Source organism: Streptomyces sp. NPDC090077 (assembly GCF_044747545.1).
Taxonomy (GTDB): domain Bacteria; phylum Actinomycetota; class Actinomycetes; order Streptomycetales; family Streptomycetaceae; genus Streptomyces.
The window spans coordinates 233226-290896 of sequence record NZ_JBIVEG010000007.1; the positions used below are offsets into that span (position 1 = coordinate 233226).

The window sequence follows — 57671 nt, forward strand, 5'->3', positions numbered from 1 at the left end:
ACCCCCCATTCCCCGGTCCCCGGGGGCTCGGCCCCGTACCCCCTTGGGCGCTCCCGCGCCCGCGCCTCACCGGCGGGCGTGGCTGATTTCCGCCTCGCGGGCGTTTGAGGCGCGGGGGTCTGGGGGCGGAGCCCCCAGGGCCCACCCACCCACCCAGGCGGCGGGACCTGCGGAGCTAGATGGCTTCCTTGCGGGTCAGGAAGTTGAACGACACCCACCCCGGCAGCACCGGCAGCCAGAAGGTCATCAGCCGGAACAGCAGCACCGCCGAGATCGCGACCTCCTTCTCCAGTCCCGCCGCGATCAGACCCAGCGTCAGGGTGGTCTCCACCGCGCCCATGCCGCCCGGCGTCGGCGCCGCCGAGCCCAGGGCGTTGCCGGCGAGGAACACCACCGCGATGCTCGCGTAGCTGATGGCCTCGCCGCCCCCGAAGGCACGGATCGAGGCGTCCAGGCACATCACGAAGCAGCCGGTCAGCAGCAGCATCCCGCCGATGCCCGTCACCAGCTTCTGCGGCCGCTGGAGCACGTCCAGCATGCGCGGCACCACGCCCGCGAACAGCGCCCGCACCCGCGTCACCACGAACTTCCGCAGGAACGGCACCGCCGTGACGACCAGCACCAGCACCGCCACCGTCAGCAGACCCGCGATCACCGTCCTCGACGGCGCCATCTCCGGGGTCTTCTCGGTCCCCGTCAGGTAGCCGAAGGCCAGCAGCAGCAGGATGTGGCTGGCCAGCCCGAACAGCTGCGACGCGCCCACGCTCGCCACGGCCAGACCGGGCCGGACCCCCGCCCGCTGGAGGAACCGGGTGTTCAGGGCGACACCGCCCACGGCCGCCGGGGCGACCAGCTTCACGAAGGAGCCCGCGACCTGCGCGACCACCGTCCGCAGGAAGGGCACCCGTTCCGGGACGAAGCCCAGCAGGCTCATCGCCGCCGCGAAGTACGTCAGCACCGAGAAGGCCAGCGCCGCCCCGACCCAGCCCCACTGCGCCTGGCCGATGATCGTCGCGAAGTCCACGTGGGCCAGCTGCGTGAGCAGGAAGTACGCACCGAAGGCACCCGCGATGAAGGACACCAGCGTGCGCGGCCGGATCCGTTCCAGCCGGGCCGGCTCCACCGGGGCCTGCGGGCGGATCAGCAGCACCTGCTGGCGGATCTGGCTCAGCAGGTCCTCCTCCCGCGCCCCCTCCAGGGCGTCGTCCAGCGCCCGCTTCTCGGCCTTGCGGTCGGCCGCCGCGGTGGCCGCCGGGTCCTCGGAGCCCGCCTCGCGCGCCGCCTTCGCCGCCCGCGAGGACTCCAGTACGGCCTCCCGCTGCCGGTCGGCCCGCTCCCGCGCCAGCTTGCGCAGGGTCGCCCGGGTGGAGCGGCTCAGCGCGATCGGCTGGAGCAGCGGCAGGCAGTCCGCGACCGTGTCGGGGCCGAGCACCGACACCGCCGAGGCCACCGACCGCTCCGCGCCGACCCGCAGGCCGAGCGTGGTCAGCAGCTGTGCGACGTCCATCCGCAGCACCAGGTCGCCGGCCGCGATCTCGCCGCCCCGCAGGTCCGTGAGGATCACCTTGCCGGAACGATCCACCACCAGTGCGTCCCCCGTGAGCCGGCGGTGCGCGATCCGGCGCGACTGGAGGGCCCGTACCTGCTCCCACGCGTTGTGGGCCAGCTCGTCGGTGATCTCCTCGTCGGCGAGGGCGTCCAGGTTGCGTCCGCCCAGGTGCTCGTAGACGAGCATCACGGCGTCCGGACCCAGCTCGGAGGTGGCGATCAGCTTCGGCGCGTTCGCCCCGGCCGCGATCGCGGCGTAGGCGAGCAGGGCCTCCTGTTCGAGGGCCTGGCGCAGGGACTGGATGCTGCGCCGGGTGGTGATCCCGCGCAGGGTCATCCGCCGCCAGACCCGGTAGAAGAAGCCCTGGGCCTGCTGTTCGCGGTCCACGACGGTGACGTCCAGCGGCGGGCCGTCCTCCAGGGTGACGTGGTAGCGCCGCCCCCGGTCGCCGGTGTCCGTGCTGTCCCCGTCGGCGGCCTCGGCGCGCATCGCGCTGACCGGCTGGAAGCCGACGCGGCGCAGTCCGGCGAGGAGGTTCTGCCCGGTGGGCCGCACGTTCGGCGAGCCGACCGCGTACAGGGTCCCGTAGGCCACGCTCCAGCCGATCAGCACCGTCAGGATGATCGAGAACGGGGTGGTGTACCCGCTGACCAGCATGGCGAAGGCGTCCAACAGCAGCACCACCCACAGCGCGACCCGCCAGCGGGGCCGCCGGGTCATCCCGACGGCGGTCATGTACGCGATGACGGGCGCGAGGTACCCGTGCACCGGGTCCGTGGAGCCGGCCGTGGCCGTCGCACGGGTCAGGGCGTCCTGGATGGTCTCGGGGGCGGCCTCGGACACCCACAGGTCGGTGGCCAGGGTCACCCCGTGCGCGAGGACGGCCGCGAGGACGCCGTCGGCGATCCGCAGTCCGTCCCGCTTGATCAGCCGTTCGATGGCGAAGGCCACCGGCACGAGGAGCACGGCGATGCTGGACACCAGCCCCGCGACCTTGATCAGCAGGGCCGGCGCCTGGCCGGTGCCCTGCGTGATGTCCTGCTCCAGGCCCGCGGTGGTGCCGTGGGCGAACGCGGCGATGGCGAGCACGACGGCGATGCCGAGGACCCCGGAGAGCAGGCGGACCAGGTCGGAGGGCCGGTGCACGCGGGCGGCGAGCAGCGGCTCGTCCACCTCGACGCGGTCGGCCGCCGTCGGCGTGTGGCCGGGCGGGTCGTCGGGGTGCGCCTCGTCCGGGCGCGCGTCATCGCCCCTCGCCGCGCCGTCCGGAGGGCTCACAACCCGCTCCTTCGCCGTCACATCCGTCTCTTCTTGATCACGTATCACCAGTCACCGCCCGGAAGATGGTGGCACGGACGGGCGGCCGTGCGGGGCAGCAGGGTGCGCGCCGGTACGGAAGGAAAGCTTCCACCGGGTCGGCCGGAGCATCCGGCACCATGTGCCGAATGAGCGAAGAGCTGCCCGCCTACGCGGAGCGGGTACTGGAGGTGGCCGAGCGGATTCCGCCCGGCCGGGTGATGACCTACGGGGACGTCGCCGAGTGGCTCGGCGAGGGCGGCCCGCGCCAAGTCGGGCGTGTCATGGCCCTGTACGGAGGAGCCGTGCCCTGGTGGCGGGTGGTGCGGGCGGACGGCGTACCCCTGCCCGGCAGCGAGCGGCGCGCCCTGGAGCACTACCGGACGGAGGGCACCCCGCTGCGCGAGACCCCCTCCGGAGAACCCCGGCTGGCCATGCGCAGGGCACGCTGGGACGGGCGGGAGGAAGGGGCCGGGGGCGACGAGGCTCACACCTGACAGCTTCCGGCATACGAGACCCGGACGGAGACCCGCAGGCCCGTACGGAGGACGGCGCCGACGCCCTCCGGGGCGACTCCGGCACCCCGCGGGACGGACTGCGGCCGCCGCCGCGGTTGGCGTAGCGTTGCCTCTTCGGCGTCCGCGCCGGCGGTCCCCCCGACCGCCGCGACCGCCGGCCAGACCGCAGCAACCGCAGACCCACCAGGACCGGCACCCCACGTGATCACCTCTCCTCCCGGCCGCTCGGAGCGGCGTACGCGCACGCCCGAGGCGTACCGGCTGGTGCGCACCGGGCCGGTCCAGGTGGCTCCCCCTGTTCTGGACGCAGCCCAGCGGGCGGTGGTTGATCACACCCGGGGACCCCTGCTGGTCCTGGCCGGCCCCGGCACCGGAAAGACCACCACCCTCGTCGAGGCCGCCGCCGCCCGGGTGGAGGAGGGCACCGACCCCGCCCGGATCCTGATCCTCACCTTCAGCCGGAAGGCGGCCGTCGAGCTGCGCGACCGCGCCGCCCTGCGGCTCGGCGGCGCCCGCGCCCCGCAGGCCACCACCTTCCACTCCTTCTGCTACGGCCTGGTCCGCGCCCACCAGGACCACGAGCTCTTCGCCGACCCGCTGCGGCTGCTGTCCGGCCCGGAGCAGGACGTGATGGTCCGCACCCTGCTGGAGGGCCAGCGGCGGCTGCGGTCCATCCGCTGGCCGGACGACCTGCGGGCCGCGCTGACCACACGCGGGTTCGCCGACGAGGTCCGCGCCGTGCTGGCCCGCGCCCGCGAACTGGGCCTGGGCCCCGGGTCCCTCGCCACCTTCGCCGACCGGATCGGCCGCCCCGACTGGAAGGCGGCCGCCGCCTTCCTCTCCGAGTACCTCGACGTCCTCGACCTCCAGGGCTCCCTGGACTACTCCGAGCTCCTGCACCGCGCCGTCCTGCTGGCGGAGGAGACCCCGTCCCTGGCCTCCTCCTACGACGTGATCCTCGTGGACGAGTACCAGGACACCGACGCCTCCCAGCTGCGGCTGCTGCGCGCGCTGAACGGCCCGGCCGGGACGCTGGTGGCCTTCGGCGACCCCGACCAGTCGATCTACGCCTTCCGGGGCGCCGACATCAACAACGTCCTCGACTTCGAGTCGGCCTTCCCCGGCGCGGCGGTCCGCGCCCTCACCACGGGCCGCCGCTCGGGCGCGAACCTGCTGGCCGCCACCCGGCTGCTCACCACCCGCATGCCGGTCCCGCGGCTGCCCGCGGCCGCCGTCCGGGCGCACCGGGACCTCGCGCCGGTCCGGGAGGGCGGCAGCGTGGAGGTGTACACGTACCCGACGGCCGGCGCCGAGCTGGACAACATCGCCGACGTCCTGCGCCGCGCCCACCTGGAGGACGGCGTCCCCTGGCGGGACATGGCCGTCCTGGTCCGCGCGGGCGGCCGCACCCTGCCGGCGATGCGGCGCGCCCTGATCGCGGCGGGAGTCCCGGCGGAAACGGACGCCGCCTCCACCCCCCTCCGCCACGAACCCGCCGTCTCCCCCCTCCTGACGGCCCTCCGCCTCACCGCCTCCGCCGCGGCCCTGCCGGGCGGGGACGCGGACGGGGCTGTCCCGTCGGACGCGGTTGCCCTGCCGGGCGGGGACGTGGACGGGCCTGTCCCGTCGGACGCGGGTGCCCTGCCGGGCGAGGGCCGGGACGGGTCTGTCCTGCTGGACACCGCCGCCCTGCCGGGCGCGCTGCCGGGCGCGCTGCCGGGCACTGCTGCTCTGCCGGACGCGCCCGCCCTGCCGGGCACTGCTGCTCTGCCGGGCGAGGGCCGGGACGGGTCTGTCCTGCTGGACACCGCCGCCCTGCCGGGCGCGCTGCCGGGCGCTGCTGCTCTGCCGGGCGAGGGCCGGGACGGGTCTGTCCTGCCGGACGCCGCTGCCCTGCCGGGCGGGGACGGCAGGTCTGCCCTGCCGGGCGCGCCCGCCCTGCCGGGCACTGCTGCTCTGCCGGGCGAGGGCCGGGACGGGTCTGTCCTGCCGGACGCCGCTGCCCTGCTGGGCGGGGTGCCGGACGCCGCGGCCCTGCCGGGCGGGGACGTGGACGGGGTTGTCCCGTCGGACGCCGCTGCCCTGTCGGAGCCGGGTGCGGGCGCCGCCGCGGTGTCGGCCCTCCTGCCGGAGGCTGCCGGGGGTTCCGGTCCGGCCGCGTCGCATGCCGAAGGAGTCGTGGCGGACCGCGCCGGGGTGCACGAGCCCGCTCGTGATCTCGGGGTGGGTGGGCGGGACCTTCCCACCGGCCCGGCCGGGGACGCACGGGGCACCGCCGGGTCCGGGGGAACCCCCGAGGACCCCGCCACCGCCGGAGGCGAAGGGTGGGTCGGGGTCGAGGAGGCCGTCGTGCTGCTCACCTCGCCGCTCGGCGGGATGGACGCCGCCGACCTGCGCCGGCTCGGGCGGGCGCTGCGGGACGAGGAGCGGGCCGCCGGGGCCGCCGTGCCCGCGCCCTCCGACGTGCTGCTCGCCCGCGCCCTCGCCGAGCCCGAGCGGCTCACCGCCCACGACCCCGCCTACGCCCGCGGCGCGCAGCGCCTCGGCCTGCTGCTGCGCAAGACCCGCGAGCTGCTCCAGGGCGGCGGCACCGCCGAAGAGGCCCTCTGGACCCTCTGGGACGGCACCCCCTGGCCGCAGCGCCTCGAACGCCAGGCCCGCCGCGGCGGCGCCGCCGGCCGCAACGCCGACCGGGACCTCGACGCCGTCTGCGCCCTCTTCGAGACCGCCGCCCGCGCCGAGGAACGCACCGGCGGCCGGGGCGCGCTCAACTTCCTCGAACAGCTGGAGGCGGAGGACATCGCCGCCGACACCCTCGCCGGCAAGGCGCACCGCACCGACGCCGTGCGCCTCATGACCGCCCACCGCTCCAAGGGCCTGGAGTGGGGCCTCGTCGTCGTCGCCGGGGTCCAGGAAGGACTCTGGCCCGACCTGCGCCGCCGCGGCTCCCTCCTCGAAGCCGACCGGATCGGCCGCGACGGCCTCGCCGAACCCCTGACCCCCGGCGCCCTCCTCGCCGAGGAGCGGCGGCTCTTCTACGTCGCCGCCACCCGCGCCCGCCACCGCCTCGTCGTCACCGCCGTCAAGGCCCCCGCCGAGGACGGCGACCAGCCCTCCCGCTTCCTCACCGAACTCGGCGTCACCCCCAAGGACGTCACCGGCCGCCCCCGCCGCCCCCTGGCCGTCCCCGCGCTCGTCGCCGAGCTCCGCGCCACCACCGTCGACCCCGACGCGTCCCCCGCCCTGCGCGACGCCGCCGCCCGCCGCCTGGCCCGCCTCGCCGCGCTCACCGACGACGACGACCGCCCCCTCGTCCCCGCCGCGCACCCGCAGCGCTGGTGGGGCCTGTACGAGCCCACCGCCTCCGCCGTCCCGCTGCGCGACCGCGACCGGCCCGTCACCCTCTCCGGCAGCGCCCTGGACCAGCTCGCCAACACCTGCTCCCTCCAGTGGTTCCTGGGCCGCGAGGTCAAGGCCGACGCCCCCTCCACCGCCGCCCAGGGCTTCGGCAACGTCGTCCACGTCCTCGCCGACGAGGTCGCCTCCGGCCGCACCCCCGCCGACCTGGCCGTCCTCATGGAACGCCTCGACTCCGTCTGGGACGCCCTCGCCTTCGACGCACCCTGGAAGTCCCGCCAGGAGAAGGACAACGCCCGCGCCGCCCTGGAACGCTTCCTGCGCTGGCACACCACCGACCGCGGCGGCCGGGCCGCCGTCGCCACCGAGCACGACTTCGACGTCACCCTCGACGCCGGCGAGTACGCCGTACGGATCCGCGGCTCCATGGACCGCGTCGAGGCCGACCCGCAGGGCCGCGCGTACGTCGTCGACTTCAAGACCGGCAAGGGCGCCCCGACCAGGGACCAGGTCGCCCGGCACCCGCAGCTCGCCGTCTACCAGCTCGCGGTCCGCGAGGGCGCCGTCGACGAGGTCTTCGACGGCCGCCGCCCCGAACCCGGCGGCGCCGAACTCGTCCAGCTGCGCCAGGGCGCCGCCAAGCGCGACGGCGGCGACGAGGTCCCGAAGATCCAGGCGCAGGAACCGCTGTCCGGCGGCGGCTCCGGCGAATGGGTCGGCGACCTGCTGGCCACCGCCGCCGGCCGGGTCCTCGACGAACGCTTCGCCCCCGCCACCGGCGAACACTGCGCCCGCTGCACCTTCCGCAGCGCGTGCAGCGCCCTGCCCGAGGGCCGCCAGACCGTCGAATGAGACGCGGGCCGGGAGTGTCGGCGGCTCCGGCTAGCCTTTTGAGGTGACCGCGTACGTGTCCGGGCGGGCCCCCGCCCTCGACGACCCCGAGCAGCTCAAGGAGCTCCTCGGGATCCCGTTCACGCCCGAACAGCTGGCCTGCGTCACCGCCCCCGCCGCCCCCCAGGTCATCGTCGCGGGCGCCGGCTCCGGCAAGACCACCGTCATGGCCGCCCGCGTGGTCTGGCTGGTCGGCACCGGCACGGTCGCCCCGGAACAGGTCCTCGGCCTGACCTTCACCAACAAGGCCGCCGGCGAGCTGGCCGAGCGCGTCCGCACCGCCCTCGCCCGGGCCGGCGTCACCGACCCCGACCCCTCCCCGGCCGACGTCGAGGCCGGGACGGCCGGCGGCGAGCCCCGCATCTCCACGTACCACGCCTTCGCCGGGCAGCTCCTCAAGGACCACGGGCTGCGCATCGGCCTGGAGCCCAGCGCCCGCCTCCTCGCCGACGCCACCCGCTTCCAGCTCGCCGCGAAGGTGCTCCGCGAGGCCCCCGGCCCCTACCCCTCCCTCACCAAGTCCGTCCCCGACCTGGTCAGCGACCTCCTCGCGCTCGACGGGGAGCTCTCCGAGCACCTCGTCGAACCGGACGCCCTGCGCGCGTACGACACCGCCCTGCTCGACGGGCTGGCGGACGCCCGGCTCACCAACGACGACCTGCGCAAGGTCCCCGAGGCGGTACGCGGCCGCCTGGAGCTGCTGGAACTGGTCACCCGCTACCGCGCCGCCAAGCGCTCCCGCGACCTCTTCGACTTCGGCGACCAGATCGCCCTGTCGGCGCGGCTCGCCACCACCCGCCCGGAGGTCGGCGCCCTGCTGCGCGAGGAGTTCCGGGTGGTCCTCCTCGACGAGTACCAGGACACCTCCGTCGCCCAGCGGCTGCTGCTGTCCGGGCTCTTCGGCGGCGGCACCGGGCACGCCGTGACCGCCGTCGGCGACCCCTGCCAGGCCATCTACGGCTGGCGCGGGGCCTCCGTCGCCAACCTCGACGACTTCCCCGAGCACTTCCCGCACGCCGACGGCCGCCCCGCGACCCGCCTCTCCCTCAGCGAGAACCGGCGCAGCGGCGGCCGCCTCCTCGACCTGGCCAACGGCCTCGCCGCCCCGCTGCGCGCCATGCACGAGGGCGTCGAGGCCCTGCGCCCCGCCCCGGGCGCCGAACACGAAGGCACGGTCCGCTGCGCCCTGCTGGAGACCCACGCCGAGGAGCTGGAGTGGCTCGGTGACTCCGTCGCCCACCTGGTCCGTACGGGCCGGGAGCCCGGCGACATCGCGGTCCTGTGCCGTTCGGCCGCCGACTTCGCGCAGATCCAGGCGGTCCTGGTGGCCCGGGACGTCCCGGTCGAGGTCGTCGGCCTCTCCGGCCTGCTCCACCTCCCGGAGGTGGCCGACCTGGTCTCCGTCTGCGAGGTGCTCCAGGACCCGGGGGCCAACGCCGCCCTGGTCCGTCTCCTGATCGGCCCCCGCTGGCGGATCGGCGCCCGCGACCTGGCCCTGCTCGGCCGCCTGGCCCGGCAGCTGGTGGCCCGCCCCGGCGCCTCCGAGGGGCCCGACGGCCGGCTCGCGGCGGCGGTCGAGGGCGTCGACCCGGCCGAGGTGGTCTCCCTGGCCGACGCGCTGGAAACCTTCCTGGACGGCTCGGCGCCCGAGGAGCTGCCCTTCTCGGCCGCCGCCCGGGTCCGCTTCGCGCACCTCGCCCAGGAGCTCCGCGACCTGCGCCGCTCGCTCTCCGACCCCCTGATGGACGTCCTGCACCGGGTCCTGGCCACGACGGGCCTGGACGTGGAGCTGTCGGCCTCCCCCCACGCGCTGGCGGCCCGCCGCCGCGAGACCCTGTCCGGCTTCCTGGACGTCGCGGCCGGCTTCGCCGCCCTGGACGGGGAGGCGACCCTGCTCGCCTTCCTCGGCTTCCTGCGCACGGCCGCCCAGTACGAGAAGGGCCTCGACCACGCCCTGCCCGGCGGCGAGAACACGGTGAAGGTCCTCACGGCCCACAAGTCCAAGGGGCTGGAGTGGGACGTGGTGGTCGTCCCCGACCTGTGCGCGGGCTCCTTCCCGAAGGAGAAGGCCCCCGAGGCCTGGACCTCGTACCCAAAGGTCCTCCCGTACGCCCTGCGCGGCGACGCCGACACCCTCCCGGCCGACCCGGCCTGGACCTCGGCGGGCCTGAAGTCCTTCAAGGCGGCCCTCAAGTCCCACAAGGAGACCGAGGAGCTCCGCCTGGGCTACGTGACCTTCACCCGCCCCCGCTCCCTCCTCCTCGCCTCGGGCCACTGGTGGGGCCCCACCCAGAAGCGCCGCCGGGGCCCCTCGGCCTTCCTGACCGCCCTCCACGACCACTGCGCGGCCGGCTTCGGCGAGATCGAGGACTGGGCGGACGAACCGGCCCCCGACGCCGAGAACCCGGCCCTGGCCGCCGACGCCGCCCCGGACCACTCCTGGCCCCTGCCCCTGGACCCGGCCTCCCTGACCCTCCGCCGCCACGCGGCCGCCCTGGTCGAAGCCCACCTCACCACCTCCCGCCCCCCGGCCGACGACCCCTACCTCTGGCCCCCGCACTGCGAGGACCCGTCCTACGCCGACGAACCCCCGCCCCCGACGGACGACCTGTGGGCGCCCGAAGCGGCGCCCGCGGCCCCGTGGGGCGAGGCCCCGACGGAGCTCCCCGGCGGAGCCGTGGGTGGTTCCCGCCCGGCGGGTGCGGACGACCTGTGGGCGGGCGAGGCAGTGGCCGGGGTGTCCCCCGGGGAGGACGACCGCTGGGCGGGCGAAGCCGCAGCCGTGCGCCCCGGCGCAGCGGGCGCCGTGCCGGCGGCAGCCGCCGACGGGGACGACCTGTGGGCGGGCGAAGCCGTGCCCTTCGACCCGTGGGGCGATGTCCCGGCGGGGTCCTCCGGCACGGCCGGACGCGGCCCGGCGTACCCGGTGTCCCCCGAGGACGCTCCCTGGGCCGGCGTGCCGGGATCGCCCGTGCGGACCGGCGCAGCCGGGGACGGGCCCCGCGGGGTCCGGGGCGGAGCCCCGGTTCCGGGAAGGGGCGGGGCGGGGGAAGAGAACCTCCGGCCCGACCCCGCGGCCGAGGACCCGGACGACCTCTGGGCCGGCGAAGCCGTACCGGCGGGGTCCCGTCCGGGCGCGCCCGGCAGCGGCGGCCCCGTCGACGACCTGTGGGCCGGCGAAGCCGTGGCCGCGGGCCCCGGGGGCCCTGACGGTTCCGGGCCCGAGCGCGCGGAGCCGCGGCCGCGGCCGTACCCCGACGGCATCCCCCCGGAGGCCCCGCTGACCCCCGAGGAGGCGCGGGCCGTCGCCTCGTGGGACCGGGACCTCGACGCCCTGGAGGGCGAGCTCCGCCGCGCCCGCGCAGCCGTGCGGGACGTCGAGCTGCCCTCCGCCCTGTCCGCGAGCCAGCTCCTGCGCCTCGCCGCCGACGAGCAGGGCTTCGTACGCGATCTCGCCCGCCCCATGCCCAAGCCCCCGCAGCCCGCGGCCCGCCAGGGCACCCGCTTCCACGCCTGGGTCGAGTCCCGCTTCGACGAGCTGCCCCTGCCGCTCCTCGACGACCTCCTCGACCCCGCCGCCGACCTCCCCGGCTCCGACCAGGAGATCGCCGACGAGGCCGACCTCGCCGCCCTCAAGGCCGCCTTCGAGCGCAGCGAGTACGCCGAGCGCACCCCGTACCGGATGGAGGCCCCCGTCCAGCTGACCCTCGCCGGCCGGGTGATCCGCGGCCGGATCGACGCCGTGTACCGCAACCCCGACGGCTCGTACGAGGTGGTCGACTGGAAGACCGGCCGCACCACCCAGGCCGACCCGCTCCAGCTCGCCGTGTACCGCCTCGCCTGGGCGGAGGCCACCGGCACCCCCCTCGACCGGGTCTCCGCCGCCTTCCTGCACGTCCGCAGCGGCCGCGTCATCCGCCCCCGTGACCTGCCCGGACGGGACCGTCTTGAGCGGATCCTCCAAGGCAAATCGGGCACGGACGGCGCCCCCCGGGCGGACGGCTAGGCTCGTGGCCATGAGCGAAACCCCGGACAGCGTCGTCCGCACGTACATCGACACCCACCGCGCCGCCTTCCTCGACGACCTCGCCGAGTGGCTGCGCATCCCCTCCGTCTCGGCCCAGCCCGAGCACGCGGACGACGTACGCCGCAGCGCCGACTGGCTCGCTGCGAAGCTCAAGGAGACCGGCTTCCCGGTCACCGAGGTGTGGGACACCCCCGGCGCCCCCGCGGTGTTCGCGCACTGGCCGGCCGCCGACCCGGCAGCCCCCACCGTCCTCGTCTACGGGCACCACGACGTCCAGCCCGCCGCCCTCGCCGACGGCTGGCACACCGAGCCCTTCGAGCCCGTCGTCAAGGACGGCCGGATGTACGGGCGCGGCGCCGCCGACGACAAGGGCCAGGTGTTCTTCCACACCCTCGGCCTGCGCGCGCACCTCGCCGCGACCGGCGCCGAGGCCCCCGCCGTGCACCTCAAGCTGCTCGTCGAGGGCGAGGAGGAGTCCGGCTCCCCGCACTTCCGCGACCTCGTCGAGGCCCGCGCCGCCGAACTCGCCGCCGACGTCGTGATCGTCTCCGACACCGGCATGTGGTCCGAGACCACCCCCACCGTCTGCACCGGCATGCGCGGCGTCGCCGACTGCGAGATCGACTTCCACGGCCCCGACCAGGACATCCACTCGGGCGCCTTCGGCGGTGCCGTGCCCAACCCGGCCACCGTCGCCGCCCGCGTCGTCGCGGCGCTGCACGACGAGGACGGGCGGGTCACCCTGCCCGGCTTCTACGACGGCATCGCCGAGCTGACCGAGGCCGAGCGCCGGCTGATCTCCGAGCTGCCCTTCGACGAGGCCGAGTGGCTGCGCACGGCCAAGTCGTACGCGGCCGCCGGCGAGGCCGGCTACTCCACCCTGGAGCGCGTCTGGGCCCGCCCCACCGCCGAGGTCAACGGCATCGGCGGTGGCTACCAGGGCCCCGGCGGCAAGACCATCGTGCCCGCCTCCGCCCACCTGAAGCTCTCGTTCCGGCTGGTTTCGGGGCAGGACCCGTACGAGGTCGAGGCGGTCTTCCGGGACTGGCTCGCGGCCCGCGTCCCCGCCGGGATCCGGCACACCGTCACCTTCGGCGCGCCCACCCGGCCCTGCCTGACCCCGCTGGACCACCCGGCCCTGCAGTCCGTGGTCCGCGCCATGGGCCGCGCCTTCGGGCAGCAGGTCCGCTTCACCCGCGAGGGCGGCTCGGGCCCGGCGGCCGACCTCCAGGACGTGCTGGCCGCGCCGGTCCTGTTCCTGGGGATCTCCGTACCCTCCGACGGCTGGCACTCCCCGAACGAGAAGGTCGAGCTGGACCTGCTCCTCAAGGGCGTGGAGACCACCGCCTACCTGTGGGGCGACCTCGCCGCGCACTGGTCGCCGGCGACCGACGCCCCCGCCACCACCGCCTGACACACGTTCCGTACGCCTGCCTTGTCCCACCACCGGGGGAGTTGGAAGTACCAGTGAGCACCCATACCGAGCGTCCTCTGTCGCTCACCGCGCCCAGCGGCATCGACCGCGCCGCGCACCACCGCCTCGACGAGGCGTGGCTCGCCGCGGCGTGGAGCCATCCGACGACCCGCGTCTTCGTCGTCTCCGGCGGCCAGGTGCTGATCGACGACACCCCCGACGGCGGCACGGGCATCGTGATGACCCCCGCCTTCGAGGCCCCCGTCACCGAGACGCACCGGTACTTCCTGGGCACGGACGAGGACGGCGTCCGGTACTTCGCGCTGCAGAAGGACTCCCTGCCGGGCCGCATGGACCAGTCGGCCCGTCCGGCCGGGCTGCGCGAGGCCGGACTGCTGCTGAACCCGCGCGACGCCGGGCTGATGGTGCACGCGGTGGCGCTGGAGAACTGGCAGCGCATGCACCGGTTCTGCTCCCGCTGCGGCGAGCGCACCGTCGTCGCGGCGGCCGGCCACATCCGCCGCTGCCCGGGCTGCGGCGCCGAGCACTACCCGCGCACCGACCCGGCCGTGATCATGCTGGTCACCGACGAGCAGGACCGGGCGCTGCTGGGCCGCCAGGTGCACTGGCCGGAGGGCCGCTTCTCGACGCTGGCGGGCTTCGTGGAGCCGGGCGAGTCGATAGAGCAGTCCGTGGTCCGCGAGGTGTGGGAGGAGGCGGGGGTGCGGATCGGCGAGGTCGAGTACGTCGCCAGCCAGCCCTGGCCGTTCCCGTCCAGCCTGATGCTGGGCTTCAACGCCCGCGCGGTCAGCTCGGAGATCACGGTCGACGGCGAGGAGATCCAGGAGGCCCGCTGGTTCTCCCGCGAGGACTACCGCGCCGCGATCGAGGCCGGCGAGGTCCTGCCCCCGTCGGGCATCTCCATCGCCGCCCGCCTGGTCGAGCTCTGGTACGGGCAGCCGCTGCCCAAGGGGCCGGCGGCCCTCTGATCCCGTCCGCGGACGCGGAACGGCCCCCGCCGCGGCGGGGGCCGTTCCGGGACGTGCGGGTCAGACGGCGAGGGCCTGCTTGACCTGGGCCAGGCTCGGGTTCGTCATGACGGACTCGCTGCCGGCGGCGGACTTCACGAGCACGGTCGGAACCGTCTGGTTGCCGCCGTTGGCCTTCTCCACGAACGCCGCGGACTCCGGGTCGAGCTCGATGTTGATCTCGTTGTACGCGATGCCTTCCCGGTCCAGCTGGGTCTTCAGCCGACGGCAGTAGCCGCACCAGGTGGTGCTGTACATCGTGACGGTGCCCGTGTCCTGCATGCTCGCTCCTCTGTGAGGTCTCGGTGGATCGCGGCGGATCGCGGTGCCGACGGGGACCGCGGTGCCGGTCGGTGATCCGAGGAGTCGAACGTCCCGCCCGGCCCCTCCATTCCCGCGGGGCCGCCCGGTGTGACCGATCCGACTGCCGCCCGGTCCGCCCCCCGCCGGACCTGCCGGTACGCCGTTCCACCCGGTATGACGGATCCCGCGGGGCTGTGGACGGGTTTCCCGTCCGACCCACCGGACCTGGCAGCATGGCGGGGTGACAGCAGCAACGCACTCCTCATCCGTACCGGCCGGCGGCGGCGCGCCCGACGTCGACGCCGACGCCGTGCTCCAGGGCCTGGACCCTGAGCAGCGCGAGGTCGCGACGACCCTGCGCGGTCCGGTGTGCGTGCTGGCGGGTGCCGGGACCGGCAAGACCCGTGCGATCACCCACCGCATCGCCTACGGGGTCCGCTCGGGCCAGCTCATGCCGGCCAGCGTGCTCGCCGTCACCTTCACCAACCGCGCCGCCGGCGAGATGCGCGGCCGGCTCCGCACCCTGGGCGCGGGCGGGGTCCAGGCCCGCACCTTCCACTCCGCCGCCCTGCGCCAGCTCCAGTACTTCTGGCCCCGGGCGATCGGCGGGGAGGTGCCCCGGCTCCTGGAGCGCAAGATCCAGTTCGTGGCCGAGGCAGGTGCGCGCTGCCGCGTCCGCCTCGACCGCAACGAGCTGCGGGACGTCACCGGGGAGATCGAGTGGGCCAAGGTCACCCAGACCGTCCCCTCCGACTACCCGGCCGCCGCCCTCAAGGCGGGCCGCGAGGCCCCCCGCGACATGGCGGAGATCGCCCAGATCTACGGCACGTACGAGCAGCTCAAGCGCGACCGCGGCATGATCGACTTCGAGGACGTGCTGCTCCTCACCGTCGGCATCCTCCAGGACCGCCACGACATCGCCGAGCAGATCCGCGCCCAGTACCAGCACTTCGTGGTGGACGAGTACCAGGACGTCAGCCCGCTCCAGCAGCGACTGCTGGAGCTGTGGCTCGGCGACCGCGACAGCCTCTGCGTGGTCGGCGACGCCAGCCAGACGATCTACTCCTTCACCGGCGCCACCCCCGACCACCTGCTGAACTTCCGCACCCGCTACCCGCAGGCCACCGTGGTCAAGCTGGTCCGCGACTACCGCTCCACCCCCCAGGTGGTGCACCTCGCCAACGGCCTGCTGAACCAGGCCCGCGGCCGGGCCGCCGAGCACCGGCTGGAGCTGGTCTCCCAGCGCGAGCCCGGCCCCGACCCGGTCTACGCCGAGTACCCCGACGAGCCCGCCGAGGCCGAGGGCGTGGCCCGCCGGGTCCGCGACCTGATCGCCGCCGGGGTCCCGGCCGGCGAGATCGCCGTCCTCTACCGCATCAACGCCCAGTCCGAGGTCTACGAGCAGGCCCTCGCCGACGCCGGCGTCCCGTACCAGCTGCGCGGCGCGGAGCGCTTCTTCGAGCGCGCCGAGGTGCAGAAGGCGGTCCTCGCACTGCGCGGAGCCGCCCGTTCCGCGGGCAACGACCCGCTGCTCGACGACCTCGTCGAGCTCGGAGCCCAGGTCCGGGCCGTGCTGAGCTCCACCGGCTGGACCGCCGAGCCGCCGGCCGGCTCCGGCGCCGTGCGCGACCAGTGGGAGTCGCTGGCCGCGCTGGTCCGCCTCGCCGAGGACTTCGCCCGCTCCCGCCCCGGCGCGGGGCTGGCCGAGCTCACCGTCGAACTGGACGAGCGGCGGGCCGCGCAGCACGCGCCGACCGTCCAGGGCGTCACCCTCGCCTCGCTGCACGCCGCGAAGGGCCTGGAGTGGGACGCGGTGTTCCTGGTCGGCCTCACCGACGGCATGATGCCGATCACCTACGCCAAGACCGACGAGCAGGTCGAGGAGGAACGCCGGCTGCTGTACGTCGGCGTCACCCGCGCACGGCTGCACCTGACCCTCTCCTGGGCCCTCTCCCGGGCTCCGGGCGGCCGGGCCTCCCGTCGCCCCAGCCGCTTCCTGAACGGGCTGCGGCCGGGCTCCGCGGCCCCCGCCGCCCGGCCGGGCGTCCCGGCCGAGGGCGCGCCGCGCAAGCGGGGCCGCCGCGGGCCGGTGCTGTGCCGGGTCTGCGGCCGGACCCTGACCGAGGCCGGGGACATCAAGCTGATGCGCTGCGGGGACTGCCCGTCGGACATGGACGAGGGCCTCTACGAGCGGCTGCGCGACTGGCGCGCCGGGCAGGCGAAACTCCAGGGAATGCCCGCATACTGCGTCTTCACCGACAAAACGCTCATGGCGATCGCCGAGGCGGCGCCCTCCGAGCCGGGAGAGCTCTCGATGATCTCCGGCGTGGGCGGCCGCAAGCTCGACCGGTACGGGGCCGACGTGCTGGCCATCTGTACTGGTCAGGAGACTGACGGTGAGGATCCTGACGACGCGTAGAAACTCGTCGGAAAAATAGTTTGCACATGCCCGGCGAAGCCCCATAGGTTCTTAGCAACGGAAACGGTGGCTTCTCCGAAGCTCCGGATCCGTGCTGTACTTATCCGAATACATGGGACGGGCCTCACAGCCCAGTCCCCGAGACGCCGAGAGGAGGCGAGACCAGTGACCAGCTTCATGACCTTCACCAAAATGACCGATCGCTCGGTCGACGCTTCCTGCCTGCTCGGTTCCGTCTCCCTCCTGGGCACCGGTCTGTCCGCGATTACCGCTGACGGCCCCGCCCTGCTGGCGACCCTTCCGGTCAGCGAGCGCAATGAGCGACCGACCAAGGCACTGGTGGCAGTAGCGGAAGCCCGGAAGGCGCACGGCGCCTATGGCTTCGCGGCCGCGGCCGGTGCCGGAGTCAAGACGCAGACGCAGCAGCAGCACCACCTGATGTGGGCCTTCCGCGGGCTCGAACCCTGGAGTGATCCAGCCTGATCGCACGATCAGGCCGGCGCCTTCAGGGCCGCGGAACCCCACCCGGGATCCGCGGCCCTTCTGTTTGCCCCGAACGGGGAGGACGGAGCGAAGGGGCCTCGGGACTGGCAAGACCAGGTACCACAGCCGCCACCCGGCCGACCGGCCGGAACGACTAGCCGAACAAGACGAGGAAGAAAACACCGTGCAACTCGAAGCGCACGCCCCGTCCGTACCGCAGACCCAAACGATCTCCCCGCCCGCAGTCCCGGAGGACCCCGCCTTGACCCCCCTCACCGCGCTCACCGCGCTCGACGACGCCATCGAGAACCTCGGCGTACCCGTTCCCTGCCGCACCTTCGACCCCGAGGTCTTCTTCGCCGAGTCCCCGGCGGACGTCGAGTACGCCAAGTCCCTCTGCGGCACCTGCCCGCTGGTCGAGGCCTGCCTCGCCGGCGCCAAGGAGCGCCGCGAGCCCTGGGGCGTCTGGGGCGGAGAGCTCTTCGTTCAGGGCGTGGTCGTGGCCCGCAAGCGGCCCCGCGGCCGTCCGCGCAAGAACCCGGTTGCAGCGGCATGACCGCCACCGGAACCATCGACCGCCCCCTGACGCACGACCCCTTGAAGCAGGCCCCCATGTCCCCCCACGCCACCACGAGCGAGCAGCCGCACGGCTCCGCCACCGCAGACTTCATCACCGCAGGCGCGATCACCTCGCGTCAGAACAGGACCCGCGAAATGCAACTCATCCCAGAAGCCCTGGCCCGTGCCCATATGGACGACCGCATGCGCGAGGTGGACGCCGAGCGTCACGCCCTGCGCCTGGTCGCCGCGCGGCGCATGCAGCGCAAGGCCGAGCGCGTCTCCATGCGCGCCCGGCGCGCGCTGGCCATGGCCGTCATGCACTGAGCACGCGAAGAGCCCCGACCGGGCTCGGAAGCGGCTCGAAGGCCTCTTGAAAACGAAGTGAACACCGCCGGAGCCGGCTGACCACAGCCGGCGACGACGGCACCGGGGGGACCGGTCCGAACGGACCGGTCCCCCCGGTGCGTTGCGGGGCCCCGCACGGGCCGGCGGGGATATCGTCTGGTGGTGGACCAGTCGACCCCCCCACCCACCCCGCCGGGGCCCGAGGCCCAGCCGGTCGTCTGCGCGCGCTGCGGTGCCCGCTCCCCGGAAGGCGCCCCGCCGCCGCCCACCTGGACGTGTTCGGTGGAGAACGGGGCCAGACAGTACTTCTGCGTCGACTGCGCGCGCGCCAACCTCCGGGCGATCGAGGGCAGGCTCGACTCCTCCTGGTGGTGAGGCCCGCCCGGTCCGCCCGGATCAGTCCTCGGGCAGGAACCCCGGCAGCCAGGAGTCCAGTTCGTCGCGCAGCCGCACCGTCGCGCCCAGCTGGCACAGCACGCCGATGGTGCTCAGCGTCACCCGGTGGATCAGCAGGTACGACGGCGGCAGGTTGATCTGCCGGCCCAACTGGTGGGCGGGGGAGCGGGGATCGGCGATCCGCGCCGCCTGGCCGCGCAGCCACGGCCGGGTGAAGGTGAACTCGTCGGCCTCGGCGGGCTCGATGATGGGCTTGAGGTAGTCCAGCACCGCGTCCGGGTCGAGTTCGATGCTCTCCTTGACGAACCCTTCGGCGCACAGGTGGCCGTAGACCCCCTCGGCGTCCCCGTCCAGGGTCATCCGCAGCGAGCGTCCGATGGGCTTGGGCCAGCCGCCCGGCAGCCGGTCCACCGTGCCGAAGTCCAGTACGCCCAGACGCATCCGGCCGTCGGCGCCCGACACGAGCCGGAAGTTGCCCGGGTGCGGATCGGCGTGCAGCAGACCGGTGCGCGCGGGCCCGGAGAACAGGAACCGGGCCAGCAGCTGTCCGGCGCGGTTGCGCTCCTCCCGCGTCCCGTCGGCGATCACCTCGGAGAGCGGCGTGCCCTCCAGCCACTCCGTCACCAGCACCTGGTCACCCTGGTGCACGACGTCCGGGACGACCACGTCCTCGTCGCCGTCGAAGGCATCGGCGTGGGTGCGCTGGGCCTCGGCCTCCAGCTCGTAGTCCAGCTCCTCCGCGACCCGGTCCCGCAGCTCGGTGATCAGCGGCTTGAGGTCCATGCCCGGAACCAGCGGCCCCAGCAGCCCCGCGAACCGGCTCAGCTGCTTGAGGTCCGACAGCAGCGCCTCCCCGGCCCCCGGGTACTGGACCTTGACCGCCACCTGCCGGCCGTCGTGCCACACCGCCCGGTGCACCTGCCCGATCGAGGCGGCCGCGGCCGGCTTGTCCTCGAACTCCTCGAACAGGTCCCGCCAGTCCTCGCCGAGCCGCTCCGCCAGCACCTCGTGCACCCGCGAGGCCGGCAGCGGCGGGGCCGCCTCCTGGAGCTTGGTCAGCGCCGCCCGGTAGGGACCGGCGACCTCCTCGGGGAGCGCCGACTCGAACACCGACAGGGCCTGCCCGAACTTCATCGCGCCGCCCTTCAGCTCCCCGAGCGTGCGGAACAGCTGCTCGGCGGTGCGCTGCTGGAGCTCGCGGGCCACGATCTCGGCCGACTTGCCGCCGATCCGCTTGCCCAGCCCCCAGGTGGCCCGGCCCGCGATCCCGAGTGGGAGCGCGGCCAGCTTGACGGTGCGCGTGACCGCCTTCCGGGGAAGATCAGACATGAGCCCCTCCAGTTTCCGGACTGCTGTGCCGCGAGCGGCGGTTCGGGACGCGGCTCGGCCCCCATCGCATCCTGCCATGACCCCCCGGGCCCCCGGACCGGGGCACCCGCCCCGGCTCCGGCGGGAGTCAGGCGGCTCACGACCGCACCGCCCCGGAGCCCGCCGCCCGGTCGGCCACCGGGTTCGCCGCAGGTTCCGCGGGCGGCTCCGAGGCCGGCTCGGGGGCGGCGGCCGCGCAGGGGCAGTCCGGATGCGGGCGCAGCGCGGTCCGCTCCCAGTGCAGCCCGGGCAGGGCGGCCTCCCACCGCGCCGCCGCCGAAGCGGGCAGCTGCCCGTCGAGGAAGGCCAGGGCGTGCGCCGCCGCGAGGCCGGCCACCGCCGTGGACAGCCCCAGGTCACAGGCCCCCGCCCCGCGCCGACGGTGCGCCGAGCGCCACTGGACCAGCATCCGGGGCCAGGCCGGGTCCCGGTCGACGCGGTCGCGCTCCATGCACCCCGCGCAGGCCGTGGAGCCCGGCAGCACCAGGGGCCCCACCAGCCCCGTCCCCTCCAGCACCCCCGCGTACAGGTGCGGTGTGCCGCTCGCCACCCAGTCGGCGGCCGTCGCCGGATCGGGGGCCCATGCCTGGAGGCCGTCCCGGGGCGCGAGCACCACCAGGGCCGGTTCGGGCCCCGGTCCGCCGGGATCGCCCGGCCCCGGAGCCCGCCCCGGTGCCGCCTCCCGCACCCGAGCCCCCGCCGCCTCCGCCCGGGGCCGGCCCACGCTCCCCGGATCCAGCCCGCCCGGAGCCACGTCGGCCGCCTCCACCCGGCCCCCGTCGAGCACGTCGACCCGGCCCACCCCGGCCCCCGCCAGCACGGCGGCGATCACCGCCCCCACCCGGCCGCTCCCGCGCACCTGGACCCGCAACGCCCTGCGCGCCGCGACCCCCCGCAGGTCGCCGCCGGGCTCCCGGTGCACCAGCGAGAGCGAGCCCAGGTCGGGCCCGAGCCGCTCCAGCACTTCCGGCCGGCGGCGCACGGCCTGCGCCCGGGGCCCTCCGGCCGTGAGGTCGTCGAGCAGACCGGCCCCGGCGAGGTGCCGGACCAGGCCGTCCACCTGTCCCTCGGGCAGTCCCATCCCGGCACCCTCGGCCCGCAGCAGCTCCATGCCCCGCGTCCCGTCGATCCGGTCGATGAGCGACCCCGTCGCCGTGTCCAGCGGCCCGAGCACCACCGCGTGGGCGGGCGTCACCCCGAACTGGACCGTCTGCAGGTCCCGCCATGCCCGCGCCAGCGCCGGCTTCACCTTCGGATACATCGCTGCCTCCCCGTCCCGTCGCATTCCCGATCCCGTGTCACCGCCACCATGCCCGGCCGCCGGACCGCGTGCGGGAGTTCGTCCACAGGCAGGGGGTATTGGTCATATGGGATGAGGAATGGTGGTGTTTGCGGCCCCCCGGCGAACCGATCATGCTCGAACCTCGGACGCGCGGGACTTCCGCCGCGGCGACCGGGTACCGTCGTGGCGTGCCAGCCGACCCGCCACAGCGCGCCGTCGAAGTACGCCGGAGCGCGCGCCGCCGCAGGACCGTGTCCGCCTACCGCGAGGGCGAGCGGACGGTGATCCTGATCCCCGCCCGGATGTCCGAGGCGGAGGAGCGGCGCTGGGTGGGCGTCATGCTCGACAAGCTCGCCGCCCAGGAGAGCAAGCGGACCCTCGGCGACGCGGAACTGATCGCGCGCGCCGAGCGTCTGTCCGAGCAGTACTTCAGCGGCCGGGCACGCCCGCTCTCCGTCCGCTGGGTCACCAACCAGAACACCCGCTGGGGCTCCTGCACCCCCGCGGAGGGCAGCATCCGGCTGTCCCACCGCATCCAGGGAATGCCGGAGTACGTCGTCGACTACGTGCTGCTGCACGAGCTGGCGCACCTCCTGGTGCCCGGCCACGGCCCCCGCTTCTGGGAGCTGCTGGAGGCGTACCCGAAGACCGAGCGGGCCCGCGGGTTCCTCGAAGGGGTGGCCGCGGCGGAGCGCATGCCCCGGGTCCCGGCGGCCCGCGAGGAGTGACCTCCCGTCACGGGAGCCGGACGCCGAGGCGTGCCGGAACCGGGTCGGTACCGGGCCGGTACCGGGTTGGAACCGGTCCGATCCCGGCTTGGCCGGATGTCGCCGGGAGCCGTTAGCCTGAGCGGCACACATCGAGCAGACGAAGTCGGGATGGGGGACGGTCGGACACATGGCCAGGGAATTCCAACGCGGCCACAAGGCCAAGATCAGTGATCTGACGGCGGGCACCGATCTGTACGTGGGCGTCCAGATCGGCGGGCCCGGGCTCAGCTTCGACATCAGCTGCTTCGGCCTCGACGCCGACGAGCGGCTGTCGGACGACCGCTACTTCGTCTTCTACAACCAGCCGAAGTCGCCCGAGGAGTCGATCCAGCAGCTCGGCCCGCAGGCCGGGGACACCGAGTCCTTCCGCGTGACCCTCGACCACGTGCCCGCCTCCATCCACAAGCTGTCCTTCAGCGCCACCCTCGACGGCGCCGGCCAGATGTCGCAGATCGGCCCCGGCTACATCCGGATCGTGGCCGGCGGCGAGGAAGTCGTCCGCTACTCCTTCACCGGCGCCGAGTTCAGCACCGAACGCGCCCTGATGATCGGCGACTTCTACCGCAAGGACGTGTGGCGCTTCGCCGCCGTCGGCCAGGGCTTCGACGGCGGTCTCGCCGCACTGCTGGAGCACTTCGGCGGCGAGGTCGCCGAGGAAGATCCGCAGCCCGAGCCGCAGGCCCCGGCGCAGCCGCAGGGCGCCGCCCCCGGGTTCGCCCCGCCCGCACAGGCCGCCGCCCCGGCCCCGTCCTTCGGCGCCCCGGTCCAGCAGCAGCCGGCCGCCCCGGCGCCCGCACCGTACGCCCCGCCGCAGCAGCAGCCCCCTGCCCCGCAGCCCCCGGCGCCCGCCCCCGTGCACTCGGCGCCGACCATGGTCGCCCCGCTCGGCGCGCCCACGGCCCCCTACGGCCAGCCGCCCCACCCGCCGCAGCAGCCCGGCCCGCCCTCGTACGGCCGGCAGCCGCAGCAGTCCTACGGCGCCCAGGTCCCGCCGCCCGCCCCGGCCCCCGCGCCCTACGGCCAGCCGCCGCAGGCCCCGTACGGCCAGGTCCCCGGCCAGCAGCCGCCCGCCCCGCAGGCCCCGTACGGGCAGCAGCCGGGCTACGGCCAGCAGCCCCCGGCCCCCTACGGCCAGGCCCCGCAGGCCGCCGGGCCCGGAGCCGGCCTCGCCGCCGCCCTCCAGCCGTACAAGGAGGCCCCCACCGGCGCCCGCTGGACCCCGCAGAACCAGCAGCTCATGCGGGTCGACCTCGCCATGGGCGGCCAGGCCGTCCTCGCCCGTCAGGGCAGCATGGTCCTGTACCAGGGCAAGGTGGACTTCAGCTACAAGGGCGCCGGCTTCGCCGGCCGCATCGTCGGCAACGCCACCGGCCAGGAGATGCAGCTGATGCGCTGCACCGGCCGCGGCCAGGTCTTCCTCGCCGAGAACGGCGCCCACCTGCACGCCATCGAGCTCCAGGGCGACGGCATCTGCGTCTCCGCCGAGAACGTCCTCGCCTTCGACGAGTCCCTCCAGCACGAGGTCCGCCGCATCGAGGGCCACGGCATCCCCGGCGGCGCCCTGTTCACCATGCTGTTCCAGGGCTCCGGAACGGTCATCGTCAAGACGCACGGCGTGCCCGTCGTCCTGCCGGTCACCCCGACCACCTTCGCCGACAGCAACGCCATCGTCGCCTGGTCGGCCGCCTCACAGGTGATCATTTCCAGCCAGGTCCGGCTGCGCCGCAACGCCTACCCGGGCCACAGCGGGGAGACCGTGAACCTCCAGTTCCGCGGCGCCCCCGGCAACTTCATCGTCGTCCAGCCGTACGAGGTCTGAGGGAGCCCCACATGAACGCCATGAACGCCATGAACCAGCAGCTCGCGGGCTATGCCCCGACCCCCGTCACGGCCCGTATGGAGAACCACGGCCGCGCCATGCTCAAGGTCGCCATGCAGAGCGGCCAGGACCTCTTCGCGCGCACCGGCTCGATGGTCGCCTACGAGGGCTTCGTCCAGTACGAGCCCAACCCGCCCGCCGTCCGCCAGATGGCCTCCCAGTGGCTGACCGGCGAGGGCGCACCCCTGATGAAGTGCACCGGCGACGGCCTCCTCTACCTCGCCGACTACGGCGCGGACGTCGTCTGCATCAACCTCGACAACGACGCCCTCTCCGTCAACGGCACCAACCTCCTCGCCTTCGACGCCCACCTCCAGTGGGGCGTGGAGCGGGTCAAGGGCATGGCGAAGTTCGCCGGCCAGGGCCTGTTCAACGTGCAGGTCGCCGGCACCGGCTGGGTCGCCATCACCTCCCGCGGCACCCCGATCGTGGTCGACTGCGGCCGCGGCGAGGACGAGACGTACGTCGACCCGGACGCGCTCGTCGCCTGGTCCCCGAACCTCAAGGTCAAGGGGAAGCGCAGCTTCAAGGCCTCGTCGATGATCGGCCGGGGCAGCGGGGAGGCCTACCAGATGGCCTTCTCCGGCCAGGGCATCGTCGTCGTACAGCCCAGCGAGGACAGCACCGACCGGCTCCGGACCCGGGGCTGAGGGGGAGCGGACACATCATGCAGAGCTCACTTTTCGGCCACGCCGAGCAGCAGTCCCAGGACCGCTACACCGTCCAGAACCCCCAGCTCCTGAGGGTCTCCCTGACCGGCTCCGACGACGTCCTCGCCCGCAAGGGCTCGATGGTCGCCTACCAGGGCATCGTCGACTTCGACGGCGAGTACCAGAGCGCCAACCAGCGGGGCGCCCGCCGCCGCACCGGCGAGGGCCTGGACCTGATGCGCTGCTCCGGCCAGGGCACCGTCTACTTCGCCAACCTCGCCCAGCACGTCCACGTCCTCGACGTGGACCACGACGGCCTCACCGTCGACAGCAGCTACGTCCTCGCCATGGACTCGACCCTGCACTCCGAGGTCATCGCCGTCGACAGCCAGTACGGGATCTCCGGCTCCGGCAAGTACCAGCTCAACATCTCCGGCCGCGGCAAGGTCGCCCTCATGACCTCCGGCCAGCCGCTGATGATGCAGGTCACCCCCGACAAGTACGTCAACGCCGACGCCGACGCCATCGTCGCCTGGTCCACCTCGCTGCGCGTCCAGATGCAGGCCCAGACGCACTCCACCGGCGTGTGGCGGCGCCGCGGCAACACCGGCGAGGGCTGGGAGCTCAGCTTCCTCGGCACCGGCTTCGCCCTGGTGCAGCCCAGCGAGGTGCTGCCCCCGCAGAACGCCCAGCTCGGCCAGGGCGTCGCCGCCCAGTACGGCATGGGCCAGCACGGCGCGCACGCCCAGAACCAGAACAACGCCTGGAACTGACCGGACCGCCGCAAGGTAAAGCGGCGCACCGGAAACCGGCGTACGGGAGAGGGGGCGGACCCGCACGGGTCCGCCCCCTCTCCCGTCGCGTCACGCGCCGAGCCGCGCCCGGGTGGCCTCCAGCAGCCGCACCACCGAGGTGTCGGCGACCGCCGCCACCTCCGCGTACGGGAACCAGCGCAGGTCCAGCGACTCGTCGCTGATCTCCGCCTCCGCGCCGGCCGGGGCCAGCACCGCGTACTGCACGTCCAGGTGCCAGTTGCACGGCGCCGGGATCGGGTGCCGGTCCAGGCGCACCGGCCCGCCCTCCACCAGGGTCAGCCCCGCGGCGATGCCCGACTCCTCGACGGCCTCGCGCATCGCGGCCCCGGCCAGGGTGGTGTCACCGGGCTCGCAGTGCCCGCCCATCTGGAGCCAGATGCCGAGCTTCTTGTGCAGGGTCAGCAGCACCCGGCCGCCGACCGGGTCGACCACCAGGGCGCTGCCCGTGACGTGCCCCGCCCCGCAGGGCTTGTACATCCCGTCCGGGTGGGCGGCCAGGTGCTCCAGGTACACCCCGCGCAGCTCGTCCTGCTGGGCGTCCGGGCCCTCGTACTCCTTCAGGACCCGGACCGCGTCGTCGTACAGGCTCACTTCTTGTCGTCGCCCTCTTCGTCACGCTGCTGGGCGGCCTCGCCCAGCATCTTGTCGATCTCGGAGAAGTCCAGCTGCTCGCGGTGCACGAACCCGTCCGGGTCGTCCAGGTCGGAGGCCGTCGGCAGCATGTCCGGGTGCTCCCACAGCCCGTCGCGGCCGTCCACGCCCCGCGCGTCGGTGAGCGAGGCCCACAGCCGCGAGGCGTCCCGCAGCCGCCGCGGACGCAGCTCCAGGCCGATCAGCGTCGCGAAGGTCTGCTCCGCCGGACCGCCCGAGGCGCGCCGCCGGCGCATGGTCTCGCGCATGGCGTCCGCCGAGGTCAGACGGGGCTTCGCCGCCTCGTGCACGACCGCGTCGACCCAGCCCTCGACCAGCGCGAGCGCCGTCTCCAGACGGGCCAGGGCGGCCTTCTGCTCCGGGGTGTCCTGCGGCTGGAACATGCCGCCCTGGAGTGCCTCCTGGAGCTGCTCCGGGTTCGACGGGTCGAGCTGGCCGACCACGTCCTCCAGCTTCGAGGTGTCCACCTTGATGCCCCGCGCGTAGCCCTCGACCGCACCGAACAGGTGCGAGCGCAGCCACGGCACGTGCGCGAACAGGCGGGCGTGCGCCGCCTCGCGCAGCGCCAGGTACAGCCGCACCTCGTCCGAGGGGACGCTCAGGTCCTTGCCGAAGGCCTCGATGTTCAGCGGCAGCAGCGCCGCCCGCCCGGCCGGGCCCAGCGGCAGGCCGATGTCCGTCGAGCCGACGACCTCGCCCGCCAGCGTGCCCACGGCCTGGCCGATCTGCTGCCCGAACATGGCGCCGCCCATCGAGCGCATCATCCCGAGCAGCGGGCCCGCCATGGCCTGCATCTCCTCGGGCAGCACGCTGCCCATGGCCGCGCCGACGCGCTCGGCGACCGGGTCCACCAGTTCCTTCCACACCGGGAGGGTCGCCTCGACCCACTCGGCACGGCTCCACGCCACGGCCGCGTTGGCGCCCGAGGGCAGGGAGGTCACGCCGTCGAGCCACAGGTCGGCCAGGCGCACGGCCTCCTCCACCGCCGACTTCTCGGCGATGCCGACGCTCGCGTCCTTCACGCCGTCCGCGGTGCCCTGCGCGACGGTCTGGCGGGCGATGTCCTTGGCCATGTCCCAGTTCACGGGACCGCCCTCGTAGCTCAGCATCTGGCCGAGCTGCTGGAAGGCGGCGCCGAGGTCGTTCGGGTTCATCGAGCCGAACATCGCGGCGAACGGATTCTCCGCACCGCCCGGGAAGCCACCGGGAAGGCCGCCCGGGCCGAACCCGAACGGATTGCCCGGACCTCCCTGGCCGCCCTTCTTGCCTTTGTCGCCGTCCTCCGGCTCCTCCGGCGGAAGGCCGAATCCGAATGGGGTGTCGCTCACGGGTTTCCTCGGCTCGTAGGGCCGCCGGCGGGAGCCGGCGGGCGATGGTCCGACAACACCACCCAGCCTAGACACCACTCCCGCTTCCGGGCTCGGTGCTCCGCCGGGTCCTGGGCTGCGGCAGGATGGACATCACCTGGTGGGTACGCGTCACAGCGCGTCCTCACTGAAGACAACCGCTGGAGACGCCCGGTGAGTTCCCCAGATCCGCAGGCTCGCGCGCCGCACGACGCCGAAAACCGCCCTGAGCACGACGACAGCGCGCCCGGCGTTCGCCAGCCGCGAAACCAGGCCGGCCCGCGCCGGCCCGGCCCCGTGATCGCGGTGACCGGCGCCGCGTCGGGGGTCGGCGCCGCCCTGGTGAACCGCCTCGTGGAATCCGACGAGGTCAAGCAGGTCGTGGCCATCGACGAGCGGCGCGGGGACTGCGCCGCCGCCCAGTGGCACGTCCTGGATGTGCGGGACCCCGCGATCGCCGAGAAGCTGCGCGGCGCGGACGTCGTCGTCCACCTCGCACTGGACCTCGACCTGGAGACGGACCCGGCGGCCCGTACCGCGTACAACGTACGCGGCACCCAGACCGTGCTCACCGCCGCCGCGGCGGCCGGCGTGCACCGGGTCGTCCTGTGCACCTCGGCGATGGTCTACGGGGCCCTGCCGGACAACGACATCCCGCTCTCGGAGGACTCCGAGCTGCGCGCCACCGCCGAGGCCACCGGCGTCGGGGACCTGCTGGAGATCGAGCGCCTGGGCCGCCGGGCCCCCCGTGCCCACCCCGGCCTGAACGTGACCGTCGTCCGCCCCGCGGTCCTGGTCGGCGGTACGGACACCGCCCTGACCCGGTACTTCGAGTCCCCGCGCCTGCTCGTCGTCGCCGGATCCCGGCCCACCTGGCAGTTCTGCCACGTCGAGGACCTGGTCAGCGCCCTGGAGTACGCCGCCCTGGAGAAGGCCGAGGGGGAGCTCGCCGTCGGCTGCGAGGGCTGGCTGGAACAGGAGGAGGTCGAGGAGCTCAGCGGCATCCGCCGCATGGAGCTGCCCTCCGCCGTCGCCCTCGGCGCCGCCGCCCGGCTCCACCGGATCGGACTGACCCCGTCCCCGGCCGGGGACCTCGCGTACACCATGCACCCGTGGGTGGTCAGCGTCAGCGGGCTGCACGCGGCGGGCTGGCGGCCCCGCTGGACCAACGAGGAGGTGCTGGCCGAGCTGCTCCAGGAGGTCGCGGGCCGGCACACCGTCGCGGGCCGGCGCCTCGGCCGCAAGGACGCCGCCACGGCCGCCGGCGCCGCCGGTGCCACGGTCGCCCTGCTCGGCGCCGCCGCCGCCGTACGCCGAGCCCGCCGCCGCCGCGGGCTCTGACCTGCGGGACACGGCCCCGGACCGGCCCGGTCCGGGGCGGGGCCCGGCTCCTGTAGGAGGCTCCCAACCGGGGCGCCGCGCCCCGGGCGAAACGGCTATTCCACCGGGTCGGCGGCTAGGGCACGATGGGGAACATGGCACCGCACTTCGACCACCCCGGCGAGCAGGCCGCGCAGGACCCCATCAGGCTGCTCGAAATCCGTGAGACCCCGCTCTCCCTCGACGAGGTCTTCAAGGCCGTCGGCGACGACGCCACCGGAGGCACCACCCTCTTCGTCGGGACGGTGCGCAACCACGACGGCGGAGCCGACGTCGACTCCCTCGGCTACTCCTGCCACCCGACGGCGGAGGCCGAGATGCGCCGCGTCGCGGACCGCGTCGTGGCGAAGTACCCGGTCCGCGCCCTGGCCGCCGTCCACCGGATCGGCGACCTCGCCGTGGGCGACCTGGCCGTGATCGTGGCCGTCTCCTGCCCGCACCGCGGCGAGGCCTTCGAGGCCTGCCGCATGCTCATCGACGACCTCAAGCACGAGGTCCCGATCTGGAAGCACCAGACCTTCTCGGACGGCACCGAGGAGTGGGTCGGCGCCTGCTGATACCGGGGCCGGGCGCGGGGTCCGTACGGGCGGGGGGTAGCGTCACCCCCGTTCGGCCGCGCAACACGCCCTCGATTTGCGTAACCCCCCTCCGGGCACGAGCGTTGAAGCCACCAACGACACGCACTTTCGGGGCAGGGAGGCACGTTCATGGCATCACTGGTGTGGCTGCTGATTCCGCTGTTCGCCGCGATCGGGGCGGCGATATGGGGCAGCTGGGCGGCCCGCGACCGCACCCAGGGCGACATATCCGAACTGGCCGGCTACGCCAGGTTCCGCGAGGCCATGGACCGGGCCGACCGGGCCCGGACGAACGAGAAGGCGCACTCCGGTTCCGACGCCGTCTGACGCGTCCCGAGAGCCCCTCCCCGTCCCCCTCAGGCCCCCGCGACCCCCCTCGGGAAGGCCTTCGGAAACCCGCCGCAGGGGACCCGGCTGAGAATCCCGTGAGAGTTCCGCCCGCGGGCCCCGTACGGACCGGCCCCACGGGCCGCCCGCTCGGCCCGTCCCGTACTGTCGATCCATGCCACGCCGCACCGCGACGATGCTCGCCTCCTTCCTCGTGCTGTTCGCGCTGCTCTGCGCGGGGGTCTTCATCAAGGTCCCGTACTCGGAGATGAGCCCGGGCCCGACCGTGAACACGCTGGGCGACTCGCACGGTGAGCCGGTGCTGAACATCTCGGGGCGCAAGACGTACCCGACCAGCGGCCACCTCAACATGACCACGGTCCGCGTCACCGGCGCCGACTACGACATGAACCTGCTGGAAGCGGTCTACGGCTGGGCGGCGGGCGACAACATCGTCGTGCCGCACGAGAACCTCTACCCGAACGGCAAGACGGACAAGGAATCGACGCAGGAGAACGCCGAGGAGTTCAGCCAGTCGCAGGAGAGCGCCAAGGTGGCCGCCCTCAAGCAGCTCGGCATCCCGGTCACCGCCCGCGTCGTCGTCTCCACCGTCGTCAAAGCCAGCCCCTCCGAGGGCAGGCTGCACGCCGGCGACGTGATCAAGGCGGTGGACGGCGCCCCCGTCACCGTCCCCGGGGACGTCGCCAAGCTCGTGACCAAGCACAAGCCCGGCGAGCCCGTCGAGTTCACCATCGTGCCCGCCGCCGAGGCGGCCGAGGCCGAGAAGGCGAACCGCGAGCCCACCGGCACCGCGAAGGTCACCATCACCGCGGGCAAGGCGGAGGACGACGGCCACGCCATCGTCGGCATCCGGGCCGGGACCGACCACACCTTCCCGTTCCCGATCGACATCAAGCTCGCCGACGTCGGCGGCCCCAGCGCCGGCCTGATGTTCGCCCTCGGCATCGTCGACAAGCTCACCCCCGAGGACCTCACGGGCGGCAAGTTCATCGCGGGCACCGGCACCATCGACGACGAGGGCAAGGTCGGCCCCATCGGCGGCATCCAGATGAAGACCATCGGCGCCCGCAAGGCCGGGGCCGAGTACTTCCTGACCCCGGCCGAGAACTGCGCCGCGGCGGCCCAGCACACGCCCGCCGGCCTGACCCTGGTGAAGGTCGCCACCATCGGCGACGCCGCCAAGGCACTGGAGAAGATCGGCAAGGGGGACACGGCCGGACTGCCGAAGTGCACCGCGTCCTGACCGCGCCCCGCCCCCGCCGGCACCGGCGGCCCGGCCGCTAGGCCGTCTCTTCCGGATCTTGCCTGACCCGCGACGCCTGGCACCGCACCTCGCCGCGTTGTCGGAAGGCCCAAGTACGTCCAGTAATCGGGCCTTCCTCCGCCTTGCGATGCACGGCGCCAGACGCCGCGGGCTTAACCGGCAAGATCCGGAAGAGACGGCCTAGGCGAAGGTGGCCGCCAGCGCGTCGGCCAGCCCCGGCACCAGGCCCGCGCCGGTCAGCACCTCGCTGGAGGAGTCCTTCTCCCGCAGCCGTACGGCCGAGTCGCGCGAGCCGTCGCGCAGGACGCCCACCGTCAGGCGCACCTCCTGCCGCTCCGGGTGGCCGGCGACCCACTTCGCCAGCTGCTTGTCGTTGAGCCCCTCCGGCACGGCCGCCTCGGCGGACGGCGGCAGCATCAGCCGCTCCACCGTCAGCGCGCAGCCGACCACGGCGTCGGGCCAGGCGATGGTGCCGAGGAACTTGTCCAGCGGGGTCCCGGCCGGCACCTCGTCCTGCTCGATCGGGGTGAGCTGGCTCTTGCCGGCGTCGTCCTGGTCCAGGCCGAGCTGCCCGGCGAGCCGGGGCTCCTGCCTGCGCAGCCGGGCCGTGTCGACCAGGGCGAACAGCCGGGCCGGCTTGTCCCAGCCGAGGGTGGAGGCGTACTCGTCGATTTCGAGGACGGCGCGGGTCAGCGGAGTGGCCGCCATGGGGGTGCCGGGGGAGGGCGAAAGGTTGGACATGGGCAACATCCTGCCTCCTTTCCCCCCGATACCGGGAACTGACTAAAGCCTCAGTAAGTTGCATGGGTGGGCCCTACGATCGTGGGCCCAGGACCAGACACAGCGACTTTCGAGGTGCGCACCTTGGCTTTCCAGATGCCGGACCGCGGCGGAGGCCCCTCCGGGCCACGGATGAGAGTCGGCCGCCCCTCCCGGCGCGCCCGGACTCTTCTGACGACATTGGGCGTCCTTGCCGTCCTGGCGATGGCGTTCATCATGTTCGCCGGGTTCTGGACGGACTGGCTCTGGTTCCGGTCCGTCAAGTACTCCTCCGTCTTCACCACCACCCTGTGGACCAAGATCGGCCTCTTCGCCGTCTTCGGCCTGCTGATGGCCGGTGCGGTCGGGCTGAACATCTGGCTGGCGTACCGGCTGCGGCCGCCGCTCAGCGCGATGTCGATGGAGCAGCAGAGCCTCGACCGCTACCGGATGAGCGTCGCCCCGTACAAGAAGTGGCTGCTCCTGGCCGTCTCGGCGATCGTCGGTCTGATCGCGGGCGCCTCGGCGGCCGGCCAGTGGAAGACCTGGCTGATGTACGTGAACGGGGTGCCCTTCGGGAAGAAGGACCCCCAGTTCCACCTGGACGTGTCGTTCTACACCTTCGACCTGCCCTGGTACCGGTTCCTCCTCGGCTTCGGCTTCGCCGCCGTCGTGCTCTCGGTGATCGCCGCGGTCGTCGTCCACTACCTGTACGGCGGACTGCGCGTGACCAGCCCGGGAGCCCGGGCCACCGCCGCGGCGACCGGGCACCTGTCGGTCCTGCTCGGCCTCTTCGTCACCTTCAAGGCGATCGCGTACTGGCTGGACCGGTACGGCCTCGCCGTGAAGTCCAGCGACTTCAAGGCCGCCGACAACTGGACCGGCCTGCGCTACGTCGACGCCAACGCCTACCTGCCGGCGAAGACGATCCTCGTCGCCATCGCGGCGATCTGCGCGGTGCTGTTCTTCGCCACCCTGTGGCGCCGCACCTGGCAGCTGCCGGTCATCGGCTTCGGCCTGATGGTCCTCTCGGCGATCCTGATCGGCGGGCTCTACCCGGCGATCGTCCAGAAGTTCCAGGTCCAGCCGAACGAGCAGGCCAAGGAATCGCCGTACGTCGAGAAGAACATCAAGGCCACGCGCGACGCCTACGCGATCGACGGCGCCGACGTGAAGGACTACCCGGGCGTCCCGCAGACCGAGGACCGCACCAAGCTGCGGTCGGTGGCCGACACCACCGCCAGCCTGCGCCTGCTCGACCCGAACATCGTCTCCCCGGCCTTCCAGCAGCTCCAGCAGGTCAAGGGCTACTACGGCTTCCCGTCCACGCTGGCGGTCGACCGGTACGACGGCCAGGACACGGTCATCGGGCTGCGCGAGCTGAACATCGGCGGCATCCCGAAGAACAACTGGATCAACGACCACTTCAAGTACACGCACGGCTACGGCGTGGTCGCCGCCAAGGGCACCACCGTCAAGGACGGCGCCCCCGACTTCACCCAGTCCGACCTGCCCTCCAAGGGCATGTTCGGCACGGACTTCGAGCAGCGCATTTACTACGGCGAGCAGACGAAGCAGTACTCGATCGTCGGCGGTCCGCAGAAGGAGCTCGACTACTCGGACGACAAGGGCGAGAAGGAGACCAGCTACAAGGGCAAGTCCGGGGTCAACCTGGACAACCCGGTCAACCGCGCCGCGTACGCGCTCGCCTTCAGCGAGCCGCAGATCCTCTACTCCGGCGCCATCGGCGAGGGCTCGCGGATCCTGTACAACCGCACGCCCAAGGACCGCGTCGAGGCCGTCGCCCCCTGGCTGACCATCGACGGGGCCCCGTACCCGGCCGTCATCGAGGGCAAGATCAAGTGGATCGTCGACGCCTACACGACGACCAACGGCTACCCGTACGCCTCGCGCACCACGCTGGGCCAGAGCACCGCGGACTCGCTGACCAACAGCCAGCGCGCGGTGGTCGCCCAGGAGAACCAGGTCAACTACATCCGCAACTCGGTCAAGGCCACCGTCGACGCCTACGACGGCACGGTCGAGCTGTACCAGTGGGACACCAAGGACCCGGTCCTCAAGACCTGGATGAAGGCCTTCCCGGGCACCGTGAAGCCCAAGAGCGAGATCTCCAAGCCGCTCATGGACCACATGCGCTACCCGCAGGACCTCTTCAAGGTGCAGCGCGAGCTGCTCACCCGGTACCACGTCACGGACCCGCAGACCTTCCTCAGCGGCAGTGAGGCCTGGGCCGTCCCGGACGACCCGACCACCAAGGCCGGCACGGCGGTCCCGCCGTACTACCTGTCGATGAAGATGCCGGGCCAGGCGGAGAAGGACCAGGTCTTCTCGCTCACGACCACCTTCACGCCGAACGAGCGGCCCAACCTGAGCGCCTTCATGGCGGTGAACGCCGATCCCGGGACCCCGGACTACGGCAAGATCCGCATTCTGAAGATGCCGACGAGCAAGCCGCCGGACGGCCCCGGCCAGGTCCAGAGCAAGTTCCAGTCGGAGCCGAAGATCGCCGAGTCGATCCGGCTGCTGCGCGGCGGCGACTCGGAGATCGAGTACGGCAACCTGCTCGCGGTCCCGATGGACGGCGGAATGCTCTACGTGGAGCCGGTGTACGTGCGCAGCTCCGGGCTGAAGTACCCGCTGCTGCGCAAGGTGCTCGTGACCTACGGCGGCCAGACGGCCTTCGAGGACACCCTGGAGAAGGCGCTGAACGTGGTCTTCGGGGCGGAGGCCCCGACCACGCCGGTCCCGCCGACGAGCCCCACCACGCCGACGAACCCGAACACCCCGCCGACCGCCCAGGACCCGACGGTCAAGGCGGCCCTCGCCGACGCCCAGAAGGCGGTCGAGGAGGCCGACAAGGCGATGAAGGCGGGTGACTGGGCCGCGTACGGCAAGGCGCAGAGCGACCTCCAGGCGGCGCTGAAGCGGGCGATCGACGCGGAGGCGAAGGTGACGGCGCCCAAGCCCGCCGGCTAGGCGGTGCGGAAAGGCCCGTGAGGGCTCCGTCCCGCGTCGTGATACTGTTGTTTCACCGACGCGGGGTGGAGCAGCTCGGTAGCTCGCTGGGCTCATAACCCAGAGGTCGCAGGTTCAAATCCTGTCCCCGCTACTGAAGACGAAGGCCCGGATCCCTTGGGATCCGGGCCTTCGTCATGCCCGGAGCGCCAAAAAGGTGCTGCTGTGAGACACGGGGTCACTGGGGCGGGTGAGTTGGGGCGTGAGCGTGTTTGACTTGTCTCTCTGTGGGCATGTCGACAAAACGCTGTAGTGACCTCACTGGCTGCGACATACCAGGTGTACGCGGGTAGCAGGTGATGCGACGATGGGATTTATGGGGGACAGGTCAACTCTGCTGGAGACAGGGCGGTTTGTGAGGGCGGAGGCCGAGTCGGGCGCGGGAACGGGCGAGGCCGCTCCGACCGTTAACGCGCAGACCGCACTGACCGATGCGGATTTCTTGGACAAGCACAGCGCGGCAGAAGCCTTCGGGGACGCCGAGGGCGCCACCGACGCCGAGCTGGAGGCCCGCCACCGCGTGGCCGCCGACAAGGGCGACCCGGGCGCCATGAGCGTGCTCGGCGCACTGCTGCTGCGCCGCGGCGACCTGGCCCGCGCCGAGCCCTACCTCCGCGGCGCCACCGGCGCCGGCGACCGCGCCGCGGCCAACAACCTCGGGGTCCTCCTCCTCCAGCGCGGCTACCCCGACGAAGCGGCCGGCTGGTGGCGGGTCGCCGCCGTCGCCGGATCCGCCCCCGCCGCACACGCCCTGGGCCGCCACTACCGCGAGCGCGGCGACGAGCCCGCCGCCGAGTACTGGCTGCGCCAGGCGGCGGAGTCCGGGCACGCCCTGGGCGCCTACGGGCTGGCCGACCTGCTGGAACACCGCGGGGACAAGGGCATCGAGCGCTGGTTCCGGGCCGCCGCCGAGCAGGGCCACCGCGAGGCCGCGTACCGCCTGGCCCGCCACCTGCGCAAGGGCGACCCCGCCGAGGCCGAGCAGTGGTACCGCCAGGCCGCCGCGCGCGGGCACCGGCGCGCCGGGCTGCACCTCGGCGCCCTGCTGGAGGCCCGCGGCGAGCTGAAGGAGGCCGGCCGCTGGTACCTGAGCTCCGCCAAGCAGGGCGAGGCCCGCGCCGCCTGCGCCCTCGGCTTCCTGCTGCGCGACGCCGGCGACGAGGACAGCGCGGCGGCCTGGTGGCACCGCGCCGCCCAGGACGGCGACGGCAACGCGGCCAACGCCCTCGGCGCGCTGCACGCGGCCCGCGGCGAGACCCAGACGGCCGAGAAGTGGTACCGGGTCGCGATGGACGCCGGCGACCACAACGGCGCCTACAACCTGGCCCTGCTCTGCGCCGCCCAGGAGCGGACCGCGCAGGCCGAGCAGTGGTACCGCCGGGCCGCGTACGCCGGCCACCGCGAGGCCGCCAACGCGCTGGCGATCATGCTGCTCCAGGCCGGGGACGCGGCCGGCGCCGAGCCGTGGTTCTCCAAGGCCGCGGAGGCCGGGAGCGTCGACGCCGCCTTCAACCTCGGGATCCTCTTCGCCAGCCGCGACGAGGACCGCTCCGCCCTGAGGTGGTACGAGCGCGCCGCCGCCGCCGGCCACACCGACGCGGCGCTCCAGGTCGGTATCGCCCTCGTGCGCGACGGCGAGGAGCGGGCCGCCGAGCGGCACCTGCGCTGTGCGGCGGGCGGCGGCAGCGCGGAGGCCGCCTTCCGGCTGGCCGCCCTGCTGGAGTCGCTGGCCCCGCCGCCGGAGCCGGTGGCCCTCGGTGAGCCCGTCGGCGGCGGCGCCCGCTCCGAGAGCGAGGAGTGGTACGCGCGCGCCGCCGAGCAGGGCCACCGCCGGGCCCAGGTGCGGGTCGGCATGCTCGCCGCGGCCCGGGGCGACCTCGCGGTGGCCGCCCGGTGGTACCGGGAGGCGGCGGAGGCCGGCTCGCGCAACGGGGCCTTCAACCTCGGGCTGCTGCTGGCCCGCGAGGGGAACGAACCCGAGGCGGCCCTGTGGTGGACCCGGGCGGCGGTGGCCGGGCACGGCCGGGCCGCGCTCCGGCTCGGGCTGCTCGCGGCCCGGCACGGGGACCTCGCCGAGGGGCAGAAGTGGTGCGTACGGGCCATGGAGCTGGGCCCGGCCGAGGTGTCCGAGCGCGCCGCCCGGCTGCGCGACGCCCTGGCGGAGGAGCTGTCCGCGTAGGGCCCCGACAACTGATTTGCATCTGCCGGGTTGCCTCCCGTAGAGTCGTGTTTACCGACGCGGGGTGGAGCAGCTCGGTAGCTCGCTGGGCTCATAACCCAGAGGTCGCAGGTTCAAATCCTGTCCCCGCTACTGAAGGCCCGAGGCCCGGATCCCATGGATCCGGGCCTCGAGTCGTTTCCGGAGCGTTCCGGAACGCGAAGAAGGCCGGGAGCCCAGGGCTCCCGGCCTTCTTCCGTGCTGCGTCAGGCGCCCGCGCAGTTGGGGCACACCCCGCGGTACGTCACCTCGACCGCCGAGACCGTGAAGCCGAAGCGCTCGCCGGCGGGCAGGTCGGCCAGCGGGTCGCCCGCCGGGTGGACGTCCCGGATGGCGCCGCACTCGGCGCAGACCAGGTGGTGGTGGGGGCGGTGGGCGTTCGGGTCGTACCGCTTGGCCCGCCGGTCCGTCGAGACCTCGAGGACCTCGCCGAGCGACACGAGCTCGCCCAGGGTGTTGTAGACCGTCGCGCGAGAGATCTCGGGCAGCTTGGTCACCGCACGTGCGTGCACCTCGTCCGCCGTCAGGTGCACGTGGTCACCGTCGAGCACTTCGGCCACGACGCGGCGCTGTGCCGTCATGCGCCAGCCGCGTCCGCGAAGTCGTTCCAGCAGGTCACTCATACACGCCAGCCTAACAGTGGGGAATCCGTGTAGATCCCGAACCAGTGTGGACTTGGATATTTACTTGACTTAGACAAAGTCCATCGTAGGATCGATTACGGCGGACGTCGAACAGCGGACGCCGAGGACAGGACATGCAAGGAACCACGCAGGAGGCGCACGTGACGCAGGGACCGCTCACCACGGAGGCCGGGGCTCCGGTCGCCGACAACCAGAACAGCGAGACGGCCGGCGTCGGCGGTCCGGTCCTGGTCCAGGACCAGCTGCTGCTGGAGAAGCTCGCCCACTTCAACCGCGAGCGCATCCCGGAGCGCGTGGTGCACGCCCGCGGCGCCGGCGCCTACGGCACCTTCACGGTGACCGCGGACGTCACCCGGTACACCCGCGCCGCGTTCCTCTCCGAGGTCGGCAAGCAGACCGAAACGTTCCTGCGCTTCTCCACCGTCGCGGACAGCCTCGGCGGTGCCGACGCGCGCCGCGACCCGCGCGGCTGGGCGCTGAAGTTCTACACCGAAGAGGGCAACTACGACCTCGTCGGCAACAACACCCCGGTCTTCTTCATCCGGGACGCCATCAAGTTCCCCGACTTCATCCACACCCAGAAGCGGGACCCGTACACGGGCTCGCAGGAGCCGGACAACGTCTGGGACTTCTGGGGCCTGTCGCCCGAGTCCACCCACCAGGTGACCTGGCTGTTCGGCGACCGCGGCATACCGGCGTCCTACCGCCACATGAACGGCTACGGCTCGCACACCTTCCAGTGGAGCAACGAGGCCGGCGAGGTCTTCTGGGTCAAGTACCACTTCAAGACCGACCAGGGCATCAAGAACCTCACCCAGGCCGAGGCCAACACCCTCGCCGGCGAGGACCCGGACTCCCACCAGCGCGACCTGCGCGAGTCCATCGAGCGCGGCGACTTCCCGACCTGGACCGTGCAGGTCCAGATCATGCCGGCGGCCGAGGCGGCGAACTACCGCTTCAACCCGTTCGACCTCACCAAGGTGTGGCCGCACGAGGACTACCCGCCGATCGAGATCGGCAAGCTGGAGCTCAACCGCAACCCGGAGAACGTCTTCGCCGAGGTCGAGCAGAGCATCTTCTCCCCGGCGCACTTCGTCCCCGGCATCGGCCCCTCCCCGGACAAGATGCTCCAGGGCCGCCTCTTCGCGTACGGCGACGCCCACCGCTACCGCGTCGGCATCAACGCCGACCACCTGCCGGTGAACCGTCCGCACGCCACCGAGGCGCGCACCAACTCCCGCGACGGTTACCTGTACGACGGCCGCCACAAGGGCTCCAAGAACTACGAGCCCAACAGCTTCGGCGGCCCCGCCCAGACGGGCCGTCCGCTGTGGGAGTCCACCCCCGTCACCGGCGGCACGGGCAACCACGCCACCCCCTCGCACGCCGAGGACGACGACTTCGTCCAGGCGGGCAACCTCTACCGCCTCTTCTCCGAGGACGAGAAGTCCCGTCTGATCGAGAACCTGTCCGGCTTCATCGCCAAGGTCTCCCGTGACGACATCGTGGAGCGCGCGATCGGCAACTTCCGCCGGGCGGACGCCGACTTCGGCAAGCGGCTCGAAGCCGCGGTCCAGGCCCTCCGCGGCTGACCCGGGCTGCTTGCCGTAGCAGGACGGCGGGCCGGAACCCCTTCGCCGGGGTTCCGGCCCGCCGTCGTTCCCGTACCCTCCGGGCTACGCGGGCACGGCCCGGCGGGCCGGTACCCAGCAGCGGATGACGTCGCGGACCGAGACGATGCCGACCGGTCCGCCGTCCTCCAGCACGATCAGGTGCCGGAACCCGCCGTGGACCATGGCCTCCGCGGCCTCCTGCACGGACGCCTCCGGGGTGCAGAAGACGACGTTGTTCGTGGTGTGCGCGCCCACCGACTCCCGGTCGGGGTCGTGGCCGGCACCGATCGAGTTGAGGATGTCGCGCTCGGTCAGGATGCCGATGCCGCTGTGGTCGGGGTCGAGGACGACGGCCGCGCCGACGCGCCGGCCGGACATCAGGCAGGCCGCCTGACGGAGGGAGTGCGCGGGTCCGAGGGTGAGGATCACGGTGCTCATGGCGTCGCGGACGAGCATGGAGAGAGCCACCTCCTGGGGTGAGCCCCCGCCTGGGTGGGTGCGGCGCGCGGACGTCTCCACTTAGAGAAGCCGTTCACAAGCGCACAAGCGGGGGGATCCTCAGATTCCCACGGACACGGAAAGTCATCAAGGGGGCACGCTCGGCGCGCGAGCGCGCCGCCGTCAGGCCCTGCGGTCCAGGTACCCGAGCATCTCGTCGTGCAGCAGGCCGTTCGAGGCCGCCGCGTTGCCGCCGTGCACGCCGTCCGCCCCGTCGAGGGCGGTGAAGCGGCCGCCCGCCTCCTGGACCACGACCGCGATGGCGGCCATGTCCCACAGGTTCAGCTCCGGCTCGGCGCACAGGTCCAGCGAGCCCTCCGCGACCATCATGTACGGCCAGAAGTCGCCGTACGCGCGGGTGCGCCAGCACGCGCGCGTCAGGTCCAGGAAGCCCGGGAGCCGGCCCTGCTCCTCCCAGCCGCTCAGCGAGGAGTACGCGAACGAGGCGTCGCCCAGGGAGCCCACCTTCGACACCGAGACCGGCCCGGCCGGCTCGCCCAGCGCGCCGCCCGCGAAGGCGCCCCCGCCCGCGGAGGCCCACCAGCGGCGGCCCAGCGCCGGGGCCGAGACCACGCCGACGACCGGGCGGAACACCCCGTCCGCGCCCTCCTCCATGAGGGAGATCAGCGTCGCCCAGACGGGCACCCCGCGCACGTAGTTCTTCGTGCCGTCGATCGGGTCCACCACCCAGCGGCGAGGCCCGTCGCCCTTGAGCCCGTACTCCTCGCCGAGGATCGCGTCGTCCGGGCGCGCGGCCTGGATCCCGGCCCGCACGACCTCCTCGGCGGCCTTGTCGGCCTCGCTCACCGGGGTCATGTCCGGCTTCGTCTCCACCTGGAGGTCGAGGGCGCGGAAGCGCTGCATCGTGGCGGCGTCCGCCGCGTCGGCGAGTTCGAGGGCGAGGCGCAGGTCATCGGCATACGTGGACATGGCCGAACAGTACCGAGAGGGCGCACACCCCGCGAACGAGGTCCACAGTGCGGCCGGGACGCGCCCTTGACGGGATCTGGCGGCCCGTCAACTCTGGTGGGAAGAGCCCGGCCGGCGAACCAGCGGGGAGGTGGCGATGCCGACGGCCCGTGAATCCCTGCTGCAAGCGGCCGAGGCCGCGCTGGCCGCCCGGCCCTGGCCGGCCGTGCGGATGGTCGAGGTCGCGGCCGCCGCCGGGGTGTCGCGCCAGACCCTCTACAACGAGTTCGGCGGCAAGGCGGGCCTCGGCCGGGCCCTGGTGCGCCGCGCCGCCGACTGGTACCTCGACGGGGTGGAGCGGGCGCTGGCCCTCCCGGCCGCGCGCGGCTCCGCCGAGCGGCTCGCCGCCGTCGCCGAGTGGACCGTGCGCGCGGCCCGCGCGCGGGTCCTCGTACGGGCCCTGCTGACCGGATCGTGGGGGCCGGGCCTGCCCTCGCCGCCGCCCACCGGGGGCCGGCAGGCGCTCGGGCCGGGGGAGCTGGCCCGGGCGGCGCGCGACCGGGCCGCGGCCGCGCTGCCGCAGGAGCCTGCCCGCCGCTGCGAGCTCGCCGTACGGCTCGCCCTGTCCTACGTGGTCGCGCCGGCGGAGCCGGGCCAGGAGCCGGCCGCGGTGGAACTGCTGCGGCTGCTCAGTGCGCCGAACCGGAGAGCTGGAGGCCGATGACCCCGAGGATCACCAGCGTGATCGAGACGAGTTTGAGGGTGGAGACCAGGTCGCCCAGGAAGACCATGCCGTAGATCGCCGTCCCGGCCGCCCCGATGCCCGTCCACACCGCGTACGCCGGTCCCACGTCCAGCTTCTTCAGCGCGAGGGTCAGCAGCCCGAAGCTGCCGAGCGCGAAGCACGCGAAGGCGATCGTCGGCCACAGCCGGGTGAACCCGTGCGACAGCTTGAGGCAGACCGCGAAGCCCGTCTCCAGGATCCCGGCGACCACGACCAGCAGCCACGCCATGGCGTATGCCTCCCCGCGTCAGGTGACTCGGCGTCACTTGGTGCGATTATGCATTTACCAGACACGGGCACGGGCAAACCCCGCCGGACGGTCCAACCGTCCCGGGCCTGCCCCCGGCGGGGACCCGGTCAGTCGCCCTCGCGGCGCTCGCGGGTCTGCAGCAGCCGCCGCAGCGAGTACAGCCGCGCGGGGTCCGCGTGGCCCTCCTCCACCCACCGGTCCAGCGCGCAGTCCGGCTCGTCGTGGCTGCACGCGCGCGGGCACTCCTCCGTGCCCGGCACCAGCTCCGGGAAGGCCAGGACCACCCGGGACGGGTCCACGTGGTGCAGGCCGAAGGAACGCACGCCCGGGGTGTCGATGACCCAGCCGTCCCCGGAGGGCAGCGGCAGCGCGAGCGCCGAGGTGGTGGTGTGCCGGCCGCGGCCGGTGACGGCGTTCACGTGCCCGGTGGCCCGCTGGCGGCCCTCGCCGACCAGCGAGTTCACCAGGGTCGTCTTGCCGACGCCGGAGTGGCCGACGAACGCCGTGATCCGGCCCTCCAGGCGCTCGCGCACCCGCGCGGCGGCGTCGCCCGTCTCCAGCTCCTCGCGGTTGGTGACCACGTAGTCCAGCCCGAAGGTCGAGTAGACCTCCAGGATCTTGTCCGCGGACGTCAGGTCGGACTTGGTCAGCACCAGCAGCGGTTCCAGCCCGGCGTCGTACGCGGCCACCAGGCAGCGGTCGATCATCCGGGGCCGGGGCTCCGGGTCGGCCAGCGCCGTGACGATGGCCAGCCGGTCGGCGTTGGCCACGACCACCCGCTCGTACGGGTCGTCGTCGTCCGCGGTGCGCCGCAGGACGGACTTGCGCTCCTGGATCCGCACGATCCGCGCGAGGGTGTCCTTCTTGCCGGACAGGTCGCCGACGAGGGACACGTGGTCGCCGACCACCGCCGCCTTGCGGCCCAGCTCGCGGGCCTTCATGGCGGTGACCTTGCGGTCCTCGACCAGGCAGGTCAGCCGGCCGCGGTCCACGGTGAGGACGAAGCCGTCGGCGGCGTCCTCGTGCTTGGGCCGGATGTTCGTCCTGGCCCGGTTGCCCTTGGGGTTCGGGCGCTGGCGGATGTCGTCCTCGTCGGTGTGCTTGCCGTACCTGCGCATGACCGGGCCCTACGCTCCCGCTCCTGCTTCCGCTCCCGCGAGCATGTCCGTCCACATCCGGGGGAAGTCCGGCAGGGTCTTCGCGGTCGTCGCCACGTTCTCGATCTCCACGCCCCGCACGGCCAGGCCGATCACCGCGCCCGCGGTGGCCATGCGGTGGTCGTCGTAGGTGTGGAACACGCCGCCGTGCAGCGCGCGGGGGCGGATCCGCAGGCCGTCCTCGGTCTCGGTGACGTCGCCGCCGAGGCCGTTGATCTCGGCGGTCAGCGCCGCCAGCCGGTCCGTCTCGTGCAGCCGCAGGTGGGCGACCCCGCGCAGGACCGACTCCGAGTCCGCCAGCGCGGCCACGGCCGCGATGCCCGGGGTCAGCTCGCCGACCTCGCTCAGGTCCACGTCGATGCCGTGGATCTTGCCGGTGCCGGAGAAGACCAGGCCCGCGTCGGTCAGCTCGCAGGAGCCGCCCATCGCGGTGAAGATCTCGCGCAGCGCGTCACCGGGCTGCGTGGTGCGCGCCGGCCAGTCCGGGATGGTGACCGTGCCGCCGGTGATCAGCGCCGCGGCCATGAAGGGCTGGGCGTTGGACAGGTCCGGCTCCACGACCATGTCGCGGCCGAGCAGCGCGCCCGGCGCCACCCGCCACACGTCCTTCTCGCCGCCGGCCTCCGGGGTGTCGACCTGGGCGCCCGCCGCGCGCAGCATGTCCACGGTCATCCGGATGTGCGGCATCGACGGCAGCTTCCCGCCCACGTGCCGGACCTCGACGCCCTGGTTGAAGCGAGGTGCGGAGAGCAGCAGCGCCGAGACGAACTGCGAGGAGTTGGAGGCGTCGATCTCGACCGTGCCGCCCTCCAGGGCCCCGCCGCCCTGGACGGTCATGGGCAGTGCGCCCCGGCCGTCGTCGTCGATCCGGGCGCCGAGGGCCCGCAGCGCGGAGATGACCTGGCCGAGCGGGCGCTCGTAGGAGCGCGGGTCGCCGTCGAAGCGGATGTCGCCGGCGGCCAGGGTGGCCACGGGCGGCAGGAAGCGCATGACCGTGCCCGCGTTGCCGACGTCGACGGTGGCCGGGCCGTGCAGGGCGGCCGGGATGATCCGCCAGGCCTCGCCGCTGTCGCCGTCGGCGGAGCTGGAGGAGACGGTCTCCTCGATGCCGACGCCGAGCGCCCGCAGGGCGTCGGACATCAGCTGGGAGTCGCGCGAGCGCAGCGGGCGGCGCACCCAGCCCGGCTCGGCCGCGAGCGCGGCGAGCACGAGGGCGCGGTTGGTGACCGATTTGGACCCAGGCACGGTGACGGTGGCGTGGACGGCCCCCTCCGCGAACGGAGCGGGCCAGAGGTCGTGGAGCGCGGGGGTCTCGGTCATGGCCCTTACTTTAGTGGCTTCCCACGGCCCCGGATCTGGATCGCGGCCCCGTCTCAGAGGGCGAGCAGCCAGCGCCCGCCGCCGATGAGGCTGCACAGGGTGACCGTGTGGAACAGGAGCAGCCAGGCGACGGGATGGACGTGCGTGAGCCGGCCCAGCTGGTCCGCGTCGGACTCCGGTGCCGCGCCGCCCCGGCGCTGGGCCTGGAGCTCGAACACCGGCCGGACCGAGCCCAGCAGCAGGAACCACACCACCGCGTAGGCGAACGCCGCCTGGACCGCCTCCGGGGCCTTCCAGGACACCAGGAGGAAGACCCCGCCGGTCAGCACCACCGTCAGCAGCCCGTACGCGTTCCGGATCATCACCAGCATCACCAGCAGCAGCGCGGTCGCCGCCCACAGCAGCAGCGTGATCCGGTGCGCCGCCAGCAGGGCCGCCCCGCCCAGGCCCAGCAGCGCGGGCGCCGTGTAGCCGGCGGCGAGCATCAGGACCATCCCGATCCCGGTCGGCTTGCCCCAGCTGAGGGTGACCCCGCTGGTGTCGGAGTGCAGCCGGATCCCGGTGAGCCGGCGGCCGGTCAGCAGGGCGAGCAGCCCGTGGCCGCCCTCGTGCGCGATGGTGATCGCATTGCGGGCCACCAGCCACACCGGGCGCGGCGCCACGACCGCGAGCGCGGCCAGGCCCGTCGCCACCACCAGCCAGAAGGCGGGCGCGGTCTGTATTCCGGTGAGCCGGTCCCAGAGGCCGGCCGTCGTGCTGCTGTCCATGGAGTGGCGGACTCCTTGCGGTCGGGGGTCGGGTCCATGGCAGTGTGTCAGCCATGTGCGGAAGGTTTGCGGCGAGTCGGACGCCCACGGAGCTGGCGGGGATATTCGGGATCGAACGGTGGGAACCGAGCGAGACCCTGGCCCCCGACTGGAACGTGGCGCCGACCAAGCAGGTCCACGTCGTCCTCGACCGCCCCCTGAAAGACGCGCGGGACCCCCGTCCGGTTCGCCAGCTGCGGGTGCTGAAGTGGGGCCTGGTCCCCTCCTGGGCGCAGAACCCCGAGGGCGCGGCCCGGATGATCAACGCCCGGTCGGAGACCCTGCACGAGAAGCCGTCCTTCCGCCGCCCCTTCGCGCAACGCCGCTGCATCGTCCCCGCCGACGGCTACTACGAGTGGGTCACCGCCCACGACGAGCGGGAGCTGGAGGTCGAGGGGAAGCGCAAGCGGGCCCGCAAGCAGCCCTACTTCGTGCTCCCCGCCGACGGCTCGGTCTTCGCGATGGCCGGGATCTACGAGTTCTGGCGCGACGGGACCCTGCCCCCCGACCACCCGGGGGCCTGGTGGGCCACCTGCTCGGTGATCACCGCCGAGGCGGAGACCACCCCGCTGGGGGTGGCGCCCGACGGGGGGCCGCGCTCGCTCTCCGAGATCCACCCCCGGATGCCGCTGATGCTGACCCCGGACCGCTGGGACGCCTGGCTGGACCCCGCCCGCACCGACGAGAACAGCCTGCGGGACCTGCTGGCGCCCCCGCCCGGCGGGCTGATGCGGGCGTACCCGGTGGCCACGGCGGTGAGCAGCGTCCGCAACAACGGGCCGGAGCTGCTGCGCGAGCTGGAGGGCCCCGAGGAGGCGACCCTCTTCTAGCGTCCGGGCCGCCGGGCGCCCTTGCGGGGCTCCGGGCCCGCCGCCCGGCAGGATGGGCCCATGAGCACCCGTACCGAGAGCGTCGACACCCCGGCCGGCGAGGCCCGGATCACCTGGCACACCGCCCGCGCGGCCCGGCTGGTGCTGGCCCTGGGCCACGGCGCGGGCGGCGGCATCGAGGCCCGCGACCTCCGGGCCCTGGCCGCGGCCCTGCCCGCCCGGGGCGTCACCGTCGCCCTGGCCGAGCAGCCCTGGCGGGTCGCCGGGAAGAAGGTCGCCGCCGCCCCCAAGGTGCTGGACGAGGGCTGGCGGGCGCTGTGGCCCGCGCTGGAGCGGCCCGGGGTGCCCGTGGTGGCCGGCGGGCGCAGCGCCGGGGCCCGGGTGGCCTGCCGGACCGCCGCGGAGCTGGGCGCGGCCGGGGTGCTCGCGCTGGCCTTCCCGCTGCACCCGCCGGGCCGGCCCGAGAGGTCCCGTGCCGAGGAGCTGCTGGGCGCCGGGAGACCCGCGCTGGTGGTGCAGGGCGGCCGGGACCCCTTCGGGCGGCCGGAGGAGTTCCCCGCGGGGGAGTACGAGCTCGTGGAGGTGCCCTCCGGGGACCACGGTTTCGCCGTGCCGAAGAAGGCGGACCTGACGCAGGACGAGGCCCTGGCCGTCATCACCGGCGCGGTGGCGCCCTGGCTCGCCGGGCTCGCCGGGCTCGCCGGCTGAGCCCGGATCCGGCCCCGGAGACCCGGACGGAGTCCCGTACCGGGTCGGCCCGGCCGGGACCTGACAGATTCCGGCGTGACCCCGCTCACCCTTTCCCGCACGGCCCCGGAACCTCCCGAAAACCCTTGGCGCGCCGGGGAATGCGCTGCCCCGGCCGCCTGTTGTGGGGAGTGTCGGAACGCAGGGAAAAGACGTCGGAGGAGAGGGAGCGCATGACCCGGGTCATCAGCCAGAACCGCCCGCAGGCCGCTGACCTGGAATGGACGGTGCTGCCCGCCCCCAAGCGCGACTCGCTTCGGGCGGCGGAGGGACGGGATGGTCGACTATTCTCCGATTCGAGCGGATCCGCTTTCGGAGCCGCCACGCTGTCGGAGGAGGTGGGTCCTGTCGCTGGGACCGACGAAGGCCAGGCACAGGAGACGACCGCCGAGCGCAATGCGCGTTTCGAGCGGGACGCCCTCGGCTACCTCGACCAGATGTACTCCGCCGCGCTGCGCATGACGCGCAACCCGGCCGACGCCGAGGACCTGGTCCAGGAGACCTACGCGAAGGCGTACGCGTCCTTCCACCAGTTCCGCGAGGGCACCAACCTCAAGGCGTGGCTCTACCGCATTCTGACCAACACGTTCATCAACTCCTACCGCAAGAAGCAGCGCGAGCCGCAGCGCAGCGCCGCCGAGGAGATCGAGGACTGGCAGCTGGCGCGCGCCGAGTCGCACATGTCGACGGGTCTGCGCTCCGCAGAATCGCAGGCGCTCGACCATCTGCCCGATTCGGACGTGAAGGAAGCGCTCCAGGCCATTCCGGAGGAGTTCCGCATCGCGGTCTATCTTGCCGACGTAGAGGGCTTTGCGTACAAGGAGATCGCGGACATCATGGGTACACCCATCGGTACGGTCATGTCGCGGCTGCACCGTGGGCGCCGTCAACTCCGCGGAATGCTGGAGGACTATGCCCGTGAGCGCGGGCTGGTTCCCGCCGGCGCGGGAGAGTCGAACGACCTGAAAGGCTCGGGCTCATGAGCTGCGGAGAGCCGCACGAGACGGAGTGCGCCGAGGTCCTGGACCATCTCTATGAGTTCCTGGACCACGAGATGCCCGACAGTGACTGCACGAAGTTCGAGACGCACTTCGGCGAATGCAATCCCTGTCTGGAGAAGTACGGCCTGGAACAGGCCGTGAAGAAGCTGGTCAAGCGCTGCTGCGGATCGGACGACGTACCGACCGACCTGCGCTCCAAGGTCATGGGGCGGATCGAACTGATCCGTTCGGGCCAGGCCGTGCCCGAGGGCGACATCACCGCCGGTCCCGCCACCGGCTGAACGGTTCGCCCCGACCGCTGAACCACCGCCCCCGGAAGCACACTTCATTCACTCGAAGGTGCTAATCCGGGGGCGCCCGTACGGCGCAATGCCGAAATGTGGCCCGCTCCGTTCAAGGGCCGACCTATTCTCCCCTCGCGGTACCGCTCACGTCCGGTACCCGGTTTTCCCGGCCCCTGGGGGAGGAGAGCGCCATGCGGACGGTTCCGCCGATGGCGCGCGCCTGCGTCCTGGCCGCCGTCCTCACGGCCTCGGCCTGCGCGGCCCCGGCCCTCCTCGCGGGCGCGGCGACCCCGTGGCCCGACGTGGCCCTGCTGGCCCTCCTCTACCTCGGCTGCGAGTCCGCGCGGACCCTGCCCGTCCTGGGCCGCCGGGTCCCCGAGGGCACCGGCTCCTTCTTCCCGGTGGTGATGGCCGCCGTCTTCCTGCTGCCCCCGTCGGCCGCCGCGCTCGTGGCCGTGCCGGGGGCGCTCGCCCAGGGCGTCGTGCAGCGGCCCGCCGCGGTCCGCCGGATCTGGCACGCCGCCCAGCAGGCCACGGCCGCCTGGGCGGCGGGGCGGGTCCACGGGCTCCTCGGCGGCCGGGAGGCCCTCACCGGGCGGGGCGGCGCTCCCGGCGGGACGGGCCACGACGCCGGCCCCGCCGCCTGGGTGGCCGACTTCCCGTACGCGATGCTCCCCGCCGCTGCCGCGGCTGTCGTCTTCTGCCTGGTCCTCACCGCCCTCGACGGGGCCGTCCTGGCCGCCGCCGAGGGCAGACCCGCCGCCACCGCCTGGCACGGACACCTGGCCGGCGCCCTCGCCCCGCACTGCGTGCACGGGCTCGCAGGTCTGATGATGGCCGTCATGTGGCGCAGCCCGTACGGGGTTCCGGCCGCCCTGCTCGTGCTGCTGCCGATGTACATCTCCTGCGGGGTGTTCGCCCAGTACCACCGTGAGCGCGCCGCGCACCGGGACACGATCCGCGCCCTCGTCCAGGCCGTCGACATCAAGGACCGCTACACCCGCGGGCACAGCGAACGGGTCGGCCAGGCCTCCGCCATGATCGCCCGCGAGCTGGGCATGGGGGACGAGCGCCTCGAAACGGTCCGGATCGCCGGCATCCTGCACGACGTCGGCAAGCTCGGCGTGCCGACCCGGCTGCTGCGCAAGGACGGCCCGCTCACCCCGGAGGAGCGCCGGACCATCGAACTGCACCCCGAGTACGGACACGAGATGGTGCGGGGCATCGGGTTCCTCGGGGAGGCCCGGTCCGCGATCCTCCACCACCACGAGAGGGTCGACGGATCCGGCTACCCGTACGGGCTCAGCGGCGAGCAGATCCCGGTCCTGGCCCGTGTGGTGGCGGTGGCCGACTCCTTCGACGCCATGACCTCCACCCGCTCCTACAGCCGGGCCCGGCCCGTGGCGACGGCCCTCGCGGAGCTGGAGCGCTGCGCGGGGGCCCAGTTCGACCCGGCGATGGTGCGGGCCCTGGTCGCCGCCATCGGCCGGCACGGCTGGCACCCCGTGGTCACCTCGGACGAGGACCTCCAGGTCATCGCCGCCCCGGCGGCCCCCGCCGCGATGCCCTCCCAGGGCGGTCCGCCGCCCGGCCCGGAGGGGTCCGGGGGAGGCCGGGCCGGCGACCCCGCGGGCCGGGCCGGCGGCGGCCGGTGAGGGCCCTCGCCTGGGCCGTACGCGGCGCCGCGGGCGTGCTCACCGCCGCCGGGCTGGGGCACACCCTGTGGACCGGCGTGGTCGAGCCGGGCACCGCCCTCGGCTTCGGCACCCTGGTCGCCCTCGGCGAGCTGGCCCGCCGCGACCACCGCCCGGCCCGCGCCGGCGACGGCCCCGGGCCCGCCGGGCACCGCCGGCCCGCACCGCTCGGCTCCGCCGGAGCCCTCGCGTACGCCCTGCTCGGGCAGAACGCCGGGCACCCCACCCACCACGGGGTGCTCCAGACCGTCGCCGTCGTCGTCGCGGCCGCCCTCGCCGGCACCGTCCCGCACATCGCCCGGGGCCACGGCCCGGCCCTCGACCACGTGGCCCGCCGGGTCCTCACCGTCGCCTTCGCCGCCGCCTGCTTCCAGCCCCTGCACCACTCCGGGCGGCTCGGCGAGCGGCTCGGGCAGGGCCCGTACCTCGTCCTGTTCCTGCTGCTCCTGCTGGGCCTCACCGCCCTGTGCGACGCCGTGCTCGCCGCGGTCGCGGCCGGCGCCCGCACCGGCTGGCCGTACGGGCCCCTGCTCCGCGACGAGCTGCGGGCCCTGCCCGGCACCGGCTCGGCGATCTGCGCCACCGGCGTCGTGATGGCCCTCGGGGTGGCCGTGGCGGGCCTGTGGGCGCTGCCGGTCTTCTGCGTGCCGCTGCTGCTCACCCAGATGTCCTTCCACCGGATCGCCGCCGTCCGCACCACCTACCGCCAGACCATCACCTCCCTCGCCCGGGCCACCGAGATCGCCGGGTACACCGCCCCCGGGCACGCCCGCCGGGTCGCCGCCCTCAGCTGCGCCGTCGGCCGCGAGCTGGGCCTGTCGGAGCGGGAGCTCACGGTCCTGGAGTACGCCGCGCTGATGCACGACATCGGCCAGCTCTCGCTCGTCGACCCGGTCCCCGCCGGGGCCACCGCCGGGCTGCCCGCCGCCGAGGCCCGCCGGATCGCCGGGCTGGGCGGCGAGGTGGCCCGCCGGGCGGGGGTGCCGGCGGAGGTCGCGGTGATCGTGGAACGCCAGGCGGACCCGTACCGCGAGCAGCCCGTCGCGGCCCGGATCGTGCGCACGGTCAACGCGTACGACGACCTGGGGGGCGGCGGCCGTCACCCGGGTGGCCCACTCACCGCCCTCGAACAGCTGCGCCTGGGCACGGGGCGCGACTACCAGCCGGAGGTCGTGGAGTCCTTGGCGAGGGTTCTGGCCAGGGGCGGACGCGGCCGGGTCGTACCCGTTCCGCCGGGGTAACCCATGGGTAATGAGCGGCCGTCCGAGCGGGCATGGTTGGATGCAGTAGGAGTGTCCGTGAGGGTGTGCGCAACGCGCACCTGTCCCCCAGCCACCGCTGGGGGTGCCCCCAAGCAGGCGGGAATCGTGAGGATCTTCGGGAAGGTACGGCATCGGCCCTCCGCTTCGTGGCGGCAGGCCACCGACCGCGCGTTCACGCTGATCGGCGACGGTCGGTACGAGGACGCGGGCGCGCTGCTGACCAGGGCGGCCGATCTGGAGCCCTGGCTGTCCGAGTCCTGGTTCAACCTGGCCCTTCTCCACAAGTTCCGGCACGACTGGGAGCAGGCCAGGGCCGCCGGACTGCGCGCCGTGGCCCTGCTCGACCGGGAGACCGGCGCCCCGGACTGGTGGAACGTCGGCATCGCCGCGACCGCGCTCCAGGACTGGCCGCTGGCCCGCCGGGCCTGGCAGGCGTACGGGCTGAAGGTGCCCGGGGACCCGCACAGCACGGCCGGCACCGGCGAGCCGGTGGGCATGGAGCTCGGCAGCGCGGCCGTACGGCTGTCGCCCGAGGGCGAGGCCGAGGTCGTGTGGGGCCGCAGGCTCGATCCAGCCCGGATGGAGGTCCTCTCCATCCCGCTGCCCTCCTCCGGACGGCGCTGGGGCGAGGTCGTCCTGCACGACGGGGTGCCGCACGGCGAGCGGATCACCGCGGCCGGCCCCTCGTACCCGGTCTTCGACGAGATCGAGCTCTGGGCGCCCTCGCCGGTGCCGACCTGGGTGGTGCTGCTGGAGGCGGCCACCGAGGCCGACCGCGACGCCCTGGAGCAGCTGGCCTCCGACGCGGGCTTCGCCGCGGAGGACTGGTCCTCGTCGGTGCGCCTGCTGTGCCGGACGTGCTCCGAGAGCGCGATGCCCAGCGGCGAGGGCAACGGCGACCACCTGGACCCGCACGACCACAGCGAACCGGGGCATCCCGGCCCGCTGGGCCACCGCACGGCCGGATCCGGCTCCCTGTGGGTCCCCGAGCGCGAATGCGGCATCGCGGCCCCGGCCGGCCTGGTGCGCGGGCTGCTCGACGGCTGGGTCGCCGACAGCCCCGACAGCCGCGAGTGGCGGGATCTCGAAGAAGTCTGCTGACCCAGGGCCGTAGGCTGTACGGGCACACCACGGACTTGAGGGAAGGCGTACGGCGGACATGGCGCAGCAGGAGAACCAGGTGACCCCGATCGACGACGAGGGCTACGTCGTGGACACCGCGGACTGTGAGGCGCGCGAGCTGGCCTACCGTGAGCGCGGCACGTCCCGCCCGATCACGGTGGTCGGCAACCCGGTGCTGCACCGCGAGTGCAAGGACGTCACCGAGTTCGGCGACGAGCTGGCGCAGCTGATCGACGACATGTTCGCCAGCCAGAAGACCGCCGAGGGCGTGGGCCTGGCCGCCAACCAGATCGGCGTCGACGCCAAGGTCTTCGTCTACGACTGCCCGGACGACGACGGCGTGCGCCACACCGGTGTCGTGGTCAACCCGAAGCTGGTCGAGCAGCCGGCCGCCTCCCGCGTGCTGGACGACTCGAACGAGGGCTGCCTGTCGGTCCCGACCGCGTACGCCTCGCTGGCCCGCCCGGACTACGCCGAGGTCACCGGCCAGGACGCCCAGGGCAACCCGATCAAGGTCCGCGGCACCGGCTACTTCGCCCGCTGCCTCCAGCACGAGACCGACCACCTGTACGGCTACCTGTACATCGACCGCCTCTCGAAGCGCGACCGCAAGGACGCGCTGCGCCAGATGGCGGAGAACACCCCGCGCTACGAGGTCGTCCCGAACGACTGATCCCGCGGGCGCCGCCGCGCCGCGCGCGTGCGCAACGCCTACGAAGGCCCCGCTCCGTTTCCGGAGCGGGGCCTTCGCATGTGGGGGGTGCCGCAGGGAGCGGTGCAACCGGATGACATCACCGCTGCCGGAGCACGACCAGACCCACCCCTCCCGAATGTCAAGTCACCGTCGATTACCGGCCGTTGGGCTGCAGTCAGGCCACTGCGCGGGGGCCGCGGAAGGCCCGGCGGAAGGCGTTCGGGGTGGTGCCCAGGGTCCGCAGGAAGTGGTGGCGCAGGGCGGCCGCGGTGCCGAAGCCGCTGCGGCCGGCGATGGCGTCCACCGTGTCGTCGGTGGACTCCAGCAACTCCTGCGCCAGCAACACCCGCTGGCGCAGCACCCACTGGTACGGGGTGGTCCCCGTCTCCTGGAGGAAGCGGCGGGCGAAGGTCCGCGGCGACATGTGCGCCCGCTCCGCCAGCCGCTCGACGGTGATCTCCTCGTCCAGGTGCCGGGCCATCCACCCGATCACCCCGCCGACCGTGTCGCAGGCGGTGCGGGGGAGCGGCCGCCGGATGAACTGGGCCTGGCCGCCGTCGCGGTGGGGCGGTACGACCATCCGCCGGGCGATGGTGTTGGCCACCTCGGCGCCGTGCTCCTGGCGGACCACGTGCAGGCAGGCGTCGATGCCCGAGGCGGTGCCGGCGGAGGTGATCACCGGCCCCTCGTCGACGTAGAGCACGTCCGGGTCCACCCGGGCCGCCGGGTAGCGGCGGGTCAGCGCCTCGGCGTGCATCCAGTGCGTGGTGCAGCGCCGCCCGTCCAGCAGCCCGGCCGCGCCGAGCACGAAGGCGCCGCTGCACACGCTGAGCACCCGCGCCCCCCGGTCCACGGCCCGGCGCAGGGCGTCGAGGAACGGTTCGGGGTAGTCCTGGCGCACCGGCGCCTGCCGGTCCGCGGGCAGGCAGATCAGATCGGCCTCCTCCAGCCGCTCCAGGCCGTGCGCAGGGGTGATGGTGAAGCCGACGTCCGCCATGGCCAGCGGCCCGTCCTCGGCCGCGCACACCGCGAAGTCGTACACGGGCAGCCCCTGCTCGCTCCGGTCGATCCCGAAGACCTCGCAGAAGATCCCGAACTCGAAGGGCGTCACTCCGTCGGAGAGGGCCACCGCCACGTTGGTCAGCATGGCTCCAGTGTGGCAGTAATCCGTTCTCCTGCGAAAGTCCTGCCACCGCCGCACCGACCGCCGGCCCGCGGCGTCCGTTCGACACGCGACCAAGGGCGGGCCAGCATGGAAGTGACGCACGCCGCGAACCCGCCCCAGGGGGAGGAACACGCGGAAGGACCCGTCATGAAGCGTTGCAAGCGTGTGGCCGTCGTACTCCCCGTGGCCGCGGGACTGGCGCTGGCATGCCTCCCGGCGGCCGCGGCCGACGCCGCAGCCCCGCCCGCCTCCGCCCCGGTGGCCAGGGCCGCGCCCCCGGCCTGCGACGTGGTCCAGCTGAACAAGGACGCGTTCGCGCTCGGTCACAAGGAGGGCCTCAAGGACGGCCGGGCGGACGGCTTCGAGGACGCCTACCGGCAGTCCTACGACGACGCGTTCAAGAAGAAGCAGCCCGGCCTCACGGCAGACCAGTGCGAGGACCTCGCCATCAAGGCCTTCCAGGAGGGCTACGCCAAGGGCTACGAGACCGGCTTCGCGGACGGCCGGGCCAAGGGGTCCAAGGAGGGCCAGAAGGAGGGCAAGGAGGACCGCAAGAAGGGGAACGCCTCCCGCAACGTCGTGGTCGAGGAGGTCGTCGTGACGGCGACCCCCAAGAGCGGCGAGACCGACTGCTCCCAGGGCATCCGCTTCACCGCGCAGCTCGTGGGCACCGGGCCCGGTACGGTCCAGTTCCACTGGGAGCGGAAGGCCGGCGGCAAGGTGCCGGGGACCGTGGAGTTCGCCAAGGACCAGGCCGAGTTGAAGTCGGTGACCGACCAGGCCGCCGTTCCGGCCGGTTCGACGTCGGCCAGCATCTCCCAGAAGTTCGTGGTCGACAGCGGCCCCTCGAAGGGCAAGTCGGCCCTGGCCACGGCCAACGTGACCTGCAAGAAGTAGCACCCCCACAGCACGACGTCCCCGCCCCCGGGGTTGCCCGGGAACGGGGACGCGCGCGTGTGGACGGGGGGACTAGAAGTCCTCGTCCAGGTCGACCGTGCCCTCCACGGCGACCTGGTACGCCGACGGGCGGCGCTCGAAGAAGTTCGTCAGCTCCTGGACGCCCTGGAGCTCCATGAAGGAGAACGGGTTCTGCGAGCCGTACACCGGCGGGAAGCCGAGGCGGACCAGGCGCTGGTCCGCGACGCACTCCAGGTACTCGCGCATCGAGTCGGTGTTCATGCCCGGCAGGCCGTCACCGCACAGGTCGCGGCCGAACTGCAGCTCCGCCTCGACGGCCTCCTTCAGCATGTCGGTGACCTGCTGCTGGAGGGCGTCGTCGAAGAGCTCCGGCTCCTCCTTGCGGACCGTGTCCACGACCTCGAAGGCGAAGTTCATGTGCATGGTCTCGTCGCGGAAGACCCAGTTGGTGCCGGTCGCCAGACCGTGCAGCAGGCCGCGCGAGCGGAACCAGTACACGTAGGCGAACGCACCGTAGAAGAACAGGCCCTCGATGCACGCCGCGAAGCAGATCAGGTTCAGCAGGAAGCGGCGCCGGTCGGCGGCCGTCTCCAGCCGCTCGATCTTCTCGACCGAGTCCATCCACTTGAAGCAGAACTGCGCCTTCTCGCGGATCGACGGGATCTCCTCGACCGCGTCGAAGGCCGCCGCGCGGTCGTCCGGGTCGGGCAGGTAGGTGTCGAGCAGCGTCAGGTAGAACTGGACGTGCACGGCCTCCTCGAACAGCTGGCGCGACAGGTACAGGCGCGCCTCCGGGGAGTTGATGTGCTTGTACAGCGTCAGCACCAGGTTGTTCGAGACGATCGAGTCGCCCGTCGCGAAGAACGCGACCAGACGGCCGATCATGTGCTGCTCGGCCGGCGTCAGCTTCGCGAGGTCGGCGACGTCGGAGTGGAGGTCGACCTCCTCCACCGTCCAGGTGTTCTTGATCGCGTCCCGGTAGCGCTCGTAGAAGTCCGGGTAGCGCATCGGGCGGAGCGTGAGCTCGAAGCCCGGGTCCAGGAGGTTCTTCTTGTCGGTGGAGCTCATTACTGGCAGGCCTCGCAGGACTCGGGGTTCTCAAGGGAGCAGGCCAGCGCCTCGGCGTCGAGGGCCTGGGGCAGCTGGGCCGGGGCGGCGGCGGCCGGGACGGCGGCCGCGCCGGAGGCGGCACGGGCGATCTTCGTCGCCGGGCGGGAGCGCAGGTAGTACGTGGTCTTCAGACCCTGCTTCCAGGCGTACGCGTACATCGAGCTGAGCTTGCCGATGGTGGGCGTCTCCAGGAACAGGTTCAGCGACTGGCTCTGGTCCAGGTACGGCGTGCGCGCCGCCGCCATGTCGATCAGGCCGCGCTGCGGGATCTCCCACGCCGTGCGGTACAGCTCGCGGATCTCGGCCGGGATCCAGCCGAAGCCCTGGACGGAGCCGGAGGAGTCGCGCAGCGCCTCGCGGGTCTGCGCGTCCCACACGCCGAGCTGCTTGAGGTCCTCCACCAGGTAGCCGTTGACCTGGAGGAACTCGCCGCTGAGGGTCTCGCGCTTGAAGAGGTTCGAGACCTGCGGCTCGATGCACTCGTACACGCCCGCGATCGAGGCGATCGTCGCCGTCGGGGCGATGGCGAGGAGCAGCGAGTTGCGCATGCCGGTCTGCGCGACGCGGGCGCGCAGGGCCTCCCAGCGCTCGGGCCAGTGGCGCTCGGTCTCGTAGTGGTCCGGGTGCAGGACGCCCTGGGCGGTGCGGGTCTCGGCCCAGGCCGGGAGCGGGCCGGAGCGCTCGGCGAGGTCGCAGGAGGCCTCGTACGCGGCCAGCATGATCCGCTCGGAGATCTTCGTGGACAGGGCCTTCGCCTCGGCCGAGTCGAAGGGCAGGCGCAGCTTGAAGAAGACGTCCTGGAGGCCCATCGCGCCCAGGCCCACCGGACGCCACTTGGCGTTGGAGCGGCCGGCCTGCTCGGTCGGGTAGAAGTTGATGTCCACGACGCGGTCGAGGAAGGTCACGGCCGTGCGGACGGTCTCGTCCAGGCGCGCCCAGTCCATGTCGCCGTCGGCGACGAACGCGCCGAGGTTGACCGAGCCGAGGTTGCAGACGGCCGTCTCGCCGTCGTTGGTGACCTCGATGATCTCGGTGCAGAGGTTGGAGGAGTGGACGACGGTGCCGGGCAGCGCGGTCTGGTTCGCGGTCCGGTTGGAGGCGTCCTTGAAGGTCATCCAGCCCTGGCCGGTCTGCGCGAGGGTGCGCATCATGCGGCCGTAGAGGTCCCGGGCCGGCATGGTCTTCTTGGCCAGGCCCGCCGCCTCGGCCTTGGTGTAGGCGGCGTCGAACTCGTCGCCGTACAGGTCCACCAGCTCGGGGACGTCGGCCGGGGAGAACAGCGACCAGTCGGCGTCGGCGTTCACGCGGCGCATGAACTCGTCCGGGATCCAGTGGGCGAGGTTGAGGTTGTGCGTACGGCGCTGGTCCTCGCCGGTGTTGTCGCGGAGCTCCAGGAACTCCTCGATGTCCGCGTGCCAGGTCTCCAGGTAGACGGCGGCGGCGCCCTTGCGGCGGCCGCCCTGGTTCACGGCGGCGACGGAGGCGTCGAGGGTCTTCAGGAACGGCACGATGCCGTTGGAGTGGCCGTTGGTGCCGCGGATCAGCGAACCGCGGGCGCGGATGCGGGAGTACGAGAGGCCGATGCCGCCGGCGTGCTTGGACAGGCGCGCGACCTGGTGGTAGCGGTCGTAGATCGAGTCCAGCTCGTCCAGCGGGGAGTCCAGCAGGTAGCAGGAGGACATCTGCGGGTGGCGGGTGCCGGAGTTGAAGAGCGTGGGGGAGGACGGCAGGTAGTCGAGCCGGCTCATCAGGCGGTACAGCGAGGCGACTTCCTCGACGGCCTGGACGCTCTCGTCCTCGGCGAGGCCGCAGGCCACGCGCAGCATGAAGTACTGCGGGGTCTCGATCACCTGGCGGGTGATGGGGTGGCGCAGCAGGTAGCGGCTGTGCAGGGTGCGCAGGCCGAAGAAGCCGAAGCGGTCGTCCGCGCCC

At 73.5% G+C, this 57671-nt stretch carries 48 protein-coding genes and 2 tRNA genes (1 of these 50 only partly in view); 33 read left to right on the plus strand and 17 right to left on the minus strand.

Going from position 1 to position 57671, the window contains the following annotated elements; all coding sequences use genetic code 11:
* Positions 1–175: 175 nt before the first annotated feature.
* Entirely contained in the window at positions 176–2875 is a 2700-nt protein-coding gene (locus ACIPW5_RS15205; protein WP_401244746.1) for a YbhN family protein, read from the minus strand.
* A 119-nt stretch (positions 2876–2994) separates the two neighbouring features.
* Here ACIPW5_RS15205 and ACIPW5_RS15210 point away from each other — a divergent pair, with 119 nt between their 5' ends.
* The 5 genes from ACIPW5_RS15210 to nudC all read left to right on the plus strand — a co-directional run bounded on the left by ACIPW5_RS15210 (position 2995) and on the right by nudC (position 14041).
* Positions 2995–3342 (plus strand): MGMT family protein, encoded by a 348-nt coding sequence (locus ACIPW5_RS15210; protein WP_401244747.1) that lies wholly within the window; start codon positions 2995–2997, stop codon positions 3340–3342.
* A gap of 285 nt (positions 3343–3627) precedes the next feature.
* Positions 3628–7572: a UvrD-helicase domain-containing protein gene (locus tag ACIPW5_RS15215; protein WP_401244878.1), complete on the plus strand. Its 3945-nt coding sequence runs from the start codon at positions 3628–3630 to the stop codon at positions 7570–7572.
* Positions 7573–7615: 43 nt separating this feature from the next.
* Entirely contained in the window at positions 7616–11617 is a 4002-nt protein-coding gene (locus ACIPW5_RS15220; protein ID WP_401244748.1) for a UvrD-helicase domain-containing protein, read from the plus strand.
* 10 nt (positions 11618–11627) lie between these two features.
* On the plus strand, positions 11628–13052 hold the full coding sequence (locus tag ACIPW5_RS15225) for a dipeptidase (RefSeq protein ID WP_401244749.1): 1425 nt from the start codon (positions 11628–11630) through the stop codon (positions 13050–13052).
* A 41-nt stretch (positions 13053–13093) separates the two neighbouring features.
* On the plus strand, positions 13094–14041 hold the full coding sequence (nudC, locus tag ACIPW5_RS15230) for an NAD(+) diphosphatase (protein WP_401244750.1): 948 nt from the start codon (positions 13094–13096) through the stop codon (positions 14039–14041).
* 60 nt (positions 14042–14101) lie between these two features.
* On the opposite strand, the gene ACIPW5_RS15235 is transcribed toward nudC, so the two are convergent.
* The gene (locus tag ACIPW5_RS15235; RefSeq protein ID WP_030011087.1) at positions 14102–14362 is read right to left on the minus strand and encodes a mycoredoxin; all 261 of its coding nucleotides are present in this window, start codon (positions 14360–14362) and stop codon (positions 14102–14104) included.
* A 262-nt stretch (positions 14363–14624) separates the two neighbouring features.
* Between ACIPW5_RS15235 and ACIPW5_RS15240 the strand changes: the two genes are divergently transcribed.
* From ACIPW5_RS15240 to ACIPW5_RS15260, 5 genes are all read left to right on the plus strand, one after another.
* Positions 14625–16802 carry an ATP-dependent DNA helicase UvrD2 gene (locus ACIPW5_RS15240; RefSeq protein WP_401244751.1) on the plus strand — a complete coding sequence of 726 codons (2178 nt, stop codon included), beginning with the start codon at positions 14625–14627 and terminating at the stop codon, positions 16800–16802.
* A gap of 165 nt (positions 16803–16967) precedes the next feature.
* Positions 16968–17285, plus strand: coding sequence for a hypothetical protein (locus tag ACIPW5_RS15245; protein WP_401244752.1), 318 nt, complete (start codon positions 16968–16970; stop codon positions 17283–17285).
* Positions 17286–17469: 184 nt separating this feature from the next.
* Entirely contained in the window at positions 17470–17841 is a 372-nt protein-coding gene (locus tag ACIPW5_RS15250) for a WhiB family transcriptional regulator (protein WP_351879426.1), read from the plus strand.
* Positions 17838–18170 (plus strand): hypothetical protein, encoded by a 333-nt coding sequence (locus ACIPW5_RS15255; protein WP_401244755.1) that lies wholly within the window; start codon positions 17838–17840, stop codon positions 18168–18170. Before ACIPW5_RS15250 ends, ACIPW5_RS15255 begins: the two co-directional genes overlap by 4 nt.
* Positions 18171–18353: 183 nt before the next feature.
* Positions 18354–18566 carry a hypothetical protein gene (locus ACIPW5_RS15260; protein ID WP_401244757.1) on the plus strand — a complete coding sequence of 71 codons (213 nt, stop codon included), beginning with the start codon at positions 18354–18356 and terminating at the stop codon, positions 18564–18566.
* Between the two features lie 21 nt (positions 18567–18587).
* Here ACIPW5_RS15260 and ACIPW5_RS15265 read toward each other — a convergent pair whose 3' ends face one another.
* Positions 18588–19916: an ABC1 kinase family protein gene (locus ACIPW5_RS15265; RefSeq protein ID WP_401244759.1), complete on the minus strand. Its 1329-nt coding sequence runs from the start codon at positions 19914–19916 to the stop codon at positions 18588–18590.
* A 136-nt stretch (positions 19917–20052) separates the two neighbouring features.
* On the minus strand, positions 20053–21216 hold the full coding sequence (locus tag ACIPW5_RS15270; RefSeq protein WP_401244761.1) for a ThiF family adenylyltransferase: 1164 nt from the start codon (positions 21214–21216) through the stop codon (positions 20053–20055).
* A 209-nt stretch (positions 21217–21425) separates the two neighbouring features.
* Between ACIPW5_RS15270 and ACIPW5_RS15275 the strand changes: the two genes are divergently transcribed.
* The 4 genes from ACIPW5_RS15275 to ACIPW5_RS15290 all read left to right on the plus strand — a co-directional run bounded on the left by ACIPW5_RS15275 (position 21426) and on the right by ACIPW5_RS15290 (position 25309).
* Complete coding sequence (locus ACIPW5_RS15275) at positions 21426–21965, plus strand: M48 family metallopeptidase (protein ID WP_401244763.1); 540 nt, start codon at positions 21426–21428, stop codon at positions 21963–21965.
* Between the two features lie 169 nt (positions 21966–22134).
* A complete protein-coding gene (locus ACIPW5_RS15280; protein ID WP_401244765.1) occupies positions 22135–23826 on the plus strand; it encodes a TerD family protein in 1692 nt (563 codons plus the stop codon).
* A gap of 29 nt (positions 23827–23855) precedes the next feature.
* Positions 23856–24536 (plus strand): AIM24 family protein, encoded by a 681-nt coding sequence (locus ACIPW5_RS15285; RefSeq protein WP_401244880.1) that lies wholly within the window; start codon positions 23856–23858, stop codon positions 24534–24536.
* A 17-nt stretch (positions 24537–24553) separates the two neighbouring features.
* A complete protein-coding gene (locus ACIPW5_RS15290) occupies positions 24554–25309 on the plus strand; it encodes an AIM24 family protein (protein ID WP_401244767.1) in 756 nt (251 codons plus the stop codon).
* A gap of 90 nt (positions 25310–25399) precedes the next feature.
* Here the strand turns inward: ACIPW5_RS15290 and ACIPW5_RS15295 are convergent, their stop codons facing one another.
* Together ACIPW5_RS15295 and ACIPW5_RS15300 are read right to left on the minus strand one after the other, a co-directional pair.
* A complete protein-coding gene (locus tag ACIPW5_RS15295; protein ID WP_401244769.1) occupies positions 25400–25942 on the minus strand; it encodes an NUDIX hydrolase in 543 nt (180 codons plus the stop codon).
* Positions 25939–27330 (minus strand): zinc-dependent metalloprotease, encoded by a 1392-nt coding sequence (locus ACIPW5_RS15300; RefSeq protein ID WP_401244771.1) that lies wholly within the window; start codon positions 27328–27330, stop codon positions 25939–25941. Before ACIPW5_RS15300 ends, ACIPW5_RS15295 begins: the two co-directional genes overlap by 4 nt.
* A gap of 192 nt (positions 27331–27522) precedes the next feature.
* Between ACIPW5_RS15300 and ACIPW5_RS15305 the strand changes: the two genes are divergently transcribed.
* The 4 genes from ACIPW5_RS15305 (at position 27523) to ACIPW5_RS15320 (ending at position 30897) form a co-directional block, all read left to right on the plus strand.
* Positions 27523–28689, plus strand: a complete 1167-nt coding sequence (locus ACIPW5_RS15305; protein ID WP_401244772.1) for an SDR family oxidoreductase — start codon at positions 27523–27525, stop codon at positions 28687–28689.
* 134 nt (positions 28690–28823) lie between these two features.
* Positions 28824–29285 carry a molybdenum cofactor biosynthesis protein MoaE gene (locus ACIPW5_RS15310; RefSeq protein ID WP_401244774.1) on the plus strand — a complete coding sequence of 154 codons (462 nt, stop codon included), beginning with the start codon at positions 28824–28826 and terminating at the stop codon, positions 29283–29285.
* A gap of 150 nt (positions 29286–29435) precedes the next feature.
* Positions 29436–29633, plus strand: a complete 198-nt coding sequence (locus tag ACIPW5_RS15315; protein WP_125818082.1) for a hypothetical protein — start codon at positions 29436–29438, stop codon at positions 29631–29633.
* A gap of 175 nt (positions 29634–29808) precedes the next feature.
* Positions 29809–30897 carry a PDZ domain-containing protein gene (locus ACIPW5_RS15320; protein ID WP_401244776.1) on the plus strand — a complete coding sequence of 363 codons (1089 nt, stop codon included), beginning with the start codon at positions 29809–29811 and terminating at the stop codon, positions 30895–30897.
* 201 nt (positions 30898–31098) lie between these two features.
* Here ACIPW5_RS15320 and ACIPW5_RS15325 read toward each other — a convergent pair whose 3' ends face one another.
* The gene (locus ACIPW5_RS15325) at positions 31099–31668 is read right to left on the minus strand and encodes a PPA1309 family protein (RefSeq protein WP_401244777.1); all 570 of its coding nucleotides are present in this window, start codon (positions 31666–31668) and stop codon (positions 31099–31101) included.
* A gap of 126 nt (positions 31669–31794) precedes the next feature.
* Between ACIPW5_RS15325 and ACIPW5_RS15330 the strand changes: the two genes are divergently transcribed.
* The 4 genes from ACIPW5_RS15330 (at position 31795) to ACIPW5_RS15345 (ending at position 37024) form a co-directional block, all read left to right on the plus strand.
* Positions 31795–34674, plus strand: a complete 2880-nt coding sequence (locus ACIPW5_RS15330) for a UPF0182 family protein (RefSeq protein ID WP_401244881.1) — start codon at positions 31795–31797, stop codon at positions 34672–34674.
* Between the two features lie 59 nt (positions 34675–34733).
* Positions 34734–34807 (plus strand) — tRNA-Met (locus tag ACIPW5_RS15335).
* Positions 34808–35020: 213 nt separating this feature from the next.
* Complete coding sequence (locus ACIPW5_RS15340) at positions 35021–36892, plus strand: tetratricopeptide repeat protein (protein WP_401244779.1); 1872 nt, start codon at positions 35021–35023, stop codon at positions 36890–36892.
* A 58-nt stretch (positions 36893–36950) separates the two neighbouring features.
* Positions 36951–37024, plus strand: a tRNA-Met gene (locus tag ACIPW5_RS15345).
* Positions 37025–37137: 113 nt separating this feature from the next.
* Here the strand turns inward: ACIPW5_RS15345 and ACIPW5_RS15350 are convergent.
* Complete coding sequence (locus ACIPW5_RS15350) at positions 37138–37554, minus strand: Fur family transcriptional regulator (protein WP_401244781.1); 417 nt, start codon at positions 37552–37554, stop codon at positions 37138–37140.
* Positions 37555–37688: 134 nt separating this feature from the next.
* Here ACIPW5_RS15350 and ACIPW5_RS15355 point away from each other — a divergent pair, with 134 nt between their 5' ends.
* Complete coding sequence (locus ACIPW5_RS15355) at positions 37689–39167, plus strand: catalase (RefSeq protein ID WP_401244783.1); 1479 nt, start codon at positions 37689–37691, stop codon at positions 39165–39167.
* Between the two features lie 84 nt (positions 39168–39251).
* On the opposite strand, the gene ACIPW5_RS15360 is transcribed toward ACIPW5_RS15355, so the two are convergent.
* Positions 39252–39644 carry a cyclic nucleotide-binding/CBS domain-containing protein gene (locus tag ACIPW5_RS15360; RefSeq protein ID WP_401244785.1) on the minus strand — a complete coding sequence of 131 codons (393 nt, stop codon included), beginning with the start codon at positions 39642–39644 and terminating at the stop codon, positions 39252–39254.
* 165 nt (positions 39645–39809) lie between these two features.
* The gene (gene hisN / locus ACIPW5_RS15365) at positions 39810–40616 is read right to left on the minus strand and encodes a histidinol-phosphatase (RefSeq protein ID WP_401244787.1); all 807 of its coding nucleotides are present in this window, start codon (positions 40614–40616) and stop codon (positions 39810–39812) included.
* A 136-nt stretch (positions 40617–40752) separates the two neighbouring features.
* Here hisN and ACIPW5_RS15370 point away from each other — a divergent pair, with 136 nt between their 5' ends.
* Positions 40753–41319, plus strand: a complete 567-nt coding sequence (locus tag ACIPW5_RS15370; protein WP_401244789.1) for a TetR/AcrR family transcriptional regulator — start codon at positions 40753–40755, stop codon at positions 41317–41319.
* Here ACIPW5_RS15370 and ACIPW5_RS15375 read toward each other — a convergent pair.
* The 4 genes from ACIPW5_RS15375 to ACIPW5_RS15390 form a co-directional block, all read right to left on the minus strand.
* Complete coding sequence (locus tag ACIPW5_RS15375) at positions 41285–41608, minus strand: multidrug efflux SMR transporter (RefSeq protein ID WP_007266432.1); 324 nt, start codon at positions 41606–41608, stop codon at positions 41285–41287. The genes ACIPW5_RS15370 and ACIPW5_RS15375 overlap by 35 nt on opposite strands.
* A 128-nt stretch (positions 41609–41736) precedes the next feature.
* A complete protein-coding gene (gene rsgA, locus ACIPW5_RS15380; protein ID WP_401244791.1) occupies positions 41737–42747 on the minus strand; it encodes a ribosome small subunit-dependent GTPase A in 1011 nt (336 codons plus the stop codon).
* Positions 42748–42756: 9 nt separating this feature from the next.
* Entirely contained in the window at positions 42757–44106 is a 1350-nt protein-coding gene (gene aroA / locus ACIPW5_RS15385) for a 3-phosphoshikimate 1-carboxyvinyltransferase (protein ID WP_401244793.1), read from the minus strand.
* Positions 44107–44159: 53 nt separating this feature from the next.
* Positions 44160–44873, minus strand: coding sequence for a M50 family metallopeptidase (locus ACIPW5_RS15390; RefSeq protein WP_401244795.1), 714 nt, complete (start codon positions 44871–44873; stop codon positions 44160–44162).
* Between the two features lie 53 nt (positions 44874–44926).
* Here ACIPW5_RS15390 and ACIPW5_RS15395 point away from each other — a divergent pair, with 53 nt between their 5' ends.
* The 8 genes from ACIPW5_RS15395 to def all read left to right on the plus strand — a co-directional run bounded on the left by ACIPW5_RS15395 (position 44927) and on the right by def (position 52525).
* On the plus strand, positions 44927–45742 hold the full coding sequence (locus ACIPW5_RS15395; protein ID WP_401244797.1) for an SOS response-associated peptidase: 816 nt from the start codon (positions 44927–44929) through the stop codon (positions 45740–45742).
* Between the two features lie 60 nt (positions 45743–45802).
* On the plus strand, positions 45803–46450 hold the full coding sequence (locus ACIPW5_RS15400; RefSeq protein ID WP_401244799.1) for an alpha/beta family hydrolase: 648 nt from the start codon (positions 45803–45805) through the stop codon (positions 46448–46450).
* A gap of 377 nt (positions 46451–46827) precedes the next feature.
* Positions 46828–47472, plus strand: a complete 645-nt coding sequence (locus tag ACIPW5_RS15405; protein WP_007266438.1) for a sigma-70 family RNA polymerase sigma factor — start codon at positions 46828–46830, stop codon at positions 47470–47472.
* Positions 47469–47771, plus strand: coding sequence for a mycothiol system anti-sigma-R factor (rsrA, locus tag ACIPW5_RS15410; RefSeq protein WP_388933841.1), 303 nt, complete (start codon positions 47469–47471; stop codon positions 47769–47771). Before ACIPW5_RS15405 ends, rsrA begins: the two co-directional genes overlap by 4 nt.
* A 194-nt stretch (positions 47772–47965) precedes the next feature.
* Positions 47966–49429 (plus strand): HD-GYP domain-containing protein, encoded by a 1464-nt coding sequence (locus ACIPW5_RS15415; RefSeq protein ID WP_401244801.1) that lies wholly within the window; start codon positions 47966–47968, stop codon positions 49427–49429.
* Positions 49426–50709 (plus strand): HD-GYP domain-containing protein, encoded by a 1284-nt coding sequence (locus ACIPW5_RS15420; protein WP_401244803.1) that lies wholly within the window; start codon positions 49426–49428, stop codon positions 50707–50709. The genes ACIPW5_RS15415 and ACIPW5_RS15420 overlap by 4 nt, the downstream gene beginning before the upstream one ends.
* Before the next feature lie 126 nt (positions 50710–50835).
* A complete protein-coding gene (locus ACIPW5_RS15425; RefSeq protein WP_267032753.1) occupies positions 50836–51831 on the plus strand; it encodes a hypothetical protein in 996 nt (331 codons plus the stop codon).
* A 58-nt stretch (positions 51832–51889) separates the two neighbouring features.
* Positions 51890–52525, plus strand: coding sequence for a peptide deformylase (gene def / locus ACIPW5_RS15430; RefSeq protein ID WP_401244805.1), 636 nt, complete (start codon positions 51890–51892; stop codon positions 52523–52525).
* A gap of 196 nt (positions 52526–52721) precedes the next feature.
* On the opposite strand, the gene ACIPW5_RS15435 is transcribed toward def, so the two are convergent.
* The gene (locus ACIPW5_RS15435; RefSeq protein ID WP_401244807.1) at positions 52722–53693 is read right to left on the minus strand and encodes a helix-turn-helix domain-containing protein; all 972 of its coding nucleotides are present in this window, start codon (positions 53691–53693) and stop codon (positions 52722–52724) included.
* A 165-nt stretch (positions 53694–53858) separates the two neighbouring features.
* Here ACIPW5_RS15435 and ACIPW5_RS15440 point away from each other — a divergent pair, with 165 nt between their 5' ends.
* A complete protein-coding gene (locus ACIPW5_RS15440; protein ID WP_401244808.1) occupies positions 53859–54608 on the plus strand; it encodes a hypothetical protein in 750 nt (249 codons plus the stop codon).
* Positions 54609–54680: 72 nt separating this feature from the next.
* Here ACIPW5_RS15440 and ACIPW5_RS15445 read toward each other — a convergent pair whose 3' ends face one another.
* Both ACIPW5_RS15445 and ACIPW5_RS15450 read right to left on the minus strand, forming a co-directional pair.
* A complete protein-coding gene (locus ACIPW5_RS15445) occupies positions 54681–55697 on the minus strand; it encodes a ribonucleotide-diphosphate reductase subunit beta (RefSeq protein WP_362064370.1) in 1017 nt (338 codons plus the stop codon).
* Positions 55697–57671, minus strand: partial view of a ribonucleoside-diphosphate reductase subunit alpha gene (locus ACIPW5_RS15450; RefSeq protein WP_401244809.1) — the 3' portion only. The gene runs 422 nt beyond the window's last position; the window shows 1975 of its 2397 coding nt (coding positions 423–2397); the start codon falls outside the window, past its right edge — the gene reads right to left on this strand; it ends in the stop codon at positions 55697–55699. The genes ACIPW5_RS15445 and ACIPW5_RS15450 overlap by 1 nt, the downstream gene beginning before the upstream one ends.

Coding starts and splice junctions, on each gene's coding strand:
- ACIPW5_RS15325 (WP_401244777.1), bottom strand. CDS start 31,668: ATGTTGCCCATGTCCAACCTTTCGCCCTCCCCCGGCACCCCCATGGCG.
- ACIPW5_RS15290 (WP_401244767.1), top strand. CDS start 24,554: ATGCAGAGCTCACTTTTCGGCCACGCCGAGCAGCAGTCCCAGGACCGC.
- ACIPW5_RS15285 (WP_401244880.1), top strand. CDS start 23,856: ATGAACCAGCAGCTCGCGGGCTATGCCCCGACCCCCGTCACGGCCCGT.
- rsgA (WP_401244791.1), bottom strand. CDS start 42,747: ATGCGCAGGTACGGCAAGCACACCGACGAGGACGACATCCGCCAGCGC.
- ACIPW5_RS15310 (WP_401244774.1), top strand. CDS start 28,824: ATGGCACCGCACTTCGACCACCCCGGCGAGCAGGCCGCGCAGGACCCC.
- hisN (WP_401244787.1), bottom strand. CDS start 40,616: ATGTCCACGTATGCCGATGACCTGCGCCTCGCCCTCGAACTCGCCGAC.
- ACIPW5_RS15265 (WP_401244759.1), bottom strand. CDS start 19,916: ATGTCTGATCTTCCCCGGAAGGCGGTCACGCGCACCGTCAAGCTGGCC.
- aroA (WP_401244793.1), bottom strand. CDS start 44,106: ATGACCGAGACCCCCGCGCTCCACGACCTCTGGCCCGCTCCGTTCGCG.
- ACIPW5_RS15390 (WP_401244795.1), bottom strand. CDS start 44,873: ATGGACAGCAGCACGACGGCCGGCCTCTGGGACCGGCTCACCGGAATA.
- ACIPW5_RS15370 (WP_401244789.1), top strand. CDS start 40,753: ATGCCGACGGCCCGTGAATCCCTGCTGCAAGCGGCCGAGGCCGCGCTG.
- ACIPW5_RS15280 (WP_401244765.1), top strand. CDS start 22,135: ATGGCCAGGGAATTCCAACGCGGCCACAAGGCCAAGATCAGTGATCTG.
- def (WP_401244805.1), top strand. CDS start 51,890: ATGGCGCAGCAGGAGAACCAGGTGACCCCGATCGACGACGAGGGCTAC.
- ACIPW5_RS15315 (WP_125818082.1), top strand. CDS start 29,436: ATGGCATCACTGGTGTGGCTGCTGATTCCGCTGTTCGCCGCGATCGGG.
- ACIPW5_RS15375 (WP_007266432.1), bottom strand. CDS start 41,608: ATGGCGTGGCTGCTGGTCGTGGTCGCCGGGATCCTGGAGACGGGCTTC.
- ACIPW5_RS15350 (WP_401244781.1), bottom strand. CDS start 37,554: ATGAGTGACCTGCTGGAACGACTTCGCGGACGCGGCTGGCGCATGACG.
- ACIPW5_RS15320 (WP_401244776.1), top strand. CDS start 29,809: ATGCCACGCCGCACCGCGACGATGCTCGCCTCCTTCCTCGTGCTGTTC.
- ACIPW5_RS15330 (WP_401244881.1), top strand. CDS start 31,795: ATGCCGGACCGCGGCGGAGGCCCCTCCGGGCCACGGATGAGAGTCGGC.
- ACIPW5_RS15225 (WP_401244749.1), top strand. CDS start 11,628: ATGAGCGAAACCCCGGACAGCGTCGTCCGCACGTACATCGACACCCAC.
- ACIPW5_RS15360 (WP_401244785.1), bottom strand. CDS start 39,644: ATGCTCGTCCGCGACGCCATGAGCACCGTGATCCTCACCCTCGGACCC.
- ACIPW5_RS15445 (WP_362064370.1), bottom strand. CDS start 55,697: ATGAGCTCCACCGACAAGAAGAACCTCCTGGACCCGGGCTTCGAGCTC.
- ACIPW5_RS15270 (WP_401244761.1), bottom strand. CDS start 21,216: ATGTATCCGAAGGTGAAGCCGGCGCTGGCGCGGGCATGGCGGGACCTG.
- ACIPW5_RS15415 (WP_401244801.1), top strand. CDS start 47,966: ATGCGGACGGTTCCGCCGATGGCGCGCGCCTGCGTCCTGGCCGCCGTC.
- ACIPW5_RS15395 (WP_401244797.1), top strand. CDS start 44,927: ATGTGCGGAAGGTTTGCGGCGAGTCGGACGCCCACGGAGCTGGCGGGG.
- ACIPW5_RS15210 (WP_401244747.1), top strand. CDS start 2,995: ATGAGCGAAGAGCTGCCCGCCTACGCGGAGCGGGTACTGGAGGTGGCC.
- ACIPW5_RS15355 (WP_401244783.1), top strand. CDS start 37,689: ATGCAAGGAACCACGCAGGAGGCGCACGTGACGCAGGGACCGCTCACC.
- ACIPW5_RS15400 (WP_401244799.1), top strand. CDS start 45,803: ATGAGCACCCGTACCGAGAGCGTCGACACCCCGGCCGGCGAGGCCCGG.
- ACIPW5_RS15435 (WP_401244807.1), bottom strand. CDS start 53,693: ATGCTGACCAACGTGGCGGTGGCCCTCTCCGACGGAGTGACGCCCTTC.
- ACIPW5_RS15340 (WP_401244779.1), top strand. CDS start 35,021: ATGGGATTTATGGGGGACAGGTCAACTCTGCTGGAGACAGGGCGGTTT.
- ACIPW5_RS15255 (WP_401244755.1), top strand. CDS start 17,838: ATGACCGCCACCGGAACCATCGACCGCCCCCTGACGCACGACCCCTTG.
- ACIPW5_RS15235 (WP_030011087.1), bottom strand. CDS start 14,362: ATGCAGGACACGGGCACCGTCACGATGTACAGCACCACCTGGTGCGGC.
- rsrA (WP_388933841.1), top strand. CDS start 47,469: ATGAGCTGCGGAGAGCCGCACGAGACGGAGTGCGCCGAGGTCCTGGAC.
- ACIPW5_RS15440 (WP_401244808.1), top strand. CDS start 53,859: ATGAAGCGTTGCAAGCGTGTGGCCGTCGTACTCCCCGTGGCCGCGGGA.